Source organism: Anaerotignum faecicola (genome assembly GCF_003865035.1).
GTDB classification, from domain to species: domain Bacteria; phylum Bacillota; class Clostridia; order Lachnospirales; family Anaerotignaceae; genus Anaerotignum_A; species Anaerotignum_A faecicola.
Window position 1 is genome coordinate 1 of sequence record NZ_BHVZ01000004.1, and the last position, 57671, is coordinate 57671.

Consider the following 57671-nt stretch of genomic DNA (forward strand, 5'->3'; position numbering starts at 1 on the left):
TCGTGTACTGTATCTCTCTCAACAACAACAACGGAGGAGGGCAGGGGAGCTTTATCGCGCGCTTCTGGATAAAAAGCCAAAGCAGGTGATTGAGGAGCTGGTAAATTTCTATGATTATCTGGAAATTCAGCCGCTTGGCAACAACCGCTTTATGATTGAGTCTCCGAAGGTGGAAAGCGTACATTCCATGGAGGATATCATCGCCATCAATAAGCAGATTGTTGCATTGGGTGAGGAGCACAATAAGCCTGTTGTGGCAACCTGTGATGTGCATTTCATTGATCCGCAAGATGCCGCCTTCCGTAAAATCATCATGGCGGCAGAAGGCTTTGCCGATGCGGACAAGCAGGCACCGCTTTATTTCCGCACCACAAAGGAGATGCTGAAGGAATTTACATATCTGGGCGAGGAAAAGGCGAGAGAAATCGTTATCACCAATACAAATAAGATTGCGGATATGATTGAGAAAATCAAGCCTATTCCCGATGATACCTTTCCCCCGAAAATCGAAGGAGCAGATGAGGAGCTGCGCCAGATTTGTATGGATAAGGCAATTTCCATCTATGGCGACCCATTGCCTCCTATTGTGCAGGACAGATTGGAAACAGAGCTGAATTCCATCATCAGCAATGGCTATGCAGTACTGTATATCATCGCACAGAAGCTGGTTTGGAAATCCGTTGCAGATGGGTATCTGGTTGGTTCGCGAGGATCGGTTGGCTCGTCCTTTGCCGCAAATATGGCAGGGATTACGGAAGTAAACTCTCTGCCGCCGCACTATATCTGCGACCACTGCAAATACTCCGATTTTGAATCGGAAACAGTAAAAGCGTTTGCGATGGAGGAGGCAAGCGGCTGTGATATGCCGGATAAGGACTGCCCTGTCTGCGGACATAAGCTTAGAAAGGACGGGCATGATATTCCCTTCCAGACCTTTCTTGGGTTCGAAGGGGATAAAGAACCTGATATTGATTTGAACTTTTCTGGTGATTATCAGCAGCAGGCGCACGCCTATACTGAGGTGCTGTTCGGGAAGGGCAAGGTTTTCAAGGCAGGGACAATTGGTACATTGGCAGATAAAACAGCGTATGGCTTCGTCAAAAAATACTTTGATGCCAGAGAAATCACGCCGCATAATGCTGAAATTCAACGCCTGACAGAGGGATGCACAGGGGTCAAGCGTACCACGGGACAGCATCCCGGCGGTCTGATGGTTGTACCGAGCGACCATGATATTCATGAGTTCTGCCCGATTCAACGTCCTGCGAATGATGTGAATTCGACTGTTACGACAACGCATTTTGATTATCATTCCATTTCGGGGCGTTTGCTGAAGCTTGACCTGCTGGGGCACGACGACCCGACGGTTATCCGTATGCTTTATGACCTGACGGGGGTCAATCCGCAGGATGTGCCTCTGGGCGACCCGGAGACGATGTCTCTGTTTGAATCTCCCAAGGCTTTGGGTGTAACAGAAGAAGAAATCAACTGCAAGACAGGCACACTGGGGATTCCCGAATTTGGGACAAAATTCGTCCGCGGCATGCTGATTGATACGAAGCCGAAAACCTTTGCAGATTTACTGCGTATCTCCGGTCTGTCTCATGGGACGGACGTATGGTTGGGGAATGCGCAGACCCTGATTGAAAACGGCACGATTACGCTAAAGGAAACCATTTCCACACGAGACAGCATTATGATTTACCTCATCAATAAGGGGGTAGAAAAGAAAAAATCCTTTAAAATCATGGAAAAGGTCAGAAAAGGGAAGGGGTTAACGGAAGAGGATATTGCCGATATGAAGGCATCCGATGTGCCGGATTGGTATATTGAATCCTGTCAGAAGATTAAATATATGTTCCCGAAGGCGCACGCAGCAGCGTATGTTATGATGGCATTCCGCATTGCGTATTTCAAAATCAATTACCCCGAAGCGTATTATGCGTCCTATTTCTCAGTTCGTGCCTGTGATGATTTCGATTATTCCTGCATGTGTCAGGGCATTGATGTGGCAAGGGATGCCATTCGCGAAATTCAGGCGAAGGGGCAGGAGGCAACCGCAAAGGATAAAAATAAACAGACTGTTCTGGAAATTGTAGTTGAATTTTATGCAAGAGGGTTCAAATTCTGCCCGATTGACCTTTACCGTTCTGATGCGAAGAACTTCCTTCCGACAGAGGAGGGGCTTCTGCCGCCGTTCAGCTCTTTGCAGGGCTTAGGCGTGAATGCGGCGCAGAGCATTGTGGAAGGGAGAAAGGACGGTGAATTCAATACACTTGAGGAATTGAAGGAGCGCACCTCTCTGGGACGCTCGCTGATTGATCTGCTCAAGGAAAACGGTGTTTTGGACGGGATTCCCGAAACGAATCAGCTTTGTCTGTTCTGATAAATAAAAAAAATAAAAAAGAGGCAAAAGAAAAAGCAGTCTGCGAAGCATTTCGTAAACTGCTTTCTTTTTTTGAAAATTACTTAAAAATAGGCATCCAGCGCATGCTCTGCCAGCTGCTTTTCCGTATTCGCGCGAATGACAAGTCCCAGAACCAGAAGAATCCGCCGTAGCTCTCTGTCCTCGCAGCCAAGCATAATATCCTTCCCATAGAAGGAGTCATCTGCCTTATTTTCCGCCATATTGGCAAGATAAGCATAGGTGCTTTTCTGCAATGCAACAAAGCCTGCGTAAATCGTTTCAATCTGCTGTGCCTGCTTTTCTGCATCCGGCTCTGCCAATGCAACATGAAACAGTACACCAATATCCTTAATGGAAAGGATGGCTTTCAGATGATAAATCATGATTAAAAGCATCAAATGGGTACGGCTATATTTTTTCTTCACCGGAGGGGGGAAAATCTTCGCCTTGGTGTAGTTGTTAATCATGGTTTTTGTAAGGATTTTATCCGTTTCATTTCGTTTATACCGCGCTAAGCCCTTATCCATAAATGTTGTCACCTGATCCATATACAAATCTATGGTAGGAATATCCGCAATCTCGATGACATCCGCGGTACGAATCTGTGCGGCATAGCGTTCAATCACTTCATTAAATGTGTTCATGGGTTCTCACCTCAATTTCAAAAATATTCATATTCTTCATTATATAGTATTTCATACTATGTCGCAAGTTTTTCTTAAAAAATTTCAGGAATCCCTTGAAATGGCAAACATAATGTGATACTATACCTATATCGCAAGATGTAGTATTAAAAACTACTTGATATAAGGGAGATGAAATTATGGAAACAGTAATCGGGAAAAAAATGAAATTTCGTGCAAGAGATTCGCTTAGCGCACTGACGCATTTTATCGGCTTTCTGGCGGTGATTCCGCCTGTTATCTGCTTGCTGGAACGATCGGAAACAACGGCGCAGGTGGTTTCCTTCGCAATCTTCGGCATTTCTCTGCTTTTGCTATATGGTGCAAGCACAATTTATCATACCCTGTGCCTTGCTCCCGAAAAAATTGCGTTTTTAAGACGAATTGACCACATGATGATTTTCGTTTTAATCGCAGGAACCTATACACCTGTCTGCATGGTAATCCTCCCCGGTATATGGGGAAAGGCTTTGCTTGCGGCAGTATGGGGGATTGCAATTTTCGGCATTTTTATGAAAATCTTCTGGATGAATGCACCGCGTTGGCTCTCTACGCTGATTTATGTCGGCATGGGCTGGCTTGCGGTTGCGGCGTTTATTCCGTTGAAAAGAGCCATCGGCTGGGGCGGACTGGGGATGCTTCTGGCAGGCGGCATTGTGTATACCATCGGTGCGGTGATTTATGCGCTGAAAAAGCCCAATCTCGCGATTCTGAAAAGCTTCGGCTTCCATGAGATTTTCCATGTATTCGTAATGCTTGGCTCTGCTTTCCATATCGCATTTATGTTTTTATATGTTCTGTAATGGTATTTTAATCTTCTTTTCGTTGACAATTTCATAAAAAATGTTAAAATAAAGTATCGGGCATCTTTTCAGATGCCTGACTTTTTTAGCAAGAACGAAAAAAACTGCCCTTAAGCGAATGGCTTACTGCGGCAGTTTTTATGTAGAAAAAAGAAGAGGTGAAAAAATGAAAAGACTATGGGAATATATGAAGCCCTATAAAAGGCTGGCGATTTTGGCACCCATTTTAATGCTTTTGGAGGTTGGAGCAGAGCTTGCCATGCCAAAGCTGATGACCTTTATGATCAACCAAGGGGTCGGCACAGGAAACACTGCCATCATTACAAAAACGGGGATTGAAATGCTCGTGATTGCGATTATCGGTATCATCGGCGGCATTGGGTGCTTAATCTGCGCAACACTGGTTAGTCAGAGAACGGGGACAGACCTTAGACGTGCGGCGTTTGAAAAGATACAGGAGTTTTCTTTCCATAATATTGATACCTTTTCCACACCGTCTTTGATTACCCGTCTGACAAATGACATCACACAGATTCAGCTGGTGATTATGATCTGTCTGCGGATGTTGGTGCGTTCTCCCTTGCTCTGTATCGGCAGTATCATCATGGCATTTTCCATAAACGCAAAAATTGCGGGCATGTTTTTGATTGTGGTGGTTTTGCTTGCTATTGCAGTTTATCTGATTCTGCGTGTGGCAATTCCAAAATTCAAGCTAGTGCAGGAAAAGCTCGATAAGGTAAATACAGTAATGCGGGAATGTCTTGCAGGGATTCGCGTGGTAAAAGCCTTTGTGCGCCATGATTATGAAGTCGAAAAATTTAATGAGGCCAATCAGGATTATAAAGAAACCACCGTCAGTGCGTTTCGCATGATGCTTTTGATGTCTCCTGTAATGATGATTTTGGTAAACGGCACAATCATCGGGATTCTTTGGTTTGGTGGCTTACAGACGCAGGCAGGAAGTATGCGTGTGGAGGAAATCATGGCTTGCATTACCTATTTGATGCAGATGATGATGGCAGCAATGCTTCTGGCGATGAACTTTATGTTTATTTCCAGAGCAAAAATTTCTACAGACCGTCTGGAAGAAATTCTGGATACGGTTGTAGATATTGCAGACCCCAAGGAACCCAAGCAACCGGCAAGAGCAGAGGGGCGTGTGGAATACCGCCATGTTTCCTATCGCTATAAGCTTGGCAGCGGTGACCCTGTTCTGGATGATATCAGCTTTACGGCAGAGCCGGGGCAGACTGTCGGGATTCTGGGCGAAACAGGCTCCGGCAAATCAACTCTTGTGAACCTTCTGCCCCGATTGTATGACGTAACGGACGGACAGATTCTGGTGGATGGGATTGATGTGCGCGATTATGCGATTCACGATTTGCGTAAGCGTGTTGCCGTTGTTCTGCAGGAGACCATTCTATTCTCCGGTACAATTCGTGAAAATATTAAGTGGGGCAAGCCTGATGCAACCGATGAGGAAATCATTGCGGCGGCAAAAGCGGCGCAGGCGCATGATTTTATTATGGAACTGCCCGATCAATATGATACGGAGCTGGGGCAGAGGGGTGTCAATGTTTCGGGTGGACAGAAGCAGCGTATTTCCATCGCAAGAGCATTGATTCAGAACCCGAATATTATTATTTTTGATGACAGCACCAGTGCAGTCGATTCCCTGACGGAAAAACGGATTCGGCAGGCGATGAAAACCTCTCACAGCGGCTGTACGAAGTTCATCATCGCGCAGCGCATCAGCTCTGTTCGGGATGCAGATAAGATTCTGGTTCTTGGCGGCGGCAAAATCGTTGCAGAAGGTAACCATAAATATCTTATGGAAACTAGCACGGAATATCAGGAAATCCTTGCCTCTCAGATGAAGAAGGGAGTGATGGCAGATGGCGAATGAAAATACAAGAAAACGCCCCGGCGGTCCCGGCGGACCGAGAGGAATGTTTGCGCACGGGAAACCGAAAAACACAGGAAAGACCATCCTTCGTCTCTGCGGCTACCTCGTAAGATTCTGGCCTTTGATTCTGATTTCCGTTATCTGTATTGCACTTACAACCCTTGGTACGGTTTACGCAACCAGCCTGATTGGTGTTGCGATTGATAAATATATTTCCGTATTCGATTTTACAGGACTTTGGAGGATTTGTCTGGAGCTGCTGCTGATTTATCTGACAGCCTCTTTTGCAACATGGCTTTACAGCTATCTGATGTTGAAGGTAGGGCAGGAAACGGTTGCGACGCTCCGCAGGGAAATTTTTGAAAAATTCCAAAGACTGCCTCTGAAATATTTTGACAAAACCACACATGGTGAACTAATGAGCCGTGTAACAAATGATGTTGATAATATTTCCATGTGCCTGAACAGCAGCATTTCGCAAATTCTGCAAAGTATCCTGACCGTTATCGGCACCTTTGCCATGATGCTCTATCTGAGTATTCCGCTGACAATTGCGACCATTGTAACCATTCCGTTAATGCTTCTTGTGACAAAATGGGTAACAAGCCATTCCAGAAAATACTTCAAGGCAAAGCAAGAGGAGCTTGGTAAGCTGAACGGGCATATTGAAGAAATCATTTCCGGACAGAAGGTTGTAAAGGTATTCAGCCGAGAGGAAGAAGAAATTCATAAATTTGAAAAGCTGAACGATGCACTGCTTGCAAAAAGCGTACGCGCGGAGGTTTTCTCCGGCTCCATCGGGCCTATTATGACGGCAATCAATAACATGACCTACGCCATTGTGGTTGCGGTCGGCGGGATTCTGATGGTTATCGGCAACGGCATGACATTGGGGATTATCTCCAACTTTATCATTTATTCCAAGCAGTTTGCAAGACCGCTGACGGAGCTTGCCAATCAGGTGAATACGATTCTCTCTGCTATGGCAGGGGCGGAGCGTGTGTTTGAGGTTCTGGATGAGGAGGAAGAAAAGCCTGATGCTCCCGATGCTTACGAAATGGGCGAAATTGAAGGGGATGTTGAACTAAAGGATGTCAGCTTCTCCTATGAGAAAGGACATCCCATTTTGAAGCACATCAACCTCTACGCAAGGCCGGGGCAGACCATTGCCTTTGTCGGCCCGACCGGCGCAGGAAAAACTACAATTATCAACCTGCTGACGCGTTTTTACGATATCGACAGCGGCTCCATCACCATTGACGGGCATGATATTTATCAGACCAAGCGGGACAGCCTGCGTTCTGCCTTGAGTATCGTTTTGCAGGATACCTATCTTTTTACCGACTCCATCAAGGAGAATATCCGTTACGGCAGACTGAACGCAACAGACGAGGAAATCAAGGCGGCAGCAAAGCTTGCCAATGCACATGAATTTATCCGCAGACTGCCTGATGGCTATGATACCATGCTGACGGACGGCGGCGGCAACCTCAGTCAGGGACAGCGGCAAATGATTTCCATTGCACGCGCTATTCTGGCAAATCCATCCGTACTGATTCTGGATGAAGCAACCAGCAGTGTGGACACCCGTACAGAGGTGAAAATTCAGGAGGCAATGCACAACCTGATGAAGGGCAGAACAAATTTTGTGATTGCACACCGCCTGAGCACTATCAAGGATGCGGATTTAATCGCCGTTGTAGAGCATGGGGAGATTATCGAAAGAGGCAATCATGAGCAGCTGATGGCGAAAAAGGGCTTTTATTATAACCTGTATACAAATCAGTTTGACCAAAATGAAGCAGTATAACAAAAACCCTGCATAATGTAGATTGTATTCTTTTAAAAGTTCCCCAAAAATGCTTGATTTATTTTGGTGAATATGATATAAATGTATTTGTATAAAGACACTGATGAGGAAAAATAAGCTTTTTTATTTTCTTACAGAGAGCCGTCGGTTGGTGCGAGGGGGCAGAAAAGAGAAGCAAAACTGGCCTCGGAGTTCTGTTCTGAAAATGTATGACATGAGTAGGATGCAGCGGCAGCCACCGTTATCGGTTTTGAGCGTGCTTGCTTTTTCGGCAGGCAAACTAGAGTGGTAACACGGAGTATCCCTTCGTCTCTAACTGAGACGAAGGGATTTTTAGGTTTCACAAACAAGAAAAATCAAAAAACACTGTTTTTTAAGGAGGAATTTACTATGGAGAGTCGCTATGACTTCAGAACGATTGAAAAAAAATGGCGTGCAGAATGGGAAAAAAATCCCATCAACAAGGAGGATGCTGTAAAGCCCAAATTTTATTGTCTGGATATGTTCCCTTATCCTTCCGGCTCTGGTCTGCATGTAGGTCACTGGAGAGGGTATGTGCTTTCCGACGTTGTCAGCCGTTATAAGGTGCTGCAGGGCTATCAGGTATTGCATCCCATGGGCTGGGACGCTTTCGGTCTGCCCGCAGAAAACTATGCAATCAAAACGAATACACACCCCAGAGTTTCCACAGATGCGAATATTAAAAACGCAAAAAGACAGCTGCATGAAATTTCTGCAATCTATGACTGGGATAAAGAAGTAGATACCACAGACCCCAAATATTATAAATGGACACAGTGGATTTTTGTGCAGATGTTCAAAAAGGGTCTGGCTTATGAAAAGGAAATGCCTTTGAACTGGTGTCCCAAATGTAAATGCGTATTGGCAAACGAAGAGGCTGCCGGTGGTGTGCATGAACGCTGCGGTACTGTTGTAACAAAGAAAAACCTGCGTCAGTGGATGCTGAAAATCACAGCATACGCAGACAGACTGTTGGAGGATTTGAATAAGCTGGATTGGTCTGATAAGGTAAAGAAAATGCAGACCGACTGGATTGGCAAATCCTATGGTGCTGAGGTTGATTTCAAGCTGACAGGCTCTGATGATAAAATCACTGTTTACACCACAAGACCGGATACACTGCACGGCTGTACCTTTATGGTGCTGGCTCCCGAATATGAAGGTCTGGCTGCATTGACAACCGCAGAGCAGAAGGATGCCGTAGAAAAATACTGCTACGAAGCATCTACAAAATCTGCCGTTGACCGTATGACAAATAAAGAAAAAACAGGCGTATTTACAGGCTCCTACTGCGTGAACCCCGTAAACGGCAAGGAAATCCCTATCTGGGTTGCTGACTATGTACTGGCTGATTATGGTACCGGTGCAGTAATGTGTGTACCTGCGCATGATGAACGTGACTTTGATTTTGCGACAAAATTCAAACTGCCCATCATCCCTGTTATCCTGCCCGAAGGCGAGGATGAAGGAAAGCCTCTGACGGAAGCTTACACAGGTGACGGTATCATTGTAAACTCCGGCGACTGGAACGGCATGAAGGCATTCGATGCAAAGAAGAAGATTCCTCACCTGATGGAGGAAAAAGGTTGGGGCAGAAAGACAACCAACTACAAACTGCGTGACTGGGTATTCTCCAGACAGAGATACTGGGGCGAACCCATTCCTCTTATCCACTGCGAACACTGCGGCACCGTTCCTGTTCCTGAGGATCAGCTGCCCGTACTGCTGCCCGATGTAGAATCCTATCAGCCCACAGAAACAGGCGAATCTCCTCTGGCGCATATCGATGAATGGGTAAACACAACATGCCCTGTCTGTGGCAGACCTGCAAAGCGTGAAACAAACACAATGCCTCAGTGGGCAGGCTCCAGCTGGTATTTCCTGCGTTATACAGACGTTCATAACGATAAGGAGCTGGCAAGCATGGATGCACTGAAGAAATGGGCACCCGTAGATCTGTATGTCGGCGGTATCGAACATGCGGTTCTGCATCTGCTGTACGCACGTTTCTATACAAAATTCCTGTATGATATTGGTGCAGTACCCTTCGATGAGCCCTTCACAAAGCTGTTCAATCAGGGTATGATTACAAAGAACGGCAGCAAGATGTCCAAATCTCTGGGTAACGTTGTTTCCCCCGATGAACTGGTTGAAAAATACGGCTGCGACTCTCTGAGAATGTATGAACTGTTCGTAGGTCCTCCCGAACTGGACTGCGACTGGGATGACAGCGGTATCGACGGTGTATTCCGTTTCCTGAACAGAGTATGGAAGATGGTTTATGCAAATAAAGCTTCTGATAAGGCTCCTTCCAAGGATGAAGAATATATCGTAAACAAGATGATTGCAGATGTTACAAAGCGTGTGGAATCTCTGGCAATGAATACTATCGTTTCCACCTTCATGGAATCCACAAATAAACTGATGGATGTAACGAAAAAGGAGGGCGGTCTGTCCAAGTCCACTCTGGAAACATTGACTGTTATGCTCGCTCCCTTCGCACCCCATATTGCAGAAGAAATGTGGCACGAACTGGGTCATGAAAATACAGTATTCGAAGCAGGCTGGCCCGAAGCTGACGAAAGCAAGCTGGTTCAGGACAGTGTAGAAATCGCATTGCAGATTGGCGGCAAGCTGAGAGGTAAAATGCAGGTTGCAATAAATGTCTCCAAGGAAGAAGCGATTGCGCAGGCAAAAGAAGCACTGGCATCCAGATTGGAAGGTAAAACAGTTGTGAAGGAAATTTACGTTCCCGGCAAAATCATCAACTTGATTGTAAAATAATTGAAGCACGAAAGAAAAGCAGGGTCGAAAGACTCTGCTTTTTGTGCCTATGGAAAGGGGCAGAGCATGAACGGTATTTTGTATATGGATGTATCTGTTTTTGAGGATGTTCTGTTATATGAAAAAGGGAAAACACTGCTTTCCGCAGAACGTAGGATGTATATTGAAAAGCTGAAAAATCCGAAGACGGCAAGACTCTCTTTGGGTGCAGGTGTGCTGTTGTTTTTTGCTTTGCAGAAATGCAATTATACAGAGCAGCTAGAGAAAATCAAAAAAACACCCTTGGGAAAGCCATATTTGAAGGGAATTGATTTTCAGTTCAACCTGTCTCATTCGGGAACGTATGCGCTTTGTGCTTACAGTAACAGGAATATCGGTGCGGATTTACAGCAGATAAAAGAGAAGCTTCCCGAAAAAACCGAAAAAATCTTGTCGAAGGACGAAACATCTTTTCTGACAAAATTTACGCAGCCGGAACAAACACAGCTGTTTTATCGACTTTGGGCAAGAAAGGAAAGCCTTATTAAATGGGATGGCAGGGGACTTCGCTTGCCCTTGCAGGAAATTTCTTTTATCAAAAACGGAACCCTGACAGACATTTTGGAATGGGAGGATAAGACCTTATATTTCAAGGAATATCCGAAAATCAACGAGAAATACGCTGTTTGCATCTGTAAAGAGGGCACAGATTTTGCGCGGAATGCAGAGGAAATAACTGCAGAAATGTTAAAAATTTTTTAAAAATATGAATTTTCGTTGAAATATTTCAGATAAATCCTTATAATAAGAAGATAAAGATTGAAAATATGAGGTTATAATATGAAAAAATTTAAAAAATTCGTCTGTGCTGTCTTGGTTGCGGCAGTTTCGGCGTGCGCCGTTCCAACGTATCAGGCAGATGCAGCTTCGATTTCACAATTACAGCAAAAACGCCAAAATCTGGCATCCAGTACAAAAAAAGCAAAACAGGAAATTGCAAATATCAAAAATAAAAAGCTTTCCGCCGAACAGGAAATGGAAGCAATGGATAAGGTTTTGACCAGCATTCAGGCAGAACTGGATGAAGCAACAGAAGATTTGAATATTCTGACAAAGCAGTTGGAAGAAGCCGAAAAAGCTTTGCAGGAGGCAACGGAAAAACGAGATGCGCAGTTTGCATTACTGGGCAGCCGTATGCGTTTCCTGCAACAGAAGGGCTCCAGCGGCTATCTGGAAATCCTTTTTGATGCACAGAGCTTTTCTGATTTGTTCCTTCGTATGCAATATGTAAACGATATCATGGGCTACGATAAGGAAATTCTGGAGGAACTGGAAGAAACCCAAAGAACGATTGAGAAAAAGAAAAAAGAGATTGAAAAGAATAAGGCTGAGCAGGAAGAGGTTGTTAAGCTGCAAAAAGAAAAGCTTGCCGAGCAGCAGGAAATTGTAAACGAAAAGAAAGCCTTGGTTGCATCCTATCAGAACGATCTCTCGAAATATGAACAGATGGTTGCAGCAAATGAAAAGGCGGATAAAGCCGTTTTGAACCAGATTGCGAAGCAGCAGCAACAGAGCAAGAGCAGCGGCGGCAGCTCTAAGGTATATTATACCGGAAACGGCTCTCTGGGTTGGCCTGTTCCCGGGCGTACCACTGTCAGCAGCGGCTTTGTCACTCGTACCAGCCCGATTACCGGTAGAACAGAATCCCACAGCGGTCTGGATATTCCTGCACCTTATGGTACAGCGATTGTTGCGGCAGAGGCGGGTAAGGTTACATATTCCGGCTGGATGAATGGGTATGGGAATACCATTATCATCGACCATGGTGGTGGATTGAGTACATTGTACGGACACAATTCCTCTCTGGTTGCAAGAGTAGGACAGGTTGTCAGCCGCGGTCAGACCGTAGCAAAATGCGGCAGCACCGGTTGGTCTACTGGGAACCATTGTCATTTCTCCGTATTGAAAAACGGCGCGTATGTAAATCCCAGAAACTACTTATAAGAAATAAGGAACAAACAGGGTGATATCAAAAAAATGGTATCATCCTGTTTTTTATTGCAAAGAAATAAGATTAACCATAATTTTATTATGTAAATAAAATATTGCTATAGCAGCTATCAAGTCTCAAAGAATATCAATATTTTCGTAAAAGTATCGTTTTGCGAATAAATACAGATTTCCCCTTTTCCATGAATATCAAGCCACTTCTTACAGATTATCATATTTTTGCTATAGCAAAAAGTGTCTGCAAAAAATATTTCACAGACACTTTCTTCCTATTTCATTTCATTTCTTTTATTTCATTTCTTTTGTTTCAAATCAGTTTTTAGTTTTAAATTAAAGATTCTATTCTTGTAAACTGATTTTCGTTTTCCTTGATTTTCTGTTCCTTACCGATGCTGCATACGTTTTCGCAATCGACACACCGCAGCAAATCTGCACAGTCACGAATATCCGCAGCGGTTGTCTGCAGGATTTCAGTGCGTTCCTGCAGAAAATCCGCATCCGTCAACTGTTTATAAAATCTGCCGATGGCATGATTCAACTGCTCCATGTTCGTTTTCGGCTGATCCAGCGTGTTAATTGTCCCAAGGATATATTTTGTCATTTCCCGTTTATCTGCATTAAAAAGTTTGATTTGCTGCGCAAGTCCCTTGAAAATATCATAGGTTTCCGTCAGTCTGGGGTCTCTGTAGGAATAAAAATAGCTGAAACCGCTCCGCATGAACTGACAGCCGCAGCCATACGCGCCGCCTTGTACGCGCACCTGATTCCAGAGATATTCCAGATTGATGATGGTTTTCAACACCTGATACTTCCCATGATATGCCAATCCGTTCTTCTGATAATCAAAGGAGGTTGTGTTGTATAACACGCCGCCTGCATTGGCGAAGGCTGCCCTTTCGGGCTTCAAATCAAAATTGTATACAAAATACTTTTGTTCTTTCGCAGGTAATTTCTGACGGAAGGTGTCGATTTTTGTCTTTACAACCGCCCTTTCACTCTCCTCACAGCCCAGAGCAACCTCCAGATTCCGCTGTGTAAAGAGAAGATCTGCCGTTTTTTTCAGCTTCGCAATGACAGGTGCTGCATCCTGCTCCAACTGTGCATCTATCTCGCAGAGGAATCGATAATAGCGGATGCCGCTTGTGATATCCTCAATCCGCAGTGCCGGAAAGAGATTGCTGCCGCCGTAGAAAATTGCAAAATAATGGGACTGATTCAGCAGTTCATTTTCCCCTTTGATTTTCGCGGATTTCACGATTTTTTTCATACTTTCTACTACATCATATTTTGTATGGAAAAGAATTTCCTCTGTCATGGCAATCGCAGCATCCAAATCCTCTTTGAGCAGCTTTTCCTTTACGGTCACAAAAGCGCGATAATCCGCCGCGTGGCTATTATAGGTATTGTTATGCAAAGAAAAATCACCGAAAATCTGGTTTTTCACGGTTGCCAGTGTCTGGAAGGAATATTTTTCCGTATCCAGCTTGCCAAGAAGTTCTGTCAGAAGCCCTGTATACGGTAACAATTCCTGTGGCACGGCAGAGATATCAAACATCAGCTTAAGATACAGAATCCCGTTGCTTTCCAGCGGCACATGCAGAAATTTTGCGGCTGTATCCGCATTATACGGCGCAGGCTGCGGCTTTTTGTCAATCTCAGAAATTTCCAGTAATGGAATCTGCGCCAGAATTTCAGGTGTATCTGCCTTCGTCTGGAATTGCTCCAGTTTTTCAGCATCCTCTTTGATTTCCGCAAGGTCAGCGTCGGTCATAGCAGATCTTCGTTCAGCCATCTTTTCTGCAAAGGCCTGCGCATCCTTCTGCGCCTTTCCCTTTTCTGGAGTAAAAACAAGATACGTTTTTTCTTCATTATGCAGAAAAACCTCTGTCAGCAACCGTTCAAAGTATCCCTCGTCCTTTTTCAGCCGCTCAATCACAGATAACAGCCGTAGGCTATCACAGGGGTCTTCGCCATGCAGCCAACGCTTCATCAATCTGGTTGCATAAATCAGCCCCTTCGGCGTAGAGCCGTAATCCTCCTCACGCAGCAGGAAATCGAATTTTCGTAAAGCACCCTTGACTAAATCCACAGGCAGACCTTCTGCAGCCAAACGCTTCCATTCTGCATCAATGATTCTGATAAAGGCATCCGCCTGTTTCACATCCGCATTTTTTGCAATGATACTGAATACCATTTCATAGGTTGAGGAATCAAACCATCCCTCTGTTTCCTGACAAATGCCTGCATCCAACAGAGCTGTTTTTAAGGGAGACGCATTCGTTTCCAGCAGAATATAGGAAAGAATCTGCAATGCCATCACACGCTCAGGGTCTGTGCATTTGCCCGCCTTTATGCTGTAGGCAAGGAAGGAACCGCCCTCTTCGCCCTCCTCCGCCGCAGGGTAGGTTTCATGCAGCAGCTTTCCCTTCTGCACACACTCCGTTTCTGTAATCACGGGCAAGGCATCACTTTTTTCAAAGCCATCCAGATAGTCCTCACTGATATGCTGCAAACATGCCATCGGTTCCATATCTCCGTAAAGATAGAAATACGCATTGGAAGGATGATAATACTTCCGGTGGAAATTCAAAAAGCTTTCATAGGTCAGATCGGGAATGGCAGCAGGCAGCCCACCGGATTCATAGCCATAGGTGGTTTTACCGAAAATTGAGCGGGAAATTGCACCACTCAGCAGGCTTTCCGGATCAGAAAGCGCACCCTTCATTTCGTTATAAACAACACCCGTTACATCTAGTGTGTTTTTCTCTTCATTCAGAAGATAACGCCAGCCCTCCTGCCGGAAAATCTCTTTTTTCTCATAAATCTTCGGAAAGAAAACCGCATCCAGATACACATCCATCAAATTATGAAAATCCTTTTCATTGCAGCTTGCAACAGGATACATCGTCTTATCCGCATAGGTCATGGCATTGAGGAAGGTGTTCAGAGACCCCTTCGCCAGTTCATTAAAAGGGTCCTTCGCCTCATACTTTCGCGAACCGCAAAGCACGGAATGTTCCAGAATATGCGGCGTGCCACAGTCATTTTCAGGCGGCGTTTTGAATACCACATTAAAAACCTTATTGTGATCCGCATTTTTCAGATATAATAAGCGCGCACCGCTCTTTTCATGAGAAAAAAGATATGCAGTGCTGTGAATATCGTTGATTTCTTCGATTTTCTGTAACCGAAACCCAAAATAAATCTCATTTTGCTTGAATTCTGCCATAAAGCACCTCCTTGATTTTGCTTTTATTGTACCATGCCTTGTTTGCAGGGGAAGAGAACAGCTGCGAAGCAGATATTTTCTTCCGCAAGGCATGGTATGAGCAGGCTCTGCCTGCGAATTTTAGAATTTGCTGTGAAAACAGCGGATAGACGCTGTAAGCGGCTAACCCACGGACAAATCCGTGGGTATTATACCACAAAAAGGACGGGATTTCTCCCGTCCTCTGATTTTTTTGTATTCTGATTATTTGAAGTATCTGTTATACAGACCCAGGAATGCTTTGCCGTGTCTTGCTTCGTCACGCGCCATTTCATGTACTGTGTCATGGATTGCATCCAGATTTGCAGCCTTTGCTCTCTTAGCCAGGTCAAATTTACCTGCTGTTGCGCCGTTTTCAGCGTCAATTCTCAGTTCCAGATTCTTCTTTGTGGAATCTGTTAAAACTTCACCCAGCAGCTCTGCAAATTTTGCAGCATGTTCAGCTTCTTCAAAAGCAGCCTTTTCCCAGTACAGGCCGATTTCAGGATAGCCTTCTCTGTGTGCCACTCTTGCCATTGCCAGATACATACCAACCTCAGTACATTCACCTTCAAAGTTTGCTCTCAGGTCAGCCATGATATCTTCGCTTGCGCCCTGTGCAACACCTACAACGTGTTCAGCAGCCCATTCCATTTCGCCATCCTTCTGTTCTACGAACTTATCTGCGCCAACATGGCAAACAGGACATTCTGCGGGAGCGGAATCGCCAACATGAACATAACCACATACGGAACATACAAATTTTTTCATAACTTTTTCCTCCTTGAAATCTCTCTTTTATTGTTTTCTATTTAAATTGATAAATTATTGTTATCTGATAATTATTATAAATTAGAAGTCCGTATTTGTCAACACCAAATTGAAAAAAAATATAAAAAATTTGACTTTTCTTCGAAATATAAAAAAGCCGGAGTATATTTCAACTCCGACTCATTTTGTCCTGCTTCTTATGCTTCCTCTTTGCCCCAGATACCCTTTTCTTCACGCAAATCTCTGGTGCTGATAAGATATTTTTCAATCATTTTTACGGGGTTATAGGAACGTTTTGCCTTACGCATCCCCTCAATACCCATGTCCTCTTCTCTGTTAATCAGTTCCACATCCTCACATTCATGCAAAACATACTGCTGATTGATAATCGGGAAGATACCGTCATACTCTGTATCCCCTTTTTCAATATGAATCAGCTGCATCTGCGGATGCAGGCGCTCGCCAATCGTAAAGGCGCACAGCTTTCCGTCAATATAAATCGTACCGCCTGTCAGTCCCAGCGCATCCATATTCTGTAATGCCAATTCAACAGAGCGTCTTTCGTCCACCATTTCCTGTGCATCCTCACCTGTTTTCTCATCCATCCAGTGATCATATAGTGTGATGCAGTCTGCAATCATGCTTTTGTCAAGCCTTCTGTATTCATAATCGGGATATTTCGACAGAAATTTATTGATATGATTTCGTTTGCCGTGCAGCTTTTTCCCTTTCAATGTTGCGAGGCTTTCTCTGGTATATACATAATCCCATGCAATATCGGTTGGCATGGAGAATAATTCAGGGCATGCCGTCAGCATTTTATCCTTAAACACAGTCCAGACGGATCGATAGGTCGGCTCCACGCCGCGCTTTTTCATATAATCAATTCCCTCGTAAACTGCCTTGCGATAATCTACTTCTACGCCGTATTTGGGGATAGGTGCCCAGAGGAATACGGGAACTCCCTTAAATTCCAGCTTGATATACAGCACATTATTTTTCTCTGCATATTCCATTTTCCCATCTGCACCCCAGATAAAGAGATTTGCAAAGGAAAGATCGGAGCACTGTAGATTCCAAGGCTTTGTGTAGGAATCAATCAGCACTTTGTCCTCTAATGCGAAGGACTTGAACACCAGTTCAGCGGTTTCTGTTGCATTGTTTTTTGTTTCTTCTATTGTCTTATTTTTTTCACATTCCAAACATCTTGGCATAAGGCCTGCCTCCATTTTTTAATATTCATCTATAATATAACACTTTTGTTTCGGAAGAAAAGCATCCAATTCCTTGTATTTTTCTTCATCGAAAATTTTCAATTCATTTCTTATTTCAGCAAAGGAATGATATCCCACCAGAACCTGTAACAGATGCCCTGCGGAAATTTCAAAAACAGGAGCTTCTGCGGAAGGCTTTCCCCGAAAATTAAATACACCGTTATTTTCAGGAATGACAGCATCCGTCAGGCGGAACGCATACGGCAGTTCAAGCTGCAACGCCTGCAGCAGTGCAGACGCATTGCAAAGTCCCATCACGCCCTTCTGTTTTCTCTCGGTTTTTGCAAAGGGAATCTCCATCTCAGGCGGCAGCTTTGCAGAAAATATCAGACCATCTGCTTCCTTACACAGCCCTTCCATTAACATGGGATAGCATTTCTCATCAGCAACCGCTTCCACGCAGGTTAGCTCCGTTTCTGTCTTATAATAAAAAGCATAGCCTTTTATCTCATTATTTCTAATATATGCAGCACATTCCCCCCCGTCCGCAGCATAATCTGCCGCTTTACGCAGGAAATCCTCTTTGGTGCGCAAAACCATACCGCTGTATTTTTTAGCAGCTGCTGTATAAAGTGGAAATAACGAATCCAATTCTGTAACAGGAGTAAGCATTACATTTCCTTTTGTTGCACACATACCGTCGCAGGTCAGATACGCTGCATCCGCAACAGGAAAATGCCCGAAGGGAAAATAGCTCTGCAAAACCGCAGGTGTGTGTGGTGCAACCAAACAGCCCTTTTCGCGCAGAAGCTTCATTTCATAGGTGAAAATCAGCCCCATGTAGCCCTTTTTTCTATAATCCGGATGGGTAGAAACACCACAGAGCATAGCTCCCGGAATTTCCCTTCCGCGTATCCAAAGCGTATACGGAAACGCCTGCATACAGCTGACAATTTTGCCCTCCGTTTCCAGAACAACAGAATAATCAGGCGCAAAGCGGTTTCTGAAAAACCAATCGCAAAAGGCATCGCTGTCACCAAAGCAGATTTTCCAAAGATCATAAAACGCTTTTTTATCTTCCGCTTTCGCAATTCTGACAGCTGTCATAAATTCGCACTCTCCTTATCCTATCTTTCCTCTATGTCTTATTCTTTTTTATTATAACGCGCAAAAGCATAAAAAACAACCGATAATTATTATTATTTAACAGTAAATTTTATAATTTTTTTGTACACTGTGACGAAAATACCAACCTATTTCATCTGTTTCAACCCTTCCGCCCATATTTTTTTGAAGGCAGAAGGCAGTGCATACTGTGCTTCAGCTTCTTCTCTTGTCAGCCAAAGTAAATCGGATTCTGTTTTTTTTGTTACCCTTACGAAATAGCAGTCCATGTGCCATTCCACATGCGTAAAAATATGCTTTTGCCCCTTCATAGGAAGCAGCTCAGCCTCTAAAATGCCCATTTCCTGCAACATAACAGGCGGTGCGATATCTCTCTGTCCGTTCGGCAGCTCCCAAAGTCCCGAAAGCAAGCCATTTTTCGGGCGTTTGCCAATCGCAATTTTCTCCCCGTCTACGCAGAAAAATACGTTCAAATATTCTAATGTGCGCGGCTTTTTCTCCGCCTTTACAGGATACACTGCTGTCTGATTTTTGCAATATGCCATGCAGCTCGCCCGAACAGGACATACGCCGCACTTCGGCGCGCCGTTCGGCAGACAAACCGTCGCGCCAAGCTCCATCAATGCCTGATTCAAATCCCCGGCACACTCCTGCGGCATGATTTCTGCAAGACGGCTTTCCCATTTCTTTTTTGTTATTTGTAAGGAAATATCCGATGCATCCGCTGTAATGCGGGACATTACACGCAGAACATTTCCATCTACCGCAGGAATCGGCAGACCAAACGCAATCGAGCCGACTGCTCCTGCCGTATAAGACCCAATGCCCTTGAGCGAAAGCAAATCCTTTTGATTTGCAGGAAACACACCGCCGAAATCTTCCATAATCTGCATCGCCGCCTTCTGCATATTGCGGACACGGCTGTAATACCCCAGACCTTCCCAAAGCTTGAGAATCACTTCCTCATCCGCATTCGCTAAATCCTTTACAGTCGGCAGGGTCTGCAAAAAGCGTATATAATACGGCTTGACCGCCTCAACTCTCGTCTGCTGGAGCATAATTTCCGAAACCCATACAGCGTATGGGTCTTTTGTTTGTCGCCATGGCAAATCTCTTTTATTTTCCCGAAACCACTGAATCAGCGGCTCAACAATTTCTTTCAAATCCTTCATAGTTCCACCTCTGTTTTTATCTCCAAAAAAATGAGGAAGGTGTGATACCTCCCTCATTTTTCATCATCTTTGTTTAAATACCTTTAAATAAATCGGAATCAGCATTCCGCCGACGGCATTCCCCAATGTCATCACCAGAATGGCAGCAAAGCAATGTGCGCTCCATGTTCCGGATAAGCTGAAATAGAACATATTCGCGATAACGTGCTCGAAGCCGCTCAGGATAAATACCATAACGGGAACGAAAACACCAATAAACCGCAGGGTTGAGCCCTGCACATTGCGAAAGCAATCCACCGCAATAAACATCAGCATGCCACAGAAGACCGCAAGCAGAAAAATACTTGTGAAATCATCCGACAACTTCACTTCAGCCATGCCCGCAACCCGTTCAGCCATTCCCTCATAAATACGGCTGTTTTGTACCATTGTTGCTGTAATCCATGTGCCAACAAGGTTCCCCAACCAAGTGACCACCAGCTCAATGAGATACACAGGCTTGTTGAAGGGCGTGTAGCCAACCTTCCCGGTAAACAGATGCAGCTGAAACACCACAATGGTAAATAAACCGATGGCGAATAAAAAGCTGCCGACTACCGGATTTGACTGCGAAAGGAACACGGTTCCCCCCATGCCAATCAGCATACCTGCCAGGATTGCAGAAAAAAATTGCCTTACTCTTTCCATAAAAACCCTCCTTATTCAGTTGTATAAAAACTTTTCATCTGTCCTTTTATTCTACAAGCTATGACTTTTTCTGTCAATCCTTTTTGTTTCTCTTCTCTTGTTCTATGATAGATACATTCCCCTTGCGGCGTGTTCTCTGCTGTGCTAAAATAAAGGGGCAAAATAAATATCTCTATATTTTAAGGAGGTTTTTGTATGAATCAAGAACTTTTAGAAAAATGCAAAAATGCTGATCTGCTGAAGGAAGTTGCAAAAGGCAAGGAAGTTGTATGGATTAACGAAAATCTGGAAAAAACTGAGGATGCAATGGCAAAAATCAATATCACAATGGCGGATATTGATGATGCAGAGGCAAGACTGGCGCGTTTTGCACCTTTCTTAATGAAGAAATTTCCTGAAACTATCCCCACAAATGGGTTGATTGAATCTCCTCTGACCTATATTCCCAATATGCAGAAAAAGCTGGAGGAGCATTATGACACAAAAATCCCCGGCAAAATGTTCTTAAAGCAGGACAGCCATCTGGCAATCTCCGGCTCCGTAAAGGCTCGCGGCGGTATCTATGAGGTGCTGAAGCATGCAGAGGATTTGGCTCTGGAACATGGTATGCTCAAGAAGGATGATGACTATAGCGTATTCGCTTCTGATGAATTCAAAGAATTTTTCAGCAAATTCAAAATTCAGGTTGGCTCCACAGGCAATCTGGGTATGTCTATCGGAATCATGAGTGCGGCTCTGGGCTTCCATGTAATCGTACATATGTCCGCAGATGCAAAGCAGTGGAAGAAAGACCTGCTTCGCCAGAGAGGTGCAGAGGTTGTGGAATATGCGGATGACTACAGCAAGGCAGTTGAGGTTGGGCGTAAAAATTCCGATGCCGATCCCAATAGCTACTTCGTTGATGATGAAAACTCCGTAACGCTGTTCCTTGGCTATGCGGTAGCGGCAAAGCGTATCGTAAAGCAGTTTGCAGAAAAGAATATCATTGTGGATGCAGAGCATCCTCTGTTCGTTTATATTCCCTGCGGCGTTGGCGGCGCACCCGGCGGTGTTGCTTTCGGCTTTAAAAAGCTTTTCGGAGATAATGTGCATGTATTCTTTACCGAACCTACACAGGCACCCTGCATGTTAGTCGGCATGGCATCCGGTCTGCAAAACAAAGTCTGCGTAAAAGATTTCGGTCTTTCCGGTCTGACCCATGCAGACGGTCTGGCGGTTGGTCGTCCTTCCGGCTTTGTCGGCGGCGTGATGGAGCATCTGCTTTCCGGCGAAATGTCTCTGGAGGACTATCATATTTATGACCTGATGCGTGATCTGGTGGCAACAGAGGATATCTTTATTGAACCCTCTGCTTGTGCATCCTTCTGGGGTCCTATCATGCTGAAGGATGAAAAGGTACAGGCTTATATCAAGAAAATGGGTCTGGAGGATAAGATGGCGAACGCAACACATATCCCTTGGGCAACAGGCGGCAGTCTTGTTCCGCAGGATATCCGCGAAGAATATATGCATACACATTTGAAATAAAATTATATAAAGCATAGCAAAAAAGGCGAGCAAGAAATAAATTGTTTCTCACTCGCCTTTTCCTTTGTTGTGTTTTTTTAGTTTATTTCAATAAGCCTGTAAAATCCAATGTTGCGAAATAATCGGCAGGTGTTTCGGCTCTGCGAATCATTTCCACACTGCCGTCCTCCTTCAGAAGCAGCTCTGCGGAGCGCAGCTTACCGTTATAGTTATAGCCCATTGCATGACCATGTGCGCCGGTATCGTGGATATAGAGAATATCGCCCATATCAATTTTCGGCAGCATACGGTCGATTGCAAATTTATCGTTATTTTCGCACAGACCGCCTGTTACGTCATATTTATGGTCGCAGGGTGCGTTTTCCTTCCCCAGAACAGTAATATGGTGATAGGAGCCGTACATAGCAGGGCGCATCAGATTTGCCGCGCAGGCATCCAGTCCGATGTATTCCTTATAGGTATGCTTTTCATGGATGGCAGTTGCAATCAGTGCGCCGTAGGGAGCCAGCATAAAGCGTCCCATTTCGGTAAAGATAGCAACATCGCCCATGCCTGCCGGTGTCAGAACTTCTTCGTATACCCTTCTTACCCCTTCGCCGATTGCCATGATGTCACATTCAAATTCATCGGGTTCGTAAGGAACGCCGACCCCACCGGAAAGGTTGATAAATGCAATATGAATATCCAACTCGTTTTTCAGCTCCACAGCCAGTTCAAAAATAATCTTCGCCAGCATAGGATAATAATCATTGGATTTTGTATTGCTTGCCAGAAAGGCGTGAATTCCAAAGTGCTTTGCGCCCTTTTCCTTCAACAGCTTGAAGGCTTCCTTCATCTGTTCCTTTGTCATGCCGTATTTTGCATCACCTGGGTTGTCCATAATGCTGTTGCTTACCTGAAATACGCCGCCGGGGTTATAACGGCAGGAAACCGTTTCAGGAATTTTTGCAAGCTTTTCAAAAAACGGAATATGTGTAATATCATCAAAGTTGATGATTGCGCCCAGCTCTGCCGCCTTGATGAAATCCTCCGCCGGGGTTACGTTGGAGGAAAACATAATATCCTCTCCCTTTTGCCCAACAGCATCCGCCAACAGCAGCTCTGTGTAAGAGGAGCAGTCCGCACCGCAACCCTCCTCCTTCAAAATCTGCAGGATAGCGGGTGTGGGGGTTGCCTTTACCGCAAAATATTCTCTGAACCCTTTATTCCAGGAAAATGCGGCATTTACCTTCCTCGCATTTTCGCGGATACCCTTTTCATCGTAAATATGGAAGGGTGTAGGGTATGTTTCGATGATTTTCTTCGCCTGTTCTAATGTAACAAAAGGTTTTTTCATTTGCAAATTTCTCCTTCTTCTATCGTCAAGGTATATTTTTTTTATTATAACAAAGGCATTTCCGCTTTGCAATGCGTAATTCCCTTCTTTTCCAACACTTTTTGATATAGCATGGAAACCATTTCCAAATAAATATTACTTCTCAATTCCTTTTCTTGAAAAAATGTTGTATAATAGGAAGGAAAAACTAAGGAGTTCAGAATTTTATTTGAAAATATATGAAAAACTGGAGTAGAATTTATGAAAAAAAGAATCAAACGAACCTTAAATAATTTCAATGCAGCTGCATTGTTTCAGGATTTCATCCGCACTGCTGCGGTCTATCTGGTGGCAACCTGCCTTGCGCTCTGCTTAAACGGTGCAGAGGTTTTAAATGAAAATATCTTCGGCGTATATATGCTGGCGGTCGCTTTAATTTCCTATATGACCAGCGGCTATTTCTGGGGTGTCATTGCTTCAATCGGCGGCGTTATCGGGGTAAATTTCTTCTTTACCTTCCCCTATTTTGCCCTGAATTTTTCCATTACAGGATACCCCATCACCTTTTCCATAATGCTTCTGATGTCGATTCTGACCAGCTTTGTTACGGCAAAGGTAAAAATGGCGGCATTGCTTTCCGCGGCAGGCAAAAAGCGTGCGGAAACGCTGACGGAAATGAGTAAGGCAATTCTTTCTGCCAGCGATGTGGACACGATTATTGATATTTCCGCAAAATATTTTTCTGAAACAAACCAGTGCAGCGTCATTCTCTATGTAGATCAACCGTTAAAGCCTCTCAAGCAGTCTATCTGTACCCTGAGAGATGAGGATGAACGGATTCTGTATAGCTTTCTGGAAAAGCAGGTTGCACAGAGAGCCTATGATACGCAGAATCCCGTCGGCGCGGAAATCGAAGACGGTACGCAGAACTGTAAGGGAACCTACTTCCCTATCATCACGGAGGATAAAATTTATGGCGTAGTCGGTTTCCTTTTTGATGAAACCAAGCTTCTGATTGACGATACCTTCAGTTTCATCAACGTCATGATTTCGCAGACTATTCTGGCACTGCAAAGACAGCAGGCACGAAAAAAAGCGCAGGAAATCCTTCTGGAAACAGAAAAGGAAAAAATGCGGAGCAACCTTTTGCGTGCAGTTTCGCATGATTTGCGCACACCCCTAACGGGCATCATAGGTGCCGCAACCACCCTTTTGGAAAACGGCACACAGATTGCCTCTGAGGATTCCAGAAGAATGCTAATGGATATCCAGCATGATGCAGAATGGTTGATTCACATGGTAGAAAATCTGCTTTCTGTTACGAAAATTACAGGCGGCACAACCAATCTGAAAAAGCAGGATGAAATCATAGAAGAAATTGTAGGTGAGGCTGTCGGTCGGATTCGCAAGCGTTTTCCCGATTCCGTTGTGAATGTTTCTGTTCCGGAGGAAATGCTGATTGTTCCTATGGATGCCACCCTGATTGAACAGGTGCTCATCAATCTGATGGAAAATGCTATTCGCCATTCCGGCAGTACCGCGCCGATTGGTGTAAAGGTATCCAGGAAAAAAAGCGGCGCAGTCTTTACCATATCCGACAACGGCAAGGGAATTGATCCCTCCCGTATCCCTGATATTTTTGACGGAAAAACCCAGCATGGCTCAAGTGATTCTTCCAGAGGAATCGGCATTGGTCTATCTATCTGTAAATCGATTATTCTTGCCCATGACGGTAAAATTTTTGCAAAAAATAATTTGAACGGCGGCGCAAGCTTCACCTTTGTTCTGCCAATGAAAGGAGAATCTGATTATGCCCAATAAAATTAAAATCATGATTATCGAAGATGAGGATGCCATCAGCAACTTCATTGCAACCACGCTGAAGGCAAATGCCTATGCGCCTCTGCTTGCAAAAACAGCAGGACAGGCACTTTCCATGATACCCTCCCATTGCCCCGATTTGATTCTTCTGGATTTGGGTTTGCCGGATATGGATGGGATTGAAATTCTGAAAAAAATCAGAGAATGGTCTGCCGTTCCTGTTATCGTCGTTTCTGCTCGCGGGGAGGAATCCGATAAGGTAGAAGCCTTGGATTTGGGCGCAGATGATTATATTTCCAAGCCCTTCGGCACATCTGAGCTGCTGGCGCGTATCCGTACCGCCTTGCGTCACAGTGCAAAAAACAACGGCGGTGCAGTAAATAATGATGTATTCTCTACCAAGGGGCTGACGATTGATTTCGATAAGCGTAAAATCACTGTAGATGGCAAGGATGTTCATTTGACGCAGATTGAATTTAAAATCGTTTCCTTACTGGCAAAAAGCGCCGGACGCGTGCTTACATACGATTACATCATCACGGAGCTTTGGGGGCCTTATGCTGTAAAGGATAACCAGATTCTGCGCGTAAATATGGCGAATATCCGCAGAAAGCTGGAGAAAAACCCTGCCTCCCCCGAATATATCTTTACTGAGGTCGGCATCGGCTACCGCATGGTAGATACCCCTTGATTTACTTATCAGAATTTACAAATGAATATAAAAAGCCTTGGCTCATCTTTCAGAACCAAGGCTTTTTTGTGTTTTCTTTTTTGATTATCTGTGGTCTACTTCGTACATGTGTGCAATCAGGTCAACAACCTTATTGGAGTAACCCCATTCATTATCGTACCAAGCAATCAATTTTACAAAGTTATCATCCAGAATGATGCCTGCTTTTGCGTCGAAGATACAGGTATTGGATTCACCCAGCATATCGGAGGAAACAACCTCATCCTCTGTGTATCTTACGATACCCTTCATGTAGGTTTCAGATGCTTCTTTTACCTTTTCACAAATCTGTTCGTATGTAGCAGGAGTTTTCAGTCTTGCTGTCAGGTCAACAACAGATACATCATTTGTAGGTACGCGGAAGGACATACCTGTCATTTTGCCCTTCAGTTCGGGAATTACACGACCTACTGCCTTTGCAGCGCCTGTTGTGGAAGGAATGATGTTGTTGAATACGGAACGACCGGTTCTCCAGTCACGTCCTGCACGCGCGTCAACAGCCTTCTGTTTTGCAGTTGCGGAGTGAATAGTGCTCATCAGACCCTGTTCGATACCGAACGCGTCATTTACGATTTTAACCAGAGGTGCCAGGCAGTTTGTTGTACAGGATGCATTGGAAACGATATCCATGTCCTTTCTGTATGTCTGGTGGTTTACGCCAACAACAAAGGTAGGTGTAACCTCATCCTTAGCGGGTGCTGTCAGGATAACCTTCTTAGCGCCGCCGATTTTGTGCAGAGAAGCCTTTTCCATTGTATTGAACGCACCTGTGGATTCGATGATGTATTCTGCACCACAGTTTGCCCACTCAATCAGAGAAGCATCGCTTTCACTGAAAACGTGGATTTTCTGACCGTTTACAATCAGGCAGTCCTCGCCGATTTCGATATCGCCTTCAAAGCGACCGAAGATAGAGTCATATTTCAACTGATATGCCATATAATCCAGTTCTGCATTTCTCAGGTTAATACCGCAAAGTTCAAATTCATCCTGACGCTGCATCAGAACTCTGAATACAACTCTGCCGATACGACCAAAACCATTGATGCCAACTTTAATTGCCATTAGATTCTTCCCCTCTCATATATAAAAATAGGAATGACCAGTAACTTTTACCAGTTCATTTTACCACATCAGAGTGAAAAAAAACTCAGAATTTTGTATTTTTTTATTTTTCAGAAGTCTATACAGGAAATACAGAAAGGAATGGGATATGATTTAGACAATGTATCTATTTTTGTGGGACGTTTTATGTCCCTTTCGTGATTGTGGACAAAAAAGTGGGACATTTTTTGTCCTGTTTTCCGCTTGACTTTTTTTATAAGGATTGCAAAACAAAAGCCTCAGGCTGTTGCACCCAAGGCTGTCTGCTTTTCTATACTGTTTTTTGCGTAGTGCTTACTGATTATCTACCTTTTCCATGTGCTGAATCAAATCCAGAACCTTATTGGAATAGCCCCATTCATTATCATACCAGCAAACCAGCTTTACAAAGTGGTCATTCAGGGCAATGCCTGCCTTTGCATCGAAAATAGAGGTATGAGGGTCTGTCAGGAAGTCCGTGGAAACCACATCATCCTCGGTATAATCCATAATACCCTTCATTTCGTTTGCACATGCTCTCTTTACCGCATCCTTGATTTCCTCATAGGTTGCAGTCTTTTCCAAACGACAGGTCAGGTCTACAACAGAGACATCAACCGTAGGCACACGGAAGGACATACCTGTCAGCTTGCCTGCCAGCGCGGGGATAACCTTTCCTACTGCCTTTGCCGCGCCTGTACTGGAAGGAATGATATTGGTAGCCGCTGCACGTCCGCCTCTCCAGTCCTTTCTGGAAGGGCCGTCAACGGTTTTCTGTGTTGCTGTGATGGAGTGTACGGTTGTCATCAGACCCTCTACAATGCCGAAGTTATCATTGATTACCTTCGCTAAAGGTGCCAGACAGTTTGTCGTGCAGGATGCGTTGGAAACAATATTCATATCCTTTGTATAGGTTTCATGGTTTACCCCCATAACGAACATAGGTGCATCAGCGGAGGGTGCGGAAATAATAACCTTCTTTGCGCCGCCTTCAAAATGCTGTGCCGCCTTTTCCATTGTAGTAAACAGCCCTGTGGATTCCAGAACGTACTCAACACCTACATCCTTCCAGGGAATTTCCTTCGGATCCATTACGTTGAAAACCGTTACCTCATGTCCGTTTACAACCAGCTTGCCGTCCTTATCCTCCAGCTTGCCGTTGAAACGACCATGTGCAGAGTCATATTTCAGCATATAAATCATGTAATCTACATCAATAAAGGGATCGTTTACCGCAACGATATCTTCTACATCGCCGCGTTCCAAAGCCGCACGGAAAAACAGGCGACCGATTCTGCCAAAACCATTGATACCAACCTTAGCCATAAAAAATTCCTCCTAACAAATATGATTTCTTGCGTGGGACATTTTTTGCATCGCGTTATTTCAAACGTCCTATTACCTATAGTATAGCACAAAAAATATTTTGCACAATAAAAAAATAGAAAAAATTGCCTATTTCCCGAAAAAATACATAATATTTCCTTGGATAAATCATAAATAAAATTTATGGCGAAAGAAAACCATGCAAGTGCTGTGTTTCTCCCGCCAAGTCTTTTTTTCGGAATCACTGTTAACAGTTTCTCCTGTTTCTCAATTCTTATGCAAAAATCAATATTCATCGTTGCGAATTAAATCAATGATACTCAGTGTCAGCATGGCTGCGGAAACAGCCAAAGAAACTGCGCTTACAACCAAACGAGAAATTTTCATATACTCCCCTCCTTAGGAAAATAGTTGCATTTTATTTAAAATCATTTTATCATGTTAGCCAAGAGTTGTAAAATAAATTCTTACGATTGGATGTGATTTTATGTTTTTTATCGGCGGTATTTTTCAGGGCAAAAAGGAATTTGAACACTTTCGGCAGACGATAGTCTGCAAAAAATGCGGACGTTTGTGCAGTATTTCCGTTTTTATGACCTATACCTGCTTCAGCTTCTTTTTCATTCCTTTGTTTAAGTGGGGCAAGCAGTATTATGCCGTTTCCAACTGCTGCCATACTATTTATGCCATTGATGCAGAACTGGGCAAGGCAATCGAGCATGGCGAAAGCGTCACTCTCCGCGAGGAGGACTTAACCATCGCAGGCATGGGACAAGCGCAGGAAATACATTGCCCCGACTGCGGCTATCTGCTTTCGCAGGAATACGCCTATTGCCCGAAATGCGGCAGAAAAATTCATTAAAGCATCAGAAAAACAGTGGCTTTGTCAGAGAAAAACAAACCACTGTTTTCTATTTTTTATGCTTTTTATTTTATGCTCTCTCTTTTTCCTAGTCCTTTTCCTGTAAATGCCTTCTGAGTTCGGAAAGTACCCGTTTTTCAATGCGCGAAACCTGTACCTGAGAGATGCCGATGCACCTTGCCACATCCGCCTGCGTGCGATCCTGAAAATATCGCAGAATAATGATTTGTCGCTGCTTCGCATCCAGATGCTCCAAGGCCTCCATCAAAGAAAGCCGCTCCATCACTTTCTCGTTTTCTGTGTTGTCTGTGAGCTTATCAATCAGCTGTAAGGTGCCTTCGTTTCCGTCCACAGAAGCATACAGGCTCTCTACATCCTTTGTAGATTCCAATGCCAAAACCAGCTCCTCTTTTTCTACCTCTAATCGTTCTGCAAGCTCCTGTAGGGATAATTCTCTGCTTTCCTCCTGCATCGCCGCTTCCTGTAAGCGCTTCGCCCGCCATGCAAGCTCCTTCAGGCTGCGGCTCACCTTCACCGTCCCGTCATCTCTGAGAAATCTTTTAATCTCCCCCAGAATCATGGGTACGGCGTATGTAGAAAATTTCACATCATAGCTGAAATCAAATTTTTCGATACATTTCAGCAGTCCGATTGCACCAATCTGATAGAGGTCTTCCGGCTCGCCGCGTCCGCGAAAGCGTCCCACTACGCTCCAGATTAAACCGGAATTTTCCTGTAGCAGGTTGTCCTTTGCCGCGGCATCTCCTGCCTGCGCCAGACGAATCCATTCATAGGTCTGCTCCATGGAATCACTCCTTTGCCAGTGTTTTTTCCATGAAGATGCGTGTACCTACCCCGATACGGCTTTCAATACGCACCTTTTCCATAAAGGTTTCCATGATTGTAAAGCCCATACCGGAACGTTCCATCTCCGGCTTGGAGGTATAGAGCGGCTCTCTCGCCCTTTCGATGTTTTCAATCCCCTTGCCGGTGTCGGCAATCTCTATGTAGATTTTCCTGCCGATATAGCCGCAAAATAGCTCCACTAAGCCCCCTTTTTCTTCGTAGCCGTGAATAATGGCGTTTGTCACTGCTTCGGAAACAGCAGTTTTTACATCCGTCATTTCTGAAATAGTCGGGTCAAGCTGCGTCAGAAAGCCTGCGGCAAATAGGCGGGCAAAACCCTCATTTTCTGATTTCGCGGTAAAAAATACCCGCGCTTCATTTTCATACTGCATCCGATTTCCTCCCCTCCGCATAGGCAATCGCCGCATCCAGAGAAACAAAGGTCGGCAACAAACGAGACAGTCCCGAAAGCTGAATCATTTCCTCGATTTTTTCATTTGGGCAGGCAATGGCAATGCGCCCTCCTAAGGACTGCACCTGCTTGTATCTGCCAATCATTACGCCGATGCCCGCGCTGTCCATGAAAGTCACCTCCTGAAACCCGAAGATAATATTTCTTCCTCCCATTTGCTCCAAGGCACTTTCTGTTTTGCTGCGTAATTCCTTAGAAGAATGATGGTCAATTTCTCCTGCAACCAGAATGATGAGTGTTTTATTTTTTCGCTTAAATTTCAAATCCATATAAAATCCTCCTTTTCAAAAGCATACACGATTTCATGCTTGTTTTTTTCTCTTTCAACCGCAACTTTCGTCCTCTCCTGCAAAAATAGGACAGGATAACTTCCGTTCAGACACGCACAGACAATAGCCTGCTGCCATAGAATAAAGTATCCCCTTTCCATCGGAGGTGCGCCTGTGTTTTTCTTACCTATGCTGCCCATATTTTTTGTTCCGCTCCTAAGTGGTTTTTCTTCCGGCGGCTCCTTCCCGAAGCCCCTTGCAAAAGAGAAGGAGCAGCAGCTTCTCCTTCGCCTGCGTGACGGAACAGATGCAGAAAAGGAATCCGCCAAGCAAACACTGATTCTGCATAATCTGCGTCTGGTCGCCCATATTGCGAAGAAATACAACAATGCCCAACGAGAATCGGAGGAACTGATTTCCATTGGTATCGTTGGGCTGATTAAGGCGATTCTTTCCTATGATAGCGAAAAAAGCATCCGCCTTGCCACCTATGCCTCTCGCTGTATTGAAAATGCTATCCTCTCACGGATGCGTTTATGGTTCCAAATCAATCCCCTCAGAGCAGAAAAGAACCAAAATGGCGTATTTTGACGCAGGTATCCGAGAATATGTATATACTTTGCTCCACTTTGGACGGCTGCGTAAGGTATGCACCTATGTATATCCATAGTTTCCGACTGATCGCCCCTCACAGGTTATTGGAAGCGCAGCTGTTCAATCAGCACTATCAGAACTATGAAGATATTCCAAATGTACCGGACAGGCTCCGCTGGTGCCGCCACCATATGGGCCTGATGCAAAAGGAAGTGGCAGAGCTGATTGGTATCAGTCGTGGACATTACATAGATTTTGAAGTCGGATATGTTGACTACTATCCGAAGGAAATCGTGGATAAGCTGGCAGCACTCTACAAAATTCCGGTAGATGACTTGCTGGACGATTACAATCGTTTCTTATATAAAGGGCAGGGAAAAATGATACGAGAGTATCGAGAGAGTCTTGGCTTGCAGAAAAAGCCTTTCGCAAGACTCATAGGGGTTGACCCCAATCTGCTCCGGGCATGGGAAGCTGACCAGAAGCGGATGAATATCAATTCCTGGGAGAAATACTTCAAAAATCTGATCAAGGCATAGAAAAAGCAGGTGTTCAAACTTTAAGGAGTTTGTTCACCTGCTTTCTCTATAGATGTGGATTTGATAACCGCATCCAGTAGCTGTACCTTCTGGTCGGAAGGACAATTCAGTTTTTTAATATGCTGATTGACCAAGCTTGCGTGGACACTGGCAACACGCTCTGCCAGTTCACGCTTGCCTTCTTCAGCTTTTGGATAATGGACAATTACATTGATTGGAGCACTCTTTCTTGCGATACCACGCACCTCCCTCGGTATTTCAGTCTATGAGAGAGAAGTTGTCCGCTATACCTAACTTATAACGCTTGCTTTCCTACTTCAAAAAATGGTGTTTTCTGCTATAATATTCGTAAGAGGGAAATGCTTGCTTGCAAGGGCATTTCCCTTACGGGCGATGAGTTGCGAAGCAATTCATCGAAAACTTGTTGGGGTACTGTGGAACTTCTTTCGTGGTATCATCTTATCAAGAATCTGTCAAAGATTCATTGAGCGTGAATTGAGCGCAAATTGACTACTTTTTGGAAGGAGGGCTGTCTATGGAATATTTAGATTTCAGTTCAGTCATCACCATTATTCGTAAATATATCAATGACGAACGCACCGTTGTTGACCGAAACCTTAATGAAGAAGTTAAGATTGACCAGATGCATTTCCTGGATCAGATCTTTGCGTCGTTCTGTGACGATGCAGACTCATTGGATTTTGCTTTTGACAACGGGCAGGTCTGCCGTTGGTTCAATGGACAGGCAAGAATTAGCCCTCGAATTATTTCATTTTATTTGGATGAAGAAAACAGAGATCTGCTTTCAGCTGATATAGAATACAATGTGCTGCCATTGATGTATGACAGTGCTATGGCTGTGGGAGATGCTCACACGTTGTTAATTCAGGATACAACCATTTCACCGGAAGTAAAGAACAAACTGACTGTAAGCTATCCTTGTCAGACGGATAGGGACAAAGCAGATCTCCTTGCTGCGGTTTTATTCTTCGGTATGGAGCGTGAGTTCAGAAAACGTGATGTTAATAACAAGGCACTTTTAGCATCCGGTTGTTTCTCTCCGCTGATGCGTGATTTTATCCTTGATGTAAAAGTACCAAGACCATGCCACCACTTCTGCGGTCGTGATGCAGAGTTGGAAAAGCTCCATGAACTTCTTTGCTCAAAGGGAAAGGTGTTCGTTCAGGGTATCGCCGGTATTGGTAAAAGCGAACTGACAAAAGCCTATGCGAAGAAATATGACAAAGAATACACCAACATTTTGTACATCACCTACTCCGGTGATTTGAAGAATGATATTGTAAATATGGACTTTGCTGATGATGTGGACGAAAACGAAACTGCCGATGCAAGATTCAGCAGACACCATCGCCATCTTCGCAAACTGAGAGCAGACAGTCTGCTGATTATTGATAACTTCAATACTGTAACAGCAAAGGACAGTATTCTGGATGTAATCCTGAAATATCATTGCCGTATTCTGTTTACTACCCGAAGCAAATTTGATACCTACGCTTCCGTGAATCTGGAAGAGATTGCTGATACAGAAACATTGATTTCACTGATGGGCTGTTTCTACTCCGATGCGGAAAAACAGCGCCCGGTTCTGAAACAGATCATCCAGGCCGTTCACCGTCACACTCTGGCTGTAGAATTATCTGCCCGCTTGTTGGAAACGGGAATTCTGAAGCCGCTACCCCTGCTAAACAAGCTGAAAACGGAAAAAGCCGCCCTGGATGTCACCGATACGATTGACATCACCAAGGACGGCAGGAGCCGCAAGGAAACCTATTATGACCATATTCATACGCTGTTTTCCTTGTATCAGCTGTCCAATGCGGAAACGGATGTTATGCGAAATCTTTCTTTGGTTCCGCTTACCGGTATTCCGGGCAGGCTGCTTGCAAACTGGCTGAAGCTGTGTGATATGAATATCATCAATGGCCTGATAGAAAAGGGTTTCGTGCAGACAGTGGATGGACGAACGGTTACACTGCATCCTATGGTACAGGAAGTGGCGATGGACGAAACCCGCCCGTCCGTGCAGAAATGCCGTACTCTGCTGGACAGCATCCATGAGATATGCCTGCTGCATGGCTATGACATCTCCTATTACAGGCAGCTGTTCCAGATGGTCGAGTCTGTGATCGAACGCATTGAAAATGATGATATGCCGTATTACCTGCGTTTTCTGGAAGATACCTTCCCATATATGGACAAGTATCACGATTTGCAGGGGATGAAGTTGGTTTTGAATGAGCTGTCTGCCCTGAAAAAGCTCTGTCGTGTCATTCAGGAATACAATTCCGATAAAACAATGGACTATGCCAGTGTGCAGGAAGCTATGGACGGTATCTGTCTAACCATCGGTGACATTCAGCAGGCGACTACACATTTCAAGAAAGCGATGGCTATTTATGAAGTGCTGTTTGAATCAGAGCCGGATGTCATTGAAGCGAAGAAACAGGAACTGCTTGAAACTTATACACAGTCAGGGGTATATTTAGGAAAGAAATTACTAAGTAAATAGGAGAACATTAAATAAGCAAGGATAGCTCTGTGTAGTAGCAGGGCTATTTTTGTGTTTCAATAAATAATATTTGTTCATTGCTCAATTTCCGCTCAATCCACGCTCAATGTGTTTTCTGCCCTCTTTCAGTAGAATGAACTTGCAAGGTAAACAGCACCAAATTCTTAAATCCGGTGCCAATTCCATGCAAAACTACTGAAAGGTGGCATTTTTTATGAACACAAACAAACACAAGGAGGTACAGAGCAAATGAGAGAACTGAACACCATCAAAATCATTGCCGTGGATCATGGATACGGCAACATCAAGACTGCCAATACAGTTACCCCTACCGGAGTGACCGCCTATGAAACAGAGCCAATTTTCTCCGGAAACATTCTAGAGTATGCCGGTATCTATTATCGCATCGGGGAAGGTCACAAGGAATTTATCGCAGACAAGGCTATGGATGAGGACTACTACATTCTGACTCTGATGGCAGTTGCCAGAGAACTGAATGTGTATGGTATCCGTGAAGCAGATGTTCATCTGGCTGCCGGTCTTCCGCTGACCTGGATTCGCAAACAGAGAGAAGATTTCCGAAGCTATCTGCTCCGCAATAAGGATGTGGATTTCCGTTTTAACGGCAAGGACTACCATATCCGTTTTGTCGGATGCAGTCTGTTCCCGCAGGGATACCCTGCCATTGTTAGCCGTCTGGGAGATTTCAAGGGAACCAATCTTCTGGCAGACATCGGAAACGGCACGATGAATATTCTGTATATCAACAACAAAAAGGCTGTGGAAAGCTGTTGTTGGACAGAAAAATTCGGTGTCAATCAATGTATGATTGCCGCCAAGAATGCGGTACTGGACAGCTTCGGCGTGAAAATCGAGGAATCTACCATTGAGCAGGTACTTCGCTTCGGAACTGCTGACATCAGCAAGCCGTATCTGGACTGTATCACATCCGTAGACAAGCGCTATGTGGCTGATATTTTCGCAACGCTCAGACGCTATGAGTACAATCCGGATCTGATGAGACTGTATATCGTGGGTGATGGCGGCTGTCTGGTCAAACACTTCGGACAGTATGATGAAAACCGAGTGACTATTCTGGATGATATTTGTGCGACAGCCAAGGGTTATGAATATCTCGCCTTTGCCAGTCTTCGCAGGAAGGAGTAACCCATGAGCGAGAATATCCGCAGCACAAATCTTCGCTTCAATTTAGAAAAGGACACACAGAAACAAGCATGGCAGTATCTTCAGACCATGGACAAGCAGCATTTCAAATCCTACAGCAATGTAATAGCCGTAGCTCTGGTGGAGTATTTTGAACGTTATTACCGCAGTCAGGATGATCCTTACTTTGAAACCAGAGAACGTGAGGATCGATTTGTAAATCAGATTATTTCCTCTGTAGAAAGTGCCATGGAGAAAACACTTCCGATATTTCTGGCAGGTTGTATGGCGGGATTGTCGCAAGTACCTGTTGCAGCAGCTCCGGTTACACAGCAGGAACCGGATGCAGAACTGGATTGGGATTTCCTTGGAGAATAATTTTTCTCCAAGCTGATCTCACAGGAGGGAGGTGAACACATGACACAATTTCTGACACAGGATGGTCCGATACCGCCGTATATGGCATTCCCAAGATTTTTGCTGGACAAAGATGGACTGAATGAAACTGCCAAAATTCTCTATACGATTTTGTTCGACCGAGCAAGGCTGTCACAAAAAAATGATGGTTGGACTGATGAACAAGGTCGTGTGTTCATTTTCTTCCCCATCAAGAATCTGGCAGAAACAATGCACAAAAGTGAAATGTCCATTAAGACCGCACTATCTGCTCTGTAAAAAGACAATCTGATTGTCCGTAAACGTCAGGGCGCAGGGTTTCCGAACAGTATCTATGTAAGAGTGCCACCGGAAACTCTGGCGCAGACGGACAGAAATCTTTCCAGCAGACAGGCGGAAAACTGTCCTACGGATAGAAAGAAAACTGTCTCTGTAACAGAAAGAAAACTGTCCAGTAGTAATAAAGAGAAGAACAATATTAAAAGAGCAAATTCAGAGAGTAAGGATAATCGCACCGCCTATGGTTCCTATCAAAATGTTTTTCTGACTGCGGAGGAGTTGTCAGCTTTACAAAGCGAAGTACCCCACTATCAGGAATACATTGAGAAATTATCCAGATATATGGCATCCAGCGGAAAGCAATATGCCAATCATGCAGCTACCATACGAAGCTGGGCATTGCAAGACCATCCTGCTCCTGTCAGACGAACTTATGAATGTAAGGAGGACGAAAGCCTATGAAGCCAATAGCAAATACTGTGGACGATTTATTTCAGCCGAGAGAGCTTGCGGAAGATGAATATCTGAATGAAGCTGACGGACTGATCTATTGCTCCAAATGTCATACTCCTAGACAGCACCACATTGAACTGAAGGAACGAGTATTTCTCCCAACAGTTCGCTGCCGTTGTCAGCAGGAAGAATACGACAAAGAAGAAGCTGAGCGCAAGCATCAGGAATTTCTCATGCAAGTGTCTCGTCTGAAAGCCAATGGATTGCAGGATAAATCTCTGCATGATTATAACTTTTCCAATGATAAAGGCTACAATCCGGAAATGCAGAAAGCCCATGATTATGTGGCACATTGGGAGGAAATGAAAGTGAAATCCTTGGGGCTGCTTCTCTGGGGAGATGTTGGAATCGGTAAATCATTTTTCGCCGGGTGCATTGCAAATGCCCTGGTAGACAAAGGTGTTCCGGTTCTGATGACCAACTTTTCCAGAATACTGAATACGCTGACCGGAATGTATTCCGATGATAGAAGCCAGTTCATTGACAGCTTTAATAAATACAGTCTGCTGATTATTGATGATTTGGGCATTGAGCGTAGCTCAGAATTTGCTTTGGAGCAGGTGTTCAATGTGATTGACAGCCGTTATCGAAGCAAGAAACCTTTGATTGTAACCACGAATTTGACTTTGGATGAACTGAAGCATTCGAAAGATCTGGCAAGAGCCAGAATTTATGACCGAGTATTGGAGCGTTGTGTTCCTTTGAAAATCAACAATCAGAATATTCGAGAGCTGAACGCAGCCGCAAATATGCAGGAAGTACGAAAAATACTAAATTCCGGTACTTAATTTTACAGTCGATGGTGCTGAACAATTCGCCCATCAGTACACAGATAACCTTGAGATTGCAAAGCAAATTGTATCTGCACCATCTACACTGGATAACAGTACCGAACTGATACCAGAAAGGAGATTTTATGGCAAATAACAGACCTATGACCGAAGACGAAAAGAAATTATTGCAGACACAGCACAGAATGGAAGCGATTGAAGCCCGAAACTGTCAGAAAGAACGAAAAGCAAGAACCAGACGATTGATCCAGATTGGAGCCATATTGGAGAGCGTATTCCCAGAGGTTCAGACCATGGAGCTTGATGATGTGAAGATGGAACTGAAAAAACGATTGAACGCATAAGACTGGCAGCTTTGCTGCTATCCCGAAGGGCGCACTTACTCACCACCCATAAAATGGGCGGTGGTATCCCCTTCAGGGTCGTGCACTCTGCGAGGCTTTGCGGCTCCTCTGGAGCCTTATGTACAATGACACACTTTTTTCAAATTGCTGTCATTGTCCACGCAGTTTCCACAAGTACAATCGCTACAGTGTTTGTAAGTAGTGGGACAATTTGTACCCTACCTTGTGTTAACTGCCTGCGAAAACCTGCCACCGGCAGCTTTATCGCAGAGATAGGTGCAGCATCTGACAGCACCTATTTTCTTTTTCACAAAAAGAAACAAAAATGTGCTGCGGCACAGGAAGGAGGAAAATAGTGAACTATTTCCATTTGGAAGCTAAAGTTGTGAGTCGTGGTGCAGGCCGTTCCGTCATAGCGGCTGCTGCTTACGCATCCTGCTCTCGACTCTACAACGACTACGATGGACTGACCCACGATTACACCCGAAAGCAAGGTTGTCTGTATAGCGAAGTCTTTCTGCCGCAGTATGCACCGGAGAATTGGAAAGACAGACAGGTGCTATGGGAAGCGGTCGAGTCCGTAGAAAAAACAAAGGACAGCCGACTGGCAAGAGAGCTTGTAGTAGCTTTGCCAGCTGAGTTGTCTTTAGACGATTGGAAAAATATGTTGGAGCGTTTTATCCGAGAACAGGGAACGGATCTTGGTATGTGTGCAGATGTGAACATTCATGACCCATACCCTCCGGGGCATAATCCACACAGCCATATTCTTTTCACGATGCGCCCCTTGGATGAGTATGGCAAATGGCAGGCAAAGACCCAGAAAGAATATCTCTGTAAGCGTGGCGAAGAAGAATGTGGCTTTACCGCTGACGAGTTCAAAGTTGCCAAGACACAGGGATGGGAGAAACAATATATGTATCAGTTCGGGGAGAAAAAGGGGTATTTAACCCCATCTGAAGCAGAGAAAATTGAGGGATGTATCAGAACATCAAAGACACCTAAAAGTACCCGCTATGGGAGACAAAATCCTCTTACAGAGCTTTGGAACAGCGAAGAACAGATATTTGCGTGGCGTAAGAGTTGGGAAATGATTATCAATGAAGAACAGGAACGTCATGGTATTGTTGATCGTGTAGACTGCCGCAGCCATGCCGCCAGAGGACTGACCGAACAGCCGACTGTACACGAAGGCTACCATGCAAGAAAACTGGAATCCATGGGAATTGTTTCTGACCGCTGCGAGCTGAACCGTCAGATCAGAGCAGATAATAAGCTCCTGCGTGAACTGAAGGCATCTGTCAAGAAACTGATGGATACAGCAAAAAATACCATTCCCTCCCTTGCTAAAGCAATGGAATCTCTGCGTGCGAAGATGATTATTTTCTGTTATCAGCTTGGGTATATCTGCAAAGGCAAGAGTAGCATTTCCAAATATGTTGATGCCGCAGATCCTATTCTGGAACGCTATGCGGAGTTGAAACAGGAAATCAGAGAAAAGAGCAGTGAGCAGAAATCCCTTCGCTCTGAAAAGAAAGGTACCTCCATTTTTAATGTCAAAAAGCAGATGGAGCTATCTCAGCGCATTGCAGAACTAACCGAAGATCTGGAAGAACTATGTTCTGAACGAACCATGCTTTTGAACCAGTTGGACTGTGCTGACGATAAGGAAGTAAAGAAAGTAAAAACCAGCGTGTCCACCATGAAAGATACACTGAAAAATCTGGAAGCCAAGGAGGTACAGTTCTCTGCCGAGCTGGATGCAGCACAGAAAGAATTTGCTTCACTACAGGAACAGGTGGCAGACTTTGATCCCATCGACCTGTACAATGCACGACAAGCTATCCGTTCCGAAATGGAGCAGGATGCTGTACACAAATTGCAGGAACGATATACCGACGAATATAGCTATATAACCATGGTTGACGGAAGGCGGGAGGTTTCCCTTATGCTGGATGAATACGCCGAGGAACAAAGAATTCAGCAACTGAAACAGGAGCAACAGCGCAAGTTCCAACAAGAACGCAGGCAGAACCACCCCCTAAAAAAGCAGAAAGACAGAGAACGCTAACAAAATCAGCGGGAGTGCATCGTAAAAATGCACTCCCGCTTTTTAACTGTGTCACAGCAACGAAATCATTCTGCGTCTGGTTCAGAAAGGATTAACTTGCTAATCAAAGCATTAGAAATCTGGTGGTTTTCGATATGAGTAATATGGATATGTAGCCCCTTGAAGTCCAGTTCGATATTCTGCTCCCCGTCGTTAGGAATCATATCCAGCTCGCCAAATACAAGTCCGCTGAAAGTGTCCACATCCTCCATACCAATATCCACACCCAAAGCCTGTTCAATGTCATATAGTTCCACATTGCCGATGATAGCCCAGATATTTTCATCCATTTGCTCGACATGGGGTTCTGCTGCGGCTTCCTCAGCAGTGTCCTCACCTAAATCACCAACCAATTGTTCAATCAGGCCGTTTAATGTCACAATACCTTCAACACCGCCATATTCATCAAGCACGATGGCCATGATATTGCTGCTTTTTTTCATTTTGCGGAATAGGACATCTGCCTTAATAGTTTCGGGAACGAAAAAAGGAGCTTTGACAGCATTCTGCATCACACATTCTCGTCCTTTATCGTCTAAGCGGAAGTAATCCTTGGCATTCAGAATACCGATAATGTTATCTGCGGAATCTCCGCAAACGGGATAAAGAGTATGACGGCTGTTATGGATGGTTTTGTTCCATTCTTCCATAGAATCTTCGACCCACAGCATAGTAACATCTGTACGATGGACAGCAATTTCCCTTGCGGTCAGGTCGTCAAATTCAAAGACATTCTGGATGAATTCTTTTTCCTGTTCGTCAATAGCGCCCTTTTCACTACCAGCATCTACCATCATGCGAATTTCTTCCTCGCTGACCTGTTCGTCTTCTTCGTTAGGATCAATGCCCAGAAGTCGCAGAACAGCATCAGTAGAAGCAGATAGGAACCATACAATAGGCTTGAACACGATGGAGATGCCTCTAATTAAGCCGGAAATGCCCAGTCCCAATGCTTCTGCTTTTTTCATTGCCACTCGCTTGGGAACCAGTTCGCCAAAGACCAGAGTAAAATAGGACAAAATCAAAGTGATCAAAACAACGGCGATGGTGTCCAGTGTAGCCCTGGGAACAGTAATCCCCAGATTAATCACCCAATCCACCAATGGATCAGAGAAGTTATCCGCCGCAAATGCGGAACCCAGGAAGCCAGACAATGTGATGGCCACCTGAATGGTTGCCAGAAACTTGGCAGGCTCTCTTGTCAGACGGAACAGGTGTTTTGCTCGTTTATCTCCTTGATCCGCCATCCTTTCCAATTTGGTTAGGGTCAGGACAACTGTTTCTTAGCATTATTCCACTTTCTGCATCCTATATCCAACGCCAATATGAGTCTGGATGTATTGTGGAGCGCCAGGGGTTTTCTCCAGCTTTTTTCGCAGAGTTGCCATAAAAACACGCAGAGAACCAATGTCATTCTCCCAACTGCTTCCCCATACATTTTGTAAAATAAAACGATGTGTCAATACCTTGCCTGTATTTCGTGCAAGTAAACACAGCAGCTTATATTCCATTGCAGTCAGAGACAGCTCATTGTCACCCAGATAAGCACAACCCACAGAATAGTCAATTCGAAGTGGACCGTTTTGATAGACCGCCTGTTCATTGCTCACATTTTGTATCAGCGCAAGGCGGCGCTGGGTAACACGCAGACGTGCCAGTAATTCTTCAACAGAGAACGGTTTTGTTAAATAATCATCTGCACCGGCATCCAGTGCATCAATTTTATCATTATCCTCAGCTCTTGCGCTGATAACAATGATTGGAACGTTTGACCAGCTACGGACACGGCGTATTACTTCCACTCCATCAATGTCTGGTAGTCCCAAATCCAGTAAAATTATGTCAGGATTATGAGAAGCTACTTCCATCACGGCTCCTTCACCGGTGCCTGATGTAATAAAGCGGTAATCATGTGCTCTTAATGTAGTAGTTATCAGATTGCGTACCGGAGCATCATCCTCCACAACGAGGATTTGAAATTTCTTCATGTATTATTACCTCCTCCAGCGGAAGGGTAAAACGGAACACAGAACCATGCGGTAAATTGTCCGTAACATGGATTGATCCGCCATGCGCCTCCACAATAGCTTTGCAGAGGTACAGACCCAGCCCAAGACTGCGGCGATTATCCGCTATTTTATGTTCGCCGCTGTAAAATTTATCAAATATTTTTCCTTTTTCCACGTCGCTGATGCCCTTGCCGGTGTCAGCGATTTTGATTTCCGCCATCCCGTTCTTGCATTCAGCACTGATACTAATCAAGGTGTCCAAAGGTGTGTATTTCAGTGCATTGTCCACAAGATTGATGATGACCTGCACGATCAGTTTTGCATCTACCCGTACCATCAGTAAATCATCCCCATAATTCACAGTGATGGAATGCTTTTTTGCATTGGGGCGGATATGCTGCATCGCTTCCTCGATGATTTCAGAAACCAGCTCTGGAGAGGTTTTCAGCATCATGCGACCTTCTTCGATACGAGTAGAGTACAAAAGATTTTCCACCAGGTTGGTCAACCACATGGAGTCATCGTAAATATCTGCATAAATCTGCTGTTTGGTTTCATCATCAAAGCTATGACTGTTGTGTAAAAGATTGCCTGCATTACCGGAAATCGTTGTCAGTGGAGTGCGTAAGTCATGGGAGATGGCTCGCAGCAGATTAGCTCTAAGTTGTTCGCTCTCTGCCAGAATTGCTGCAGCTTCTTTTTCCCTGATATTCTTCTCATTTTCCAGTGCAAGCGCTGTTTCACCGAGAATAGACAAAAGGATGCTCTTCTCTGATGCATCCAAAGCACCTGCCATTGCATCAATTCCCACGACACCATATATTCGTTCATTGACACGAACAGCAAAATACAGATACTGTGCATCCGGGAAGTTCTTTGTTGTAGCTCCGGCATTATGATTGTTCTGAAGAACCCACTCTGCAACCGCAAGTTCTGTTTCTTCATCGTAAAATCGCTGTTCATCCGAAATGAAAAGTATCGGCTCAGATAATCGTCCACCCTCGTGGTCAAAAATGACTATACTTCGTCCGAGCAGCTTGTTGATCTGCTGTCCGGCAGTTTGCAGAATGGCTAATTTGTTTTCTGCCTTAGACAAAAGCTGATCTGTATCAAAAAGTACCTTTGTTCGTTTGGCGATTTTCTCTGATTGTCGTGCCTGTTCTTTATATCGAATGGCCAATGTACCTGTGATGTACGCCGTTAAAAACATAACTACGAATGTTACCGGATAACCGGTATCGTAAGCTGCGAGCGAGAATCGAGGTGCTGTAAACAGATAATTAAAGATAAATACACTGACTATGGATGAAATCAAGCTGTATATCTGATGGGATGTGGCAATAGATGTCAACAACACACCAAGAATATACACCATTATCATATTTGCATCGGTAAAGCCTATCTCGTGAAACAACAAACTGAGTAATGTTGCCGCAAACAGAATCAGAACGCTCTTTACAGTGTTTTTTATGATTTGCTCGTGATGGTATTTCCTCGCCTTTTTGGGATGATAGGTCGTATCTGCTGCTTTATCTGGAATGATATGAATATCCAGCTCTGGTACATAGGACAACAGAAGTTGTGTTAATGTCGGCTTTCCAAACAGATGCTTTTGGATAGCGGAGCTTTGGCCCAAAACAATTCGAGTAATACCGGAGATGCGGGCAAACTCTGCAATTTGGTACGGAATATCGTCTCCATATACTGTTTCGATAGTCGCTCCAAGCTGTTCAGCCAACTTGCGGTTTTCCTCTAATCGCTTTTTGTTTTCGTCGGTAGCCACTGCAAAATCCGGTGTTTCAACGAATAATGCTGTAAACTGACTGTCAAAGGCTTTTGCCATTCTTGCGGCGGTACGAATGATCTTTGCATTGGACGGTGCCGACGACAGACAGGCGAGGATATGATCCTGCTTGCTGTTAATGTTATTTAGTTTGTTCATTATCCTCACCTCCAATTTTATAATAGATTCTACCATACAAAAGTCCTGATTTCCACCTCGAAAATGTGAACGATCAGTCTAAATAGTCAGCATATCCGCATTTTAGTCTACAATGTTCCATTTCCAATGCTGTAATTACTCGGTCACGATTTTTTGATTTCAAACTCTTTTTCCAAACAACACGAATCCATTTTTCCTCATCCAGATTTTCAACTGTTAGACCAAGCGTGGTTACCAGCATCTTTGTCTTTTCGTATGGAATCCGAACAGAAGCGTATTGTTTCCCCAAAGGTTCTGTGCTGTCATCTGCCAGAAGAAGAATGTCGATACGTTCGTTTATTAGCTTATCTAAGAGATGATTGATTTGTCCACTACTGAGAAAGAACTCAACATGAGGAGCAGATTCAGAATAACTCTCTAATGCAGATGCAATGGAATTCAACAGCATCGGGGTTTCTGCTGCAATATGAATCTTGCATTGGCTATTTCGATTACCTTCGGCGATTAGGCGTTGGTTTTCTTCAATGAAATCTCCGAATCTTACAACAACATAGTATCCAAATGCAAAAGTTGCCAACAGAATTAGTATTAAAAATAGATCCTTCATCAAGAACACTTCCTTAGCCTGATTAAAAAAGGATTGATTATATGCAGAAGCACTTGTGGACGGCTTTTTCCTGTCCTAACACAAGAATTGATTTATTTCGACCAAGCACGGTATCCGGCGTAATGCTCATATTTAATCTTCCGTTCTCACGGATACCAAGGATGTTGATGCCAAACTTTTTACGAATGTCTAACTGTGCAATGGGTTTTCCATTCCACTCATGTGGGATTTCCAATTCAAAAATAGCGTATTCGTTATCCAGTTCAAAGTACTCCAAGATATTATCAGAGGAACAACGGATCGCTGTCCATGCAGCCAACTGCTTTTCAGGGTAGACCACTTCATCTGCGCCATTACGTAGCAGAAACTTTTCCTGTATCCCACGAGATGCACGGGCAATAACCTTTTTAGCACCCAATTCTTTCAGCAGATAAGCGGTTTCCAAAGAGTTTTGGAAGTTATCTCCAATGGCAACAATACAGGAATCGTAATTGCCAATACCCAGAGAAGCAAGGAATTCTTCATTGGTGCTGTCTCCAATCTGTGCATTGGTAACATAAGGAAGCAGCGCATTTACACGTTCCTCACTGGTATCTACTGCCATAACCTGATGTCCCATAGTGTGCAGCTTCATAGCAATAAACTTGCCAAATCGTCCAAGACCAATCAATAATACCGATTTCATAACAGAACCTCCTTGTTCTTAACCTACCGAGATTTTCTCGACAGGGAGTTTTGATAATGTGTTTTTTGTTGCCGGCAGTGTAGCGAAGATCAGCGTCAGCCCACCAACTCTGCCGATATACATCTGTGCAATCAGAATCAGTTTGCTTATAGCTCCAAGTTCCGGTGTGATACCCAGTGTCAAACCGACTGTGCCAACCGCCGATGCACTTTCATACAGGCAAGTTACAAGCGGAAGATTTTCCAGTTTACTGATTGCTATGCCACCAAGAAGAAATAACGAAATATACATAAAGAACACCGTTGCCGCATTTTTTACGGTATCATCATCGATGCGTCGCCCGAAGAAACAACCATTCTGACGTTTTTGAAAGACTGCCGCTGCGACAGATATCATTACTGCAAAGGTAGTAACTTTCATACCTCCTGCCGTAGAACCGGGTGCACCGCCGATGATCATCAACAATGATGTAATCATCTGTCCAGTTTCGCTCATTGCATTCAAGTCCACGGTGTTAAAGCCTGCTGTTCTCGGCGTAACAGCTTGGAACAAGGCTCCCCAAAAGCGTTCTGCAAACGGAAGATGTGCCAGTTCGAAAAAGAAGAAGTAGACTGTTGGAACCAGTATCAATCCTGAGGTAACAGTAAGGATAACTTTGCTTTGCATACGGTATCGCTTTATGTGGATGCCGTTGGTGCAAATATCTCTCCAAGTCAAAAATCCAAGTCCGCCGATGATAATCAGTAGCATGATTGCCAGATTGATAATTGGATTCGCAGCATATCCCATCAAAGAATTAAACAGAATACCATCATTTACAATGTCAAAACCGGCATTACAGAAGGCTGAGATGGAGTGAAATACTGCCATCCAAAGACCTTCGCCAAATCCGTAATCCCCGATGAACACAGGAGCCATGATCGCTGCGCCCAAAAGCTCAATAATTACGATGCCTTTCAAGATGAAACCAGTGAATCGGACAATGCCGCCAACCTGCGGTGCGGAAATTGCATCCTGCATTGTGCTTCTTTGCATCAAGGAGATTTTCTTTCCTGCTGCCATTGTAATCGCAGCAGCTACTGTGATAACGCCCATGCCGCCGATTTGAATTAACACAATAATGATTGCCTGCCCAAACACTGTCCAATGTGCCGCCGTATCATAAACCACAAGTCCGGTCACACAAACCGCCGAAGTCGATGTCAGCAGACAATCCAGAAACGGTGTAATCTCTCCACTTTTACTGGATACCGGCAGCATCAGAAGCAGCGCACCCAACAATATGACAGCGGCAAAACCGAGAATAATCATCTGAGAGGAGGATAATTTACGTTCCAGTTTTCCCATCTCAACACCTCCAATGTTCGTTTTCATAAATTGTATTATTGCATTTCAACCATAAAATGGGCATTAGCGTGCCGGTTATGGCATTAAATTCGCATTAAGATAAAGACCATCACTGGTTCTCAAATAGAGAACCGTGATGGCCTTCATTTTTAACAATATATCAATTCATTTAAGACGATTTCTTCCGCAGCATTGCGGATATTATTACAAGCACCTACCCAACCCATCTGATCACGAGATTTTAATTCCTCATTTACGCCTTGCTGCTCCTGTATTTGTTGGATCAGCAGTTCCATTCTCTGATGAGCTGTATCATCAATGCTATTTAAGTGAGATACCAGTTTCCCTCCGAACAAAAGCTCTGCGTACAGCCAAGGGCGATGCTCTTTTATGTAGGCTTTACGCATACGACCATACTTTCCATAGTGGGGTTCTTCATCAACCGGCAGTTCCAAATCTGGATAATACATTTCATCTTCGCCAAGTGTATAGGTTCCGCCCATTTCTTCAAAGATTGACTTCATAGAAATACCTCCAATCTGTTTACTTTATTGCTACGCTATGTTATAATACCACAAGGCACATCACATATCAAGATAAGGAGGGTATGAAATGCGGAAAAATGATGACATCATAGCTATCTATTCCCGTAAATCTAAATTTACCGGAAAAGGTGAAAGTATCGGCAATCAGGTAGAACTATGCAAAGAATATGTTCGTGTACATTATGGTGATACCGCTGTAGATAAAGTTGCTGTATATGAAGATGAGGGCTTTTCTGGTGGTAATCTGAATCGTCCGGATTTTAAGATAATGATGGATGCAGCCAAGAAACGTAAGTTTAAGGCTATCATAGTTTACCGTCTTGACCGTATCAGCAGAAACATCAGTGACTTTGCCAGCCTGATTGAAGAACTGGCTCGTCTTGATATTTCTTTTGTTTCTATTAAAGAGCAGTTCGATACAAGCACTCCTATGGGACGAGCTATGATGTATATCGCATCTGTGTTCTCTCAGCTGGAGCGTGAAACCATTGCAGAACGTATTCGTGACAATATGCACGAACTGGCAAAGACAGGTCGTTGGCTTGGTGGTACAACACCTACAGGCTATGCTTCCGAAGCAGTCAAGAGTATTACCATTGATGGCAAGTCTAAGAAAGCCTGCAAGCTGAAACTGATTCCTGAAGAAGCTGATATTGTCAGAATGATTTATGACTTATATATAGAAACGGATTCTCTGACCTTAACCGAAGCTGCTTTGATTAAACAGGGTATCAAGACGAAGAACAACATTTACTTTACCCGTTTTTCCATCAAAGCCATTTTACAGAATCCGGTTTATATGATTGCGGATGAAGATGCTTATAATTTCTTCATTCAGAATGACACAGACCTGTTCTCGGAGAAAGATGCCTTTGACAACAAGCACGGTATTATGGCTTACAACCGCACCGATCAAGAGAAAGGCAGAGCTACAAAGTACCTTCCTGCAAGTGAATGGATTGTATCCGTTGGCAAGCATCCGGGTCTGGTTCTAGGTAAAGTATGGGTACAAATTCAAGAGTCTTTGGAACGCAATAAATCAAAATCTTTCAGAAAGCCACGCAGTAACGAAGCGCTTTTGACCGGCTTGTTATTCTGTAGCTGCGGTGAGCGTATGTATCCGAAAATGAGCAAGCGAAAAACTGCGGATGGAAAGGTGATTTACACCTATGTTTGCAAAATGAAGGAGCGCAGCCAGCGTTCTGTGTGCAACAGTAAAAATGCAAATGGCAATACATTGGATATGGCTGTGATTGAGCAGATTAAAATGCTTGAAGAGGACAGAGATACTTTCATTGCACAGTTGGAACAGAGCCGCAGATTTTATACCGGCAACCGCATGGACTATGAACAGCGATTGGATGATATGCGAAAGGAAACGGCAGATACAGAGAAGAAAATCAATTCTCTGGTAGACTCCCTTGTAGATATGGGTGACAGCCCTGCCAAGGCTCATGTAACCAAACGAATTGAGCAGTTGAACGAGGAATACCAGTCCCTTGAAAAACGTATTCAGGAGCTGGAGGGTCTGACCACACAGCATGCTCTCAGCGATATTGAGTTTGACTTGATGCGTCAGCTGCTGACTGTCTTTAAGGATGGCATTGATGAAATGACCATAGAGCAGAAACGAGCAGCCATCCGCACCATCGTGCGTAAGGTTATCTGGGACGGAGTCAACGCTCATGTGGTTCTGTTTGGTGTGCAGGACGATGAAATCGAATACCCGGAAATCGCTTCTGTTGCTTCTGATAATACAGACGACGAGGACGAAAACGAGGAATTGGTGGCATTTTCTGATGTAGACTACGAAGATGACGATACGGAGGATGACCGCCTGGGAAAAACTAATCCCCTTAGTGCATCAAAAACGCATTGGGGGGAGAATAGCAAATGAAATCCTGATGTCCCTGCGGTTTTCCAAGAAATTTCAAAACGATATTTCACTTTATGAACCGATTGGCACCGATCGGGACGGCAACGAAATCGTCATGCTGGATGTCATCAACAGCGAAACACCTGATTTTGCGGAACAGCTGCATCTTGCCATCGAATCGGAAAAAATGCTGCACGCAGTACAGGAACGTCTCAGTAAACGAGAGCAGATTGTTGTCATTTTTCGCTATGGTCTGTGGGGACAGGAGGAACTGACACAGCAGGAAATCGCCGGACGGCTCGGTATCTCCCGTTCCTATGTATACCGCCACATCTATTGTAAATAAAGTGCTTTAAGAAATCGCTTCCAGCTCGGGGAAGCGGAATTTAATAATAATCTGTTTTGTTTCGGTTAACTCAATTCTTTCAATTAAACTGACAAGTAATTCTCTGCTGGTATATGCAGATTGTAAAAAACGCTGCACCAGTTCTTTTGACAAAGTATCGGAACTGATGGGACTTTCCTTTAATCGCTCTAACTCTTTTAATTTTTCTTCTAAAGTGGTACGTTCTATTTTCATTCGTTGATACATCCGCTCAAAGTCTGTTTCCGTAAGTAAGCCACTAAGGCGATCCATATACATCTTATCCAGATTGTTTGTCAGATTGCTGATTTTATTACGCACTGCATGTATGGCATATTCCTGCTTCAGTTCCTTTTTATCCGTTTGTATCGTTTCTTTGGCAATCGTCTGCAAACGATGCGGATGCAGATATGCCTGACAGATTTCACGTACTTTTTCAATCACTGCGTCTGTAACAACCTGTTCCTTTATGCAGTGGCAGGTACAGACCCCTGCTTTTGTAAATCGCTGATAAGTGCGGCAAACAAAGAATAGTCTGTCCTCTCCTGTTGTCGTCTTACGGTTGATGACCGCAAGCGGATATCCACATTCATGACAGAAAATCAGCCCTTTTAACAGGAAATCATATTTTCTGCTGCGGGTATATTTTCTGCTGTTTAATAATTGCCTTACTTTATGGAAGGTTTCTTTATCAACAAGAGGTTCATGTGTGTTTTCAACGACAATCCATTTGCTTTGTTCCTGTTTGATGCATTTCTGTGACTTGTAACTGATTTTAACCGACTTACCCTGTACCATATTTCCTATGTAGGTTTCGTTCTTCAGCATATCCGAAATACGCTCGCTGGACCAGAGACCGCTATACGGGCCTTTTTGCCGCCTTTGCCAGCCGCAATAGGTTGCAGGTGTCGGAATTCCTTCTTCATTCAGCACCATTGCAATCCTGCGGCAGCTCATGCCGGTCAGAGCCATTGCAAATATGCGGCGAACGATAGGTGCAACCGCCTCATCAATTACAATTTTATTTTTTTCAGTCGGATGCATCTTATAGCCATACACAGGTTTTCCGCCAATGAACTGCCCCTTCTGCTGTTTATCATGCTTTACGCTTTTAATTTTTTTGGATATATCCTTTGCATACATGTCATTCATAATCGCACGAAAGGGTGTAATATCATTTGCGGTGGATTCTATGCCGGTATCAATGCCATCCAGGAGGGAGATATAACGGACTCTTTTCTCCGGAAAATACCGCTCCATATAATGCCCCGTCATAATATAGTCTCTCCCCAAGCGTGATAAATCCTTTGTGATGACCATATTGACCTTTTTTGTTTCAATATCACCAATCATACGCTGAAACGCGGGTCGATTGAAACTGGTTCCGCTCCAACCGTCATCAATGTAAGTATCGTAAACAGATAAACGATGCTGCTGCACAAATTCATTCAGCAGCGATTTCTGATTTGTAACACTTTCAGACGGCCCTTCGCTTTCATCTTCTTTTGATAAACGAATATACAATGCAACATGATAATCCATGGGGTTGCTTATTTCTAAATACATCATATTCCTCCTTGAAATAAGCGACCAGTCACTTTAAATATGGTAACATAGCTTTGTTAGTCATTTCAAGCGAACATGAAAGATATGCTCTGAAATATTCATCCAAAAGTTGTGTTAAGGACTTATTGGATTCTGTATAGATACAATGAACGATAGGTTTTGCTTGTTTCATAATTATCCCCCCTTTGTTCAACGTATGAAAAGAAAGATTTATTTTTGTCTGTCCGGCTATATAAATCATTCCGGAATGTCGGCACAAACCACTCCCCCCCAAAAAACGTCAATCTATTCTCCATTCTTGTCGATATTCTCAGAAGGTCTGCTTTTCATTATACATACATCAGTAGTCTTACACTTCCTGACGGTGGCTTGGGTATATGAAAGGTCATCGCAATCCTATCTTTGCCATAAGTAGGATAAAGGAGCAGATGTTTCTCGCTCGCATATTGCTATGGTCCTGGCGCAATCTCTCCCTACGGCTTTCCCTTTCGGGTTTTCATATGCCCAATTCCGGAATTTGATGATTCAATTTTCAAGGTACAATATTACTAAAAGAAACGAATTTTTTTATCGTGTCTGCGCTTTTTCAGATATACGGATGAAATTTCATAATTGCTGCAATCAATCCAACTTCCAGACTTCTTTTCACTGTTTCATCTACCATTTCTCTGCAATGTCCATTCTCATCCATTACAACGCGCATAGAAAGCTTTTCTATATATGGCTTATAAGTATCAACCACTTCCATCAAAGCTTCTGTATCTCCCGACACAGCCAGAAGTATCGTTTTTGTCTTTAGTTTCTGTTTGCTGCCAAAAATGCTTTTTCTTACATTCTGGCTGAAAAGTTCATTTTGGTTTTTTCTGTTTCTCATTTACCTCTGTATGCACCTCCATCATCTTCCTGATATACTGCAACGCTACATTTCGGTTATACTGCACAGAGCTTTTCGGCATCAGGATGGTTTTTCCAATCTCCTTATCCGTCATATCCGCAAAAAAACTAAGAATTATAATTTCCAATCTTTTCTTCGGTAATAAAAGCAATGCCTGATACAGCATTTCATTTTCGATAAATACCCTGATATGCTCCAGTTCTATCTTTAACGCCAATGCCGGATATGTATCGTAAGTATAATAATATTGTTCCAACTCACCCTCCTCAAAATCAGAAAATACATAGCCCTGCTCTCGCCTTTTCTGTCCTTCGCGTAACAGTTTATAATTTGTATACGTTATAACCTTTTTACAAAAGGCATCAAAGCGCATCTGCAGGCTAACCTCAGAAGGAAGTAAATTCATTTGGTTCACCTCCTTCTAATTGAAGTTTTGTTATATGAAATTCTTTCCTTCTACTTAATACAAGCCAAAAGCTGCTCTCAAAAACCAAACTTTATTCATAATTTTTTGCGCAAAATAAAAAAAGTCGTTTTCCAGTAATCAGAAATTACTAAAAAACGACTTTCTTAATTTTTTTATGCATTAACGAACAGACATCATCCTGTATATAGTATTAAGTATCTCATCACTAATTTTCTTCATCTGGAACCTGCAAATTCACAGGCTCCAATCCTGCTTAATTCCTTTTCTTTCTCGATGCTAACCAGTCATCAATCCCTTTGTATTTCTTATCCCAGCATAACCGATGGACGGAAAATTCATACGCATTTGCCATTTCCATCATCTGCATACAGCTTTTTTCCACATGCGGGTTTGTGTACTTATCCATGTCATAGGCTTCTACGATATTCACTACGCCGTTACGCTTTAGCTGTGCAAAAATCGGTTCTAATGCTCTGTAATGGCTTACGCCTGCCAGCGCAACAAAGGTTTTCTTGCAGAAGGCATGTGCAATATCAGCTTTTAATGCGCCTTCTGTTACATAAACTGTTTTATCCGCCGGATTACCAATGAAATGCACCGGCCCACCTACAGATGTACCACGAAATTGGTTGGAGCTAGAAAACCAGATATACTTTTTATCCTCTATCGGTCGGTCCAAGCGAATCTGGAATCCCTCTATCCTTCTGTCCATAGAACGTATCGGAATCAGAATCCCGGAGGCGTGCTTATTGAAGTTAATGCCATAGGTATTATTCTTTTTCGTATAAAACCCTGGTACACCTTCCAGCACACACTCTCTTGCCATAATCGCAGATACGATTTTATGAAAGCCAAAAGCAGGCGTGCTTTTATAGCCATATTTCACAATCTGCTCTGCATCCAGACCTCGTTCCATAAGATTTTTCTGATGGTCTTTTGATAAAATCAGCTGTGAAAGCAGCATGGAATAGGTCTGATGCCGTGTTTCCGAGTCCGCTTTCGGTATCTGCTCCATATCAGGCGTATATATCGGCTTTGGCAGCGCATCCGCTTTTTTGTTATCATGTAAAATCTCGCAGATCTCTGCAAACGCCTGTGCATTGCTGATCTGAAAGACCTTGCTGTAAAGCTCTATCATTCCACCGCTTTCTCCGCAATAATTGCAACGGAATACATTCTTGGCAAAATTAAGGTTCATTTTGCCTTTCTTATGTCCGCAAAAAGGACAATCCACGTCCATATTGGTGGGCTGTCGGCGGCGAACCTTTAAGTTTAATATCCCCGCAACATCTAAAATGGTAAATGGATAATCACGCATCTATTCGCCTCCTATTTTTCAACTGCCGCAAGCAGCAGTTTTGCGCCTGCGCGGAGCACATTATTTTTTCCGTGATAAGACTCGACGTACCAATTGATTGCACCAGGCTTTTCTACGCAAAGCTCGCCCAGTGTTTTCCCTTTATATGTACCAATCGGAATCAGGTAGTTCTTAGCATCCTCCAAGTTCATTTTCTGCATCAGTTCCTCTACAGGCATAGATGCGTCCCACTCCGCTTTCTTCTGTTCCGATGCTTTCTTTTGCATTTCAGCGGCCTGTGGCATTTCATCCAGCAGTTCTTCCTCCAGTTCATCCTGCCCCATTTCTTCTGATAAACCGCTGTCCGGAATTGTCACAGGTGCATCCACAAGACTTCTGTCCTGTTCCTCTCCCGGTTCGGAGAACTGGATGCCAAAGCCTGCATCTGCCAATGCTCTGCCGACAGCCGCCGTTTCAGCAGTCTCTACATATTTTAGACCATACGCATCATCCTCTTTGCGCCAACGCTGGGCGAATGCACAGGAAATATACGCATCCTCCGCATCATTGCGATTCAGATATACCCTGCTTTCGATAATAGCAAACTCATTCTCCAGCTTTATAATACGCTTTGTAATCTTCCCTTCCGGGTGCATCAGTCGAAACCAGAGTTTTCTATACTTTACATCTAAATAAAACTGCTCCTCGCCATTCTCCCCTGTCAGCCGTCTTAAAAAAGCCGAAGGGTCAAAGCCATCTACCTTATTCAGCCCATTGATGATGGACATATTGTTTACTACTGCTTCGTTCATTGTAATTCTGCTCCTTTCTGCCTGTTAATAAAAAAGCTGAGTCATCAGTTACCCAATCACTCAGCTCTTTCCTAAAGTGTCAGCTGCTCAACTTCTTCCTGTTTTACAGCCTTCTGTTCTTTCTGCTTCATCTTTTCAAATACATCCCTGATTCGTTTTGACAGTATTGTGTTTCGCTGAATGGTATCATTGCGATGCACAGCGGTAAATAATGCACGTTTCTGTCCCACTAAAATCACTTTTTTCTTTGCCCTGGTAATTGCAGTATAAATTAAGGCTCTTTGCAGCATTACATAAAACATAGAAAGCACCGGGATAATAACACAGTCAAACTCGCTCCCCTGACTTTTATGAATTGTTGTTGCATACGCCAAATCAATACTACCTAATTCGTCCATACTGTACTCTTTTATTCTGTTATCAGAAAATGTAACGGTTACAGGAAAATCGGCATCCTTATCTACCATAGACACAAAGCCAATATCCCCATTGCTGACCGTTTCCATATTCTTCGTCTGCATTACCTTATCCCGATATCGAATCGTTCGATTCCCGGAACTGATTTCCAGACGCTTATTCACCGAAGGATTGATCATATCCTGCAATGCAAGGTTCAGCATTACAGCGCCTGCATCACTTTTCACACGGAACGGTGTTAAAACCTGTGTATGCTCTACGCCGTAAATCGAAGTCTGTTTCAGAAATTCGGATTTTATAATCTCAGCCGCTTCCGCTGCATTTTCCGCAGGCAGAAATTGAAAATCATCCCCGTATAACAGCTTGGTTTCTCCCATCTGAATGCTTTGTGCATTTAACGGAATCCGGCTGGTATTCTTCTGGCGGAATACCATATCCAAAACCGTCACAGGCACAATCCCACTTGCAATCATTTCATTCAGTACATTGCCTGCGCCTACGGACGGCAGCTGATTCGCATCCCCTACGAACAGCACCTTTGTTCCTGTACCTAAGCTATGTAACAGATAATACGCCAAGCGCATATCAACCATAGATGCTTCATCCACTACAACAAAATCCGCGGGGATAATAACCTCCTCATAATCAGCGGTATCAGAAGTAAGGTTTAAGGCTGCATGCAGCGTAGACGCATATGGAAAGCCTGTACTCTCCGCCATTTTTCTGGCTGCTCTGCCTGTAGGCGCTGCCAGTAGGATATCTTTTCCCGGGTGCAGCCGTTGATAGACTGCAAGGATACTTTTCAGTACCGTTGTTTTCCCGGTACCCGGTCCGCCTGTAATGATAGAAAAACGATTCTCCATACACATCCGAACTGCCTCTGCCTGCTTCTCAGAAAGCAAAACACCATTTTCCTTCTGCACTTCCTTCAGATGCTGCTCCAATTTTGCACTATGTCTCTTTTTCGCACTTAACAGCTTTGCTGTTATTTTTGCTGTCTGCTCCTCAAAATGGAAGAACTGCGGTAAATAAATCCGTTCTCCATCTACATAGAGCTTTCCGTAAGCACATAAATCCGAAAACGTATTTTTTATCATAGTTTCTGTTACCTCGCCTTTCGGCACCGCTTCAGAAAGCAATACATAAGCCTGTTCCAGCAGAATATCCTGCATAAGAAATAAATCCCCACCGTCTTTTGCTTCTTCCAGAATAAAAAGTATCCCATTTTCCAACCGCAGCGGATCCGCAGGTAAAAAATTGATATTTCTCGCAATCTGATCCACCGTTTTAAAGCCAAAACCGGAAATTTCGCAAAGCAAATACGGCGAATGCTGTATCACATCTACCGAGCGGCTCCCGAAATGCTCCTGTATTTTCTTTGCTTTATTCAGCGTTACGCCATAGGCTCCCAGAAACGTCATAATCTCCTGCATGCTTTTACTGCCTGCATAGGAATCCAGAATCTGTTCCAGACGCTTTTCGGAAATACGCTTTATTTCCAGAAGACGCTTGGGCTCCTTCTCAATCACATCCAGTGTATCTGTCCCGAACCTTGCTACAATTAAATCCGCCGTTGCTTTCCCAATGCCCTTGATTAAACCAGAGGAAAGATATGCTGCAATACCGCTTTTTGTTTTTGGTAATACCTCGGTATAGCTGTCTACATGAAATTGCAGACCATATCTGCTGTTCTCCCATGCACCTGTTAAGGCAAGCATACTATTACGGATTGCAGGCAGATAATACCCGATTACAGAAAAATGGATTTTGTGATCTCTGCCATACCCAAGCTCTTTCGGTATCCCGGTGTCTTCGCTGGCCATTCTAAAGATACAAAATCCATTCTTTTCATTCTGATATATGGTTTTCTCATAAAGTGCAAGTAAGGTTATTTTTGCTCCTTTCTCTGCACAATTCTGATTGTTCCAAGTCATTTCCTTTTGCTCCACTGTTTTATCAGCTCCCTTTATTTTACAATCTTTTTTACCTGAAATACCCTGCTTTCTGTCGTTGTCGCATATTTTTCATAAAGCTTGCTATCGTTTAGTTTCATTTTCTGCAGATTATCCTTGGTAATGCCGGTGCGCTGCATTGGCTTATAGCTGATATGATATTCACTGCCATCTGCGGCAACACATAATCCTTTTGTTGCATTTCCAAGCATTTCCGCAAATTTCGCATACGCCGTTTTGATTTTCTGCTCCAGCTTTCTGGAATTACTGTCAATCGCAGCCTTTTCACTTTTCATACGATAAATCAGCTCTAACGCCTCTCCATAATCACTCTCAATCAAAACCTCATCAGGATTGTTTCTCTGCATCTGATAGCGTTTTAAGCTTGCTAATACCAGATCTCCGTCGCCACCTAAGGCAGGCTCAATTCTGGGTTCCACATACTCCGTCCAAAAAGATTCCTCCTGTAAAATCAGATTTTCCTCAAAATCTAAATCTCTGTCGATTCTGCGAAAGACAAAATCATTTTCCGAGTTCCCGAATAAACACGCGCAATAAGCAATATCCAGATTCTTTACAGCCATATAATGTCTGCACTGTACCTCATAATGATACGGAACAGCATCATTCTCCCATTTCTCCTTTGTATGGATATTAGCCGTCTTACACTCTAAAATACCAACCGTACCATCGGATGTTTCAAAAAAGTAGTCTACGTCCGCCAGCATAAACGGGAATAACGGATGTCGGTACATTACCTTCTCCTGCCAGATGCGAAAACCTGTTTTCTTCGCAAAAAT

The 57671-nt window shown here is 43.9% G+C and carries 50 protein-coding genes and 1 other annotated feature (1 of these 51 running past the window's edge); of the genes, 22 read left to right on the forward strand and 28 right to left on the reverse strand.

Translation table 11 applies throughout. The annotated features are described in order from the left end of the window. Nucleotides 1-2469: 2469 nt before the first annotated feature. Nucleotides 2470-3051 carry a DUF1836 domain-containing protein gene (locus EJE48_RS07485; protein WP_016408443.1) on the reverse strand — a complete coding sequence of 194 codons (582 nt, stop codon included), beginning with the start codon at nt 3049-3051 and terminating at the stop codon, nt 2470-2472. Nucleotides 3052-3230: 179 nt separating this feature from the next. Between EJE48_RS07485 and trhA the strand changes: the two genes are divergently transcribed. From trhA to EJE48_RS07515, 6 genes are all read left to right on the forward strand, one after another. Next, on the forward strand, nt 3231-3893 hold the full coding sequence (gene trhA / locus EJE48_RS07490; RefSeq protein ID WP_243107987.1) for a PAQR family membrane homeostasis protein TrhA: 663 nt from the start codon (nt 3231-3233) through the stop codon (nt 3891-3893). 166 nt (nt 3894-4059) lie between these two features. After that, nucleotides 4060-5799 (forward strand): ABC transporter ATP-binding protein, encoded by a 1740-nt coding sequence (locus EJE48_RS07495; RefSeq protein WP_118578715.1) that lies wholly within the window; start codon nt 4060-4062, stop codon nt 5797-5799. Further along, nucleotides 5789-7609, forward strand: coding sequence for an ABC transporter ATP-binding protein (locus EJE48_RS07500; protein WP_016408440.1), 1821 nt, complete (start codon nt 5789-5791; stop codon nt 7607-7609). The genes EJE48_RS07495 and EJE48_RS07500 overlap by 11 nt, the downstream gene beginning before the upstream one ends. Before the next feature lie 91 nt (nt 7610-7700). Further along, nucleotides 7701-7926, forward strand: a binding site (T-box leader). 73 nt (nt 7927-7999) lie between these two features. After that, nucleotides 8000-10414 (forward strand): leucine--tRNA ligase, encoded by a 2415-nt coding sequence (leuS, locus tag EJE48_RS07505; protein WP_118578713.1) that lies wholly within the window; start codon nt 8000-8002, stop codon nt 10412-10414. A gap of 66 nt (nt 10415-10480) precedes the next feature. After that, on the forward strand, nt 10481-11155 hold the full coding sequence (locus tag EJE48_RS07510) for a 4'-phosphopantetheinyl transferase family protein (RefSeq protein ID WP_118578711.1): 675 nt from the start codon (nt 10481-10483) through the stop codon (nt 11153-11155). Nucleotides 11156-11233: 78 nt separating this feature from the next. Then, nucleotides 11234-12397: a murein hydrolase activator EnvC family protein gene (locus EJE48_RS07515; RefSeq protein ID WP_016408437.1), complete on the forward strand. Its 1164-nt coding sequence runs from the start codon at nt 11234-11236 to the stop codon at nt 12395-12397. A 331-nt stretch (nt 12398-12728) separates the two neighbouring features. On the opposite strand, the gene EJE48_RS07520 is transcribed toward EJE48_RS07515, so the two are convergent. The 6 genes from EJE48_RS07520 to EJE48_RS07545 form a co-directional block, all read right to left on the reverse strand. Continuing rightward, nucleotides 12729-15632 carry an insulinase family protein gene (locus EJE48_RS07520; RefSeq protein WP_160117332.1) on the reverse strand — a complete coding sequence of 968 codons (2904 nt, stop codon included), beginning with the start codon at nt 15630-15632 and terminating at the stop codon, nt 12729-12731. 243 nt (nt 15633-15875) lie between these two features. Continuing rightward, complete coding sequence (locus tag EJE48_RS07525) at nt 15876-16421, reverse strand: NADH peroxidase (RefSeq protein ID WP_118578707.1); 546 nt, start codon at nt 16419-16421, stop codon at nt 15876-15878. A 197-nt stretch (nt 16422-16618) separates the two neighbouring features. Further along, a complete protein-coding gene (locus tag EJE48_RS07530) occupies nt 16619-17635 on the reverse strand; it encodes a DUF2156 domain-containing protein (protein ID WP_160117333.1) in 1017 nt (338 codons plus the stop codon). Nucleotides 17636-17653: 18 nt separating this feature from the next. Further along, nucleotides 17654-18742: a GNAT family N-acetyltransferase gene (locus tag EJE48_RS07535; protein ID WP_118578703.1), complete on the reverse strand. Its 1089-nt coding sequence runs from the start codon at nt 18740-18742 to the stop codon at nt 17654-17656. Between the two features lie 146 nt (nt 18743-18888). Beyond that, a complete protein-coding gene (mutY, locus tag EJE48_RS07540) occupies nt 18889-19932 on the reverse strand; it encodes an A/G-specific adenine glycosylase (RefSeq protein ID WP_118578701.1) in 1044 nt (347 codons plus the stop codon). A 63-nt stretch (nt 19933-19995) separates the two neighbouring features. Beyond that, nucleotides 19996-20619, reverse strand: a complete 624-nt coding sequence (locus EJE48_RS07545; protein WP_118578699.1) for a formate/nitrite transporter family protein — start codon at nt 20617-20619, stop codon at nt 19996-19998. 195 nt (nt 20620-20814) lie between these two features. On the opposite strand from EJE48_RS07545, the gene EJE48_RS07550 reads away from it, so the two are divergent. Further along, on the forward strand, nt 20815-22146 hold the full coding sequence (locus EJE48_RS07550; protein ID WP_118578697.1) for a D-serine ammonia-lyase: 1332 nt from the start codon (nt 20815-20817) through the stop codon (nt 22144-22146). 82 nt (nt 22147-22228) lie between these two features. Here the strand turns inward: EJE48_RS07550 and EJE48_RS07555 are convergent, their stop codons facing one another. Beyond that, nucleotides 22229-23482, reverse strand: a complete 1254-nt coding sequence (locus EJE48_RS07555; RefSeq protein WP_118578695.1) for a diaminopimelate decarboxylase — start codon at nt 23480-23482, stop codon at nt 22229-22231. Between the two features lie 240 nt (nt 23483-23722). On the opposite strand from EJE48_RS07555, the gene EJE48_RS07560 reads away from it, so the two are divergent. Beyond that, a complete protein-coding gene (locus tag EJE48_RS07560; RefSeq protein ID WP_016408428.1) occupies nt 23723-25282 on the forward strand; it encodes an ATP-binding protein in 1560 nt (519 codons plus the stop codon). Beyond that, on the forward strand, nt 25272-25973 hold the full coding sequence (locus EJE48_RS07565; RefSeq protein WP_118578693.1) for a response regulator: 702 nt from the start codon (nt 25272-25274) through the stop codon (nt 25971-25973). Before EJE48_RS07560 ends, EJE48_RS07565 begins: the two co-directional genes overlap by 11 nt. Nucleotides 25974-26057: 84 nt before the next feature. Here EJE48_RS07565 and gap (EJE48_RS07570) read toward each other — a convergent pair whose 3' ends face one another. Beyond that, complete coding sequence (gene gap, locus EJE48_RS07570; protein WP_118578691.1) at nt 26058-27077, reverse strand: type I glyceraldehyde-3-phosphate dehydrogenase; 1020 nt, start codon at nt 27075-27077, stop codon at nt 26058-26060. A gap of 333 nt (nt 27078-27410) precedes the next feature. Then, nucleotides 27411-28421, reverse strand: coding sequence for a type I glyceraldehyde-3-phosphate dehydrogenase (gap, locus tag EJE48_RS07575; protein ID WP_118578689.1), 1011 nt, complete (start codon nt 28419-28421; stop codon nt 27411-27413). A 487-nt stretch (nt 28422-28908) separates the two neighbouring features. On the opposite strand from gap (EJE48_RS07575), the gene EJE48_RS07580 reads away from it, so the two are divergent. Further along, a complete protein-coding gene (locus tag EJE48_RS07580; protein ID WP_118578687.1) occupies nt 28909-29283 on the forward strand; it encodes a zinc ribbon domain-containing protein in 375 nt (124 codons plus the stop codon). Nucleotides 29284-29371: 88 nt separating this feature from the next. Here EJE48_RS07580 and EJE48_RS07585 read toward each other — a convergent pair whose 3' ends face one another. From EJE48_RS07585 to EJE48_RS07595, 3 genes are read right to left on the reverse strand one after another with little or no spacing between them, the layout of a single operon-like run. Then, nucleotides 29372-30088: a SigB/SigF/SigG family RNA polymerase sigma factor gene (locus EJE48_RS07585; protein ID WP_118578685.1), complete on the reverse strand. Its 717-nt coding sequence runs from the start codon at nt 30086-30088 to the stop codon at nt 29372-29374. 4 nt (nt 30089-30092) lie between these two features. Next, nucleotides 30093-30521, reverse strand: coding sequence for an anti-sigma F factor (spoIIAB, locus tag EJE48_RS07590; protein ID WP_016408419.1), 429 nt, complete (start codon nt 30519-30521; stop codon nt 30093-30095). Next, the gene (locus EJE48_RS07595; RefSeq protein ID WP_118578683.1) at nt 30511-30870 is read right to left on the reverse strand and encodes an STAS domain-containing protein; all 360 of its coding nucleotides are present in this window, start codon (nt 30868-30870) and stop codon (nt 30511-30513) included. The genes spoIIAB and EJE48_RS07595 overlap by 11 nt, the downstream gene beginning before the upstream one ends. Before the next feature lie 174 nt (nt 30871-31044). On the opposite strand from EJE48_RS07595, the gene EJE48_RS07600 reads away from it, so the two are divergent. Continuing rightward, complete coding sequence (locus tag EJE48_RS07600; protein ID WP_243107988.1) at nt 31045-31461, forward strand: sigma-70 family RNA polymerase sigma factor; 417 nt, start codon at nt 31045-31047, stop codon at nt 31459-31461. A gap of 65 nt (nt 31462-31526) precedes the next feature. Next, nucleotides 31527-32003: a helix-turn-helix domain-containing protein gene (locus tag EJE48_RS07605; protein WP_160117334.1), complete on the forward strand. Its 477-nt coding sequence runs from the start codon at nt 31527-31529 to the stop codon at nt 32001-32003. A gap of 20 nt (nt 32004-32023) precedes the next feature. On the opposite strand, the gene EJE48_RS07610 is transcribed toward EJE48_RS07605, so the two are convergent. Then, complete coding sequence (locus EJE48_RS07610) at nt 32024-32248, reverse strand: hypothetical protein (protein ID WP_243107989.1); 225 nt, start codon at nt 32246-32248, stop codon at nt 32024-32026. 290 nt (nt 32249-32538) lie between these two features. Here EJE48_RS07610 and EJE48_RS07615 point away from each other — a divergent pair, with 290 nt between their 5' ends. The 8 genes from EJE48_RS07615 (at nt 32539) to mobQ (ending at nt 40091) form a co-directional block, all read left to right on the forward strand. Beyond that, nucleotides 32539-34533, forward strand: coding sequence for an NB-ARC domain-containing protein (locus tag EJE48_RS07615; RefSeq protein WP_160117335.1), 1995 nt, complete (start codon nt 32539-32541; stop codon nt 34531-34533). Nucleotides 34534-34782: 249 nt separating this feature from the next. Further along, nucleotides 34783-35700, forward strand: a complete 918-nt coding sequence (locus EJE48_RS07620; RefSeq protein ID WP_118578679.1) for a ParM/StbA family protein — start codon at nt 34783-34785, stop codon at nt 35698-35700. A gap of 3 nt (nt 35701-35703) precedes the next feature. Further along, a complete protein-coding gene (locus tag EJE48_RS07625; RefSeq protein ID WP_118578677.1) occupies nt 35704-36075 on the forward strand; it encodes an adenylate cyclase in 372 nt (123 codons plus the stop codon). Between the two features lie 39 nt (nt 36076-36114). Next, nucleotides 36115-36372, forward strand: coding sequence for a replication initiator protein A (locus EJE48_RS12555; RefSeq protein WP_243107990.1), 258 nt, complete (start codon nt 36115-36117; stop codon nt 36370-36372). A gap of 63 nt (nt 36373-36435) precedes the next feature. After that, entirely contained in the window at nt 36436-36834 is a 399-nt protein-coding gene (locus EJE48_RS12560) for a hypothetical protein (RefSeq protein ID WP_243107991.1), read from the forward strand. Further along, nucleotides 36831-37673, forward strand: a complete 843-nt coding sequence (locus EJE48_RS07635) for an ATP-binding protein (protein ID WP_118578675.1) — start codon at nt 36831-36833, stop codon at nt 37671-37673. Before EJE48_RS12560 ends, EJE48_RS07635 begins: the two co-directional genes overlap by 4 nt. Before the next feature lie 128 nt (nt 37674-37801). After that, nucleotides 37802-38020 carry a DUF3847 domain-containing protein gene (locus tag EJE48_RS07640; protein WP_118578673.1) on the forward strand — a complete coding sequence of 73 codons (219 nt, stop codon included), beginning with the start codon at nt 37802-37804 and terminating at the stop codon, nt 38018-38020. 355 nt (nt 38021-38375) lie between these two features. Next, entirely contained in the window at nt 38376-40091 is a 1716-nt protein-coding gene (gene mobQ, locus EJE48_RS07645) for a MobQ family relaxase (RefSeq protein WP_118578669.1), read from the forward strand. 65 nt (nt 40092-40156) lie between these two features. Here mobQ and EJE48_RS07650 read toward each other — a convergent pair whose 3' ends face one another. The 7 genes from EJE48_RS07650 to EJE48_RS07680 all read right to left on the reverse strand — a co-directional run bounded on the left by EJE48_RS07650 (nt 40157) and on the right by EJE48_RS07680 (nt 47244). Next, nucleotides 40157-41401, reverse strand: coding sequence for a hemolysin family protein (locus EJE48_RS07650; RefSeq protein WP_408608188.1), 1245 nt, complete (start codon nt 41399-41401; stop codon nt 40157-40159). Nucleotides 41402-41419: 18 nt separating this feature from the next. Further along, nucleotides 41420-42118: a response regulator transcription factor gene (locus EJE48_RS07655; RefSeq protein ID WP_088108181.1), complete on the reverse strand. Its 699-nt coding sequence runs from the start codon at nt 42116-42118 to the stop codon at nt 41420-41422. Continuing rightward, the gene (locus EJE48_RS07660; RefSeq protein WP_243107992.1) at nt 42084-44081 is read right to left on the reverse strand and encodes a DUF4118 domain-containing protein; all 1998 of its coding nucleotides are present in this window, start codon (nt 44079-44081) and stop codon (nt 42084-42086) included. Before EJE48_RS07660 ends, EJE48_RS07655 begins: the two co-directional genes overlap by 35 nt. A 73-nt stretch (nt 44082-44154) precedes the next feature. Then, nucleotides 44155-44688 (reverse strand): type 2 periplasmic-binding domain-containing protein, encoded by a 534-nt coding sequence (locus tag EJE48_RS07665; protein ID WP_124984462.1) that lies wholly within the window; start codon nt 44686-44688, stop codon nt 44155-44157. A gap of 37 nt (nt 44689-44725) precedes the next feature. Continuing rightward, the gene (locus EJE48_RS07670; RefSeq protein ID WP_016408403.1) at nt 44726-45373 is read right to left on the reverse strand and encodes a potassium channel family protein; all 648 of its coding nucleotides are present in this window, start codon (nt 45371-45373) and stop codon (nt 44726-44728) included. Between the two features lie 18 nt (nt 45374-45391). Beyond that, on the reverse strand, nt 45392-46720 hold the full coding sequence (locus tag EJE48_RS07675) for a TrkH family potassium uptake protein (RefSeq protein ID WP_124984463.1): 1329 nt from the start codon (nt 46718-46720) through the stop codon (nt 45392-45394). Nucleotides 46721-46869: 149 nt separating this feature from the next. Further along, on the reverse strand, nt 46870-47244 hold the full coding sequence (locus tag EJE48_RS07680) for a TnpV protein (RefSeq protein WP_016408401.1): 375 nt from the start codon (nt 47242-47244) through the stop codon (nt 46870-46872). An 88-nt stretch (nt 47245-47332) separates the two neighbouring features. Here EJE48_RS07680 and EJE48_RS07685 point away from each other — a divergent pair, with 88 nt between their 5' ends. Then, nucleotides 47333-49162 carry a recombinase family protein gene (locus EJE48_RS07685; protein WP_124984464.1) on the forward strand — a complete coding sequence of 610 codons (1830 nt, stop codon included), beginning with the start codon at nt 47333-47335 and terminating at the stop codon, nt 49160-49162. 7 nt (nt 49163-49169) lie between these two features. After that, complete coding sequence (locus EJE48_RS07690; protein ID WP_016408399.1) at nt 49170-49487, forward strand: sigma factor-like helix-turn-helix DNA-binding protein; 318 nt, start codon at nt 49170-49172, stop codon at nt 49485-49487. 6 nt (nt 49488-49493) lie between these two features. Here the strand turns inward: EJE48_RS07690 and EJE48_RS07695 are convergent, their stop codons facing one another. From EJE48_RS07695 to EJE48_RS07725, 7 genes are all read right to left on the reverse strand, one after another. Further along, nucleotides 49494-51071, reverse strand: a complete 1578-nt coding sequence (locus EJE48_RS07695; protein ID WP_118578659.1) for a recombinase family protein — start codon at nt 51069-51071, stop codon at nt 49494-49496. Nucleotides 51072-51657: 586 nt separating this feature from the next. Continuing rightward, nucleotides 51658-51945 carry a helix-turn-helix domain-containing protein gene (locus EJE48_RS07700; RefSeq protein ID WP_118578657.1) on the reverse strand — a complete coding sequence of 96 codons (288 nt, stop codon included), beginning with the start codon at nt 51943-51945 and terminating at the stop codon, nt 51658-51660. Next, nucleotides 51920-52372, reverse strand: coding sequence for a sigma-70 RNA polymerase sigma factor region 4 domain-containing protein (locus EJE48_RS07705; RefSeq protein WP_016408396.1), 453 nt, complete (start codon nt 52370-52372; stop codon nt 51920-51922). Before EJE48_RS07705 ends, EJE48_RS07700 begins: the two co-directional genes overlap by 26 nt. Before the next feature lie 274 nt (nt 52373-52646). Then, nucleotides 52647-53711, reverse strand: coding sequence for a CHC2 zinc finger domain-containing protein (locus EJE48_RS07710; protein ID WP_118578655.1), 1065 nt, complete (start codon nt 53709-53711; stop codon nt 52647-52649). A gap of 11 nt (nt 53712-53722) precedes the next feature. Then, nucleotides 53723-54502: a hypothetical protein gene (locus tag EJE48_RS07715; protein WP_118578653.1), complete on the reverse strand. Its 780-nt coding sequence runs from the start codon at nt 54500-54502 to the stop codon at nt 53723-53725. Nucleotides 54503-54573: 71 nt separating this feature from the next. Further along, entirely contained in the window at nt 54574-56853 is a 2280-nt protein-coding gene (gene recD2, locus EJE48_RS07720) for an SF1B family DNA helicase RecD2 (RefSeq protein WP_124984465.1), read from the reverse strand. A gap of 32 nt (nt 56854-56885) precedes the next feature. Next, nucleotides 56886-57671 carry the 3' portion of a YqaJ viral recombinase family nuclease gene (locus EJE48_RS07725; RefSeq protein ID WP_118578649.1) on the reverse strand. It continues 249 nt past the right edge of the window, so only the last 786 of its 1035 coding nucleotides appear in the window; the start codon falls outside the window, past its right edge; it ends in the stop codon at nt 56886-56888.

What these genes read in the sequence shown, in the direction of transcription:
- EJE48_RS07485 (WP_016408443.1), bottom strand. Translation starts at nt 3,051, where the DNA reads ATGAACACATTTAATGAAGTGATTGAACGCTATGCCGCACAGATTCGT.
- trhA (WP_243107987.1), top strand. Translation starts at nt 3,231, where the DNA reads ATGGAAACAGTAATCGGGAAAAAAATGAAATTTCGTGCAAGAGATTCG.
- EJE48_RS07495 (WP_118578715.1), top strand. Translation starts at nt 4,060, where the DNA reads ATGAAAAGACTATGGGAATATATGAAGCCCTATAAAAGGCTGGCGATT.
- EJE48_RS07500 (WP_016408440.1), top strand. Translation starts at nt 5,789, where the DNA reads ATGGCGAATGAAAATACAAGAAAACGCCCCGGCGGTCCCGGCGGACCG.
- leuS (WP_118578713.1), top strand. Translation starts at nt 8,000, where the DNA reads ATGGAGAGTCGCTATGACTTCAGAACGATTGAAAAAAAATGGCGTGCA.
- EJE48_RS07510 (WP_118578711.1), top strand. Translation starts at nt 10,481, where the DNA reads ATGAACGGTATTTTGTATATGGATGTATCTGTTTTTGAGGATGTTCTG.
- EJE48_RS07515 (WP_016408437.1), top strand. Translation starts at nt 11,234, where the DNA reads ATGAAAAAATTTAAAAAATTCGTCTGTGCTGTCTTGGTTGCGGCAGTT.
- EJE48_RS07520 (WP_160117332.1), bottom strand. Translation starts at nt 15,632, where the DNA reads ATGGCAGAATTCAAGCAAAATGAGATTTATTTTGGGTTTCGGTTACAG.
- EJE48_RS07525 (WP_118578707.1), bottom strand. Translation starts at nt 16,421, where the DNA reads ATGAAAAAATTTGTATGTTCCGTATGTGGTTATGTTCATGTTGGCGAT.
- EJE48_RS07530 (WP_160117333.1), bottom strand. Translation starts at nt 17,635, where the DNA reads ATGCCAAGATGTTTGGAATGTGAAAAAAATAAGACAATAGAAGAAACA.
- EJE48_RS07535 (WP_118578703.1), bottom strand. Translation starts at nt 18,742, where the DNA reads ATGACAGCTGTCAGAATTGCGAAAGCGGAAGATAAAAAAGCGTTTTAT.
- mutY (WP_118578701.1), bottom strand. Translation starts at nt 19,932, where the DNA reads ATGAAGGATTTGAAAGAAATTGTTGAGCCGCTGATTCAGTGGTTTCGG.
- EJE48_RS07545 (WP_118578699.1), bottom strand. Translation starts at nt 20,619, where the DNA reads ATGGAAAGAGTAAGGCAATTTTTTTCTGCAATCCTGGCAGGTATGCTG.
- EJE48_RS07550 (WP_118578697.1), top strand. Translation starts at nt 20,815, where the DNA reads ATGAATCAAGAACTTTTAGAAAAATGCAAAAATGCTGATCTGCTGAAG.
- EJE48_RS07555 (WP_118578695.1), bottom strand. Translation starts at nt 23,482, where the DNA reads ATGAAAAAACCTTTTGTTACATTAGAACAGGCGAAGAAAATCATCGAA.
- EJE48_RS07560 (WP_016408428.1), top strand. Translation starts at nt 23,723, where the DNA reads ATGAAAAAAAGAATCAAACGAACCTTAAATAATTTCAATGCAGCTGCA.
- EJE48_RS07565 (WP_118578693.1), top strand. Translation starts at nt 25,272, where the DNA reads ATGCCCAATAAAATTAAAATCATGATTATCGAAGATGAGGATGCCATC.
- gap (WP_118578691.1), bottom strand. Translation starts at nt 27,077, where the DNA reads ATGGCAATTAAAGTTGGCATCAATGGTTTTGGTCGTATCGGCAGAGTT.
- gap (WP_118578689.1), bottom strand. Translation starts at nt 28,421, where the DNA reads ATGGCTAAGGTTGGTATCAATGGTTTTGGCAGAATCGGTCGCCTGTTT.
- EJE48_RS07580 (WP_118578687.1), top strand. Translation starts at nt 28,909, where the DNA reads ATGTTTTTTATCGGCGGTATTTTTCAGGGCAAAAAGGAATTTGAACAC.
- EJE48_RS07585 (WP_118578685.1), bottom strand. Translation starts at nt 30,088, where the DNA reads ATGGAGCAGACCTATGAATGGATTCGTCTGGCGCAGGCAGGAGATGCC.
- spoIIAB (WP_016408419.1), bottom strand. Translation starts at nt 30,521, where the DNA reads ATGCAGTATGAAAATGAAGCGCGGGTATTTTTTACCGCGAAATCAGAA.
- EJE48_RS07595 (WP_118578683.1), bottom strand. Translation starts at nt 30,870, where the DNA reads ATGGATTTGAAATTTAAGCGAAAAAATAAAACACTCATCATTCTGGTT.
- EJE48_RS07605 (WP_160117334.1), top strand. Translation starts at nt 31,527, where the DNA reads ATGTATATCCATAGTTTCCGACTGATCGCCCCTCACAGGTTATTGGAA.
- EJE48_RS07615 (WP_160117335.1), top strand. Translation starts at nt 32,539, where the DNA reads ATGGAATATTTAGATTTCAGTTCAGTCATCACCATTATTCGTAAATAT.
- EJE48_RS07620 (WP_118578679.1), top strand. Translation starts at nt 34,783, where the DNA reads ATGAGAGAACTGAACACCATCAAAATCATTGCCGTGGATCATGGATAC.
- EJE48_RS07625 (WP_118578677.1), top strand. Translation starts at nt 35,704, where the DNA reads ATGAGCGAGAATATCCGCAGCACAAATCTTCGCTTCAATTTAGAAAAG.
- EJE48_RS12555 (WP_243107990.1), top strand. Translation starts at nt 36,115, where the DNA reads ATGACACAATTTCTGACACAGGATGGTCCGATACCGCCGTATATGGCA.
- EJE48_RS07635 (WP_118578675.1), top strand. Translation starts at nt 36,831, where the DNA reads ATGAAGCCAATAGCAAATACTGTGGACGATTTATTTCAGCCGAGAGAG.
- EJE48_RS07640 (WP_118578673.1), top strand. Translation starts at nt 37,802, where the DNA reads ATGGCAAATAACAGACCTATGACCGAAGACGAAAAGAAATTATTGCAG.
- EJE48_RS07655 (WP_088108181.1), bottom strand. Translation starts at nt 42,118, where the DNA reads ATGAAGAAATTTCAAATCCTCGTTGTGGAGGATGATGCTCCGGTACGC.
- EJE48_RS07660 (WP_243107992.1), bottom strand. Translation starts at nt 44,081, where the DNA reads ATGAACAAACTAAATAACATTAACAGCAAGCAGGATCATATCCTCGCC.
- EJE48_RS07665 (WP_124984462.1), bottom strand. Translation starts at nt 44,688, where the DNA reads ATGAAGGATCTATTTTTAATACTAATTCTGTTGGCAACTTTTGCATTT.
- EJE48_RS07670 (WP_016408403.1), bottom strand. Translation starts at nt 45,373, where the DNA reads ATGAAATCGGTATTATTGATTGGTCTTGGACGATTTGGCAAGTTTATT.
- EJE48_RS07675 (WP_124984463.1), bottom strand. Translation starts at nt 46,720, where the DNA reads ATGGGAAAACTGGAACGTAAATTATCCTCCTCTCAGATGATTATTCTC.
- EJE48_RS07680 (WP_016408401.1), bottom strand. Translation starts at nt 47,244, where the DNA reads ATGAAGTCAATCTTTGAAGAAATGGGCGGAACCTATACACTTGGCGAA.
- EJE48_RS07685 (WP_124984464.1), top strand. Translation starts at nt 47,333, where the DNA reads ATGCGGAAAAATGATGACATCATAGCTATCTATTCCCGTAAATCTAAA.
- EJE48_RS07690 (WP_016408399.1), top strand. Translation starts at nt 49,170, where the DNA reads ATGTCCCTGCGGTTTTCCAAGAAATTTCAAAACGATATTTCACTTTAT.
- EJE48_RS07695 (WP_118578659.1), bottom strand. Translation starts at nt 51,071, where the DNA reads ATGTATTTAGAAATAAGCAACCCCATGGATTATCATGTTGCATTGTAT.
- EJE48_RS07700 (WP_118578657.1), bottom strand. Translation starts at nt 51,945, where the DNA reads ATGAGAAACAGAAAAAACCAAAATGAACTTTTCAGCCAGAATGTAAGA.
- EJE48_RS07705 (WP_016408396.1), bottom strand. Translation starts at nt 52,372, where the DNA reads ATGAATTTACTTCCTTCTGAGGTTAGCCTGCAGATGCGCTTTGATGCC.
- EJE48_RS07710 (WP_118578655.1), bottom strand. Translation starts at nt 53,711, where the DNA reads ATGCGTGATTATCCATTTACCATTTTAGATGTTGCGGGGATATTAAAC.
- EJE48_RS07715 (WP_118578653.1), bottom strand. Translation starts at nt 54,502, where the DNA reads ATGAACGAAGCAGTAGTAAACAATATGTCCATCATCAATGGGCTGAAT.
- recD2 (WP_124984465.1), bottom strand. Translation starts at nt 56,853, where the DNA reads ATGACTTGGAACAATCAGAATTGTGCAGAGAAAGGAGCAAAAATAACC.